General features: G+C 51.4%; 53 protein-coding genes and 2 riboswitches (2 of these 55 only partly in view). Of the genes, 33 read left to right on the top strand and 20 right to left on the bottom strand.

Annotated features, from left to right (window positions below; translation table 11 throughout):
- The 5 genes from ACLIN2_RS25475 to ACLIN2_RS25455 all read right to left on the bottom strand — a co-directional run.
- A protein-coding gene (locus ACLIN2_RS25475; RefSeq protein WP_092273199.1) for a hypothetical protein crosses the window boundary here: on the bottom strand, positions 1 to 473 show its 5' portion. 340 nt of this gene lie to the left of the window's left edge; the window shows 473 of its 813 coding nt (coding positions 1–473); the start codon lies at positions 471 to 473; its stop codon lies off the left edge, out of view.
- A gap of 66 nt (positions 474 to 539) precedes the next feature.
- A complete protein-coding gene (proC, locus tag ACLIN2_RS25470) occupies positions 540 to 1,382 on the bottom strand; it encodes a pyrroline-5-carboxylate reductase (protein ID WP_411502506.1) in 843 nt (280 codons plus the stop codon).
- A 21-nt stretch (positions 1,383 to 1,403) separates the two neighbouring features.
- Entirely contained in the window at positions 1,404 to 2,708 is a 1,305-nt protein-coding gene (locus tag ACLIN2_RS25465; protein WP_411504596.1) for a glutamate-5-semialdehyde dehydrogenase, read from the bottom strand.
- Between the two features lie 37 nt (positions 2,709 to 2,745).
- Complete coding sequence (proB, locus tag ACLIN2_RS25460) at positions 2,746 to 3,846, bottom strand: glutamate 5-kinase (RefSeq protein WP_092273208.1); 1,101 nt, start codon at positions 3,844 to 3,846, stop codon at positions 2,746 to 2,748.
- A gap of 366 nt (positions 3,847 to 4,212) precedes the next feature.
- Entirely contained in the window at positions 4,213 to 4,815 is a 603-nt protein-coding gene (locus tag ACLIN2_RS25455) for a hypothetical protein (protein ID WP_328202111.1), read from the bottom strand.
- Between the two features lie 208 nt (positions 4,816 to 5,023).
- Between ACLIN2_RS25455 and ACLIN2_RS25450 the strand changes: the two genes are divergently transcribed.
- The 7 genes from ACLIN2_RS25450 to ACLIN2_RS25420 all read left to right on the top strand — a co-directional run bounded on the left by ACLIN2_RS25450 (position 5,024) and on the right by ACLIN2_RS25420 (position 15,230).
- Positions 5,024 to 5,440 (top strand): hypothetical protein, encoded by a 417-nt coding sequence (locus tag ACLIN2_RS25450; protein ID WP_092273214.1) that lies wholly within the window; start codon positions 5,024 to 5,026, stop codon positions 5,438 to 5,440.
- Positions 5,441 to 5,633: 193 nt separating this feature from the next.
- Positions 5,634 to 6,359 (top strand): ABC transporter ATP-binding protein, encoded by a 726-nt coding sequence (locus ACLIN2_RS25445; RefSeq protein ID WP_411502505.1) that lies wholly within the window; start codon positions 5,634 to 5,636, stop codon positions 6,357 to 6,359.
- Positions 6,352 to 8,019, top strand: coding sequence for a putative ABC transporter permease subunit (locus ACLIN2_RS25440; protein WP_411502504.1), 1,668 nt, complete (start codon positions 6,352 to 6,354; stop codon positions 8,017 to 8,019). The genes ACLIN2_RS25445 and ACLIN2_RS25440 overlap by 8 nt, the downstream gene beginning before the upstream one ends.
- A gap of 320 nt (positions 8,020 to 8,339) precedes the next feature.
- Complete coding sequence (locus tag ACLIN2_RS25435) at positions 8,340 to 9,455, top strand: S-layer homology domain-containing protein (protein WP_411502503.1); 1,116 nt, start codon at positions 8,340 to 8,342, stop codon at positions 9,453 to 9,455.
- 316 nt (positions 9,456 to 9,771) lie between these two features.
- Positions 9,772 to 12,180 (top strand): 3-hydroxyacyl-CoA dehydrogenase/enoyl-CoA hydratase family protein, encoded by a 2,409-nt coding sequence (locus tag ACLIN2_RS25430; RefSeq protein ID WP_411502502.1) that lies wholly within the window; start codon positions 9,772 to 9,774, stop codon positions 12,178 to 12,180.
- 48 nt (positions 12,181 to 12,228) lie between these two features.
- Complete coding sequence (locus tag ACLIN2_RS25425) at positions 12,229 to 13,407, top strand: acetyl-CoA C-acyltransferase (RefSeq protein ID WP_328210733.1); 1,179 nt, start codon at positions 12,229 to 12,231, stop codon at positions 13,405 to 13,407.
- A 44-nt stretch (positions 13,408 to 13,451) separates the two neighbouring features.
- Positions 13,452 to 15,230, top strand: coding sequence for an acyl-CoA dehydrogenase family protein (locus tag ACLIN2_RS25420; protein WP_411502501.1), 1,779 nt, complete (start codon positions 13,452 to 13,454; stop codon positions 15,228 to 15,230).
- Positions 15,231 to 15,284: 54 nt separating this feature from the next.
- Here the strand turns inward: ACLIN2_RS25420 and ACLIN2_RS25415 are convergent, their stop codons facing one another.
- Genes ACLIN2_RS25415 through ACLIN2_RS25405 form a run of 3 tightly spaced genes read right to left on the bottom strand, consistent with a single transcriptional unit; the run spans position 15,285 to position 19,046 of the window.
- Complete coding sequence (locus tag ACLIN2_RS25415; RefSeq protein WP_411502500.1) at positions 15,285 to 16,445, bottom strand: Ger(x)C family spore germination protein; 1,161 nt, start codon at positions 16,443 to 16,445, stop codon at positions 15,285 to 15,287.
- A 2-nt stretch (positions 16,446 to 16,447) separates the two neighbouring features.
- Positions 16,448 to 17,971 carry a spore germination protein gene (locus ACLIN2_RS25410; RefSeq protein WP_411502499.1) on the bottom strand — a complete coding sequence of 508 codons (1,524 nt, stop codon included), beginning with the start codon at positions 17,969 to 17,971 and terminating at the stop codon, positions 16,448 to 16,450.
- Complete coding sequence (locus ACLIN2_RS25405) at positions 17,958 to 19,046, bottom strand: GerAB/ArcD/ProY family transporter (protein ID WP_411502498.1); 1,089 nt, start codon at positions 19,044 to 19,046, stop codon at positions 17,958 to 17,960. The genes ACLIN2_RS25410 and ACLIN2_RS25405 overlap by 14 nt, the downstream gene beginning before the upstream one ends.
- Positions 19,047 to 19,205: 159 nt before the next feature.
- Here ACLIN2_RS25405 and ACLIN2_RS25400 point away from each other — a divergent pair, with 159 nt between their 5' ends.
- From ACLIN2_RS25400 to ACLIN2_RS25390, 3 genes are read left to right on the top strand one after another with little or no spacing between them, the layout of a single operon-like run.
- A complete protein-coding gene (locus ACLIN2_RS25400) occupies positions 19,206 to 20,747 on the top strand; it encodes a spore germination protein (RefSeq protein WP_092273494.1) in 1,542 nt (513 codons plus the stop codon).
- Complete coding sequence (locus tag ACLIN2_RS25395; RefSeq protein WP_411502497.1) at positions 20,744 to 21,844, top strand: GerAB/ArcD/ProY family transporter; 1,101 nt, start codon at positions 20,744 to 20,746, stop codon at positions 21,842 to 21,844. The genes ACLIN2_RS25400 and ACLIN2_RS25395 overlap by 4 nt, the downstream gene beginning before the upstream one ends.
- Complete coding sequence (locus ACLIN2_RS25390) at positions 21,841 to 22,956, top strand: Ger(x)C family spore germination protein (RefSeq protein WP_411502496.1); 1,116 nt, start codon at positions 21,841 to 21,843, stop codon at positions 22,954 to 22,956. The genes ACLIN2_RS25395 and ACLIN2_RS25390 overlap by 4 nt, the downstream gene beginning before the upstream one ends.
- Before the next feature lie 51 nt (positions 22,957 to 23,007).
- Here ACLIN2_RS25390 and ACLIN2_RS25385 read toward each other — a convergent pair whose 3' ends face one another.
- From ACLIN2_RS25385 to ACLIN2_RS25370, 4 genes are read right to left on the bottom strand one after another with little or no spacing between them, the layout of a single operon-like run.
- Entirely contained in the window at positions 23,008 to 23,520 is a 513-nt protein-coding gene (locus ACLIN2_RS25385) for a 1,2-dihydroxy-3-keto-5-methylthiopentene dioxygenase (RefSeq protein WP_092273241.1), read from the bottom strand.
- 13 nt (positions 23,521 to 23,533) lie between these two features.
- A complete protein-coding gene (locus ACLIN2_RS25380; protein ID WP_092273244.1) occupies positions 23,534 to 24,190 on the bottom strand; it encodes a methylthioribulose 1-phosphate dehydratase in 657 nt (218 codons plus the stop codon).
- A gap of 3 nt (positions 24,191 to 24,193) precedes the next feature.
- Entirely contained in the window at positions 24,194 to 24,868 is a 675-nt protein-coding gene (locus ACLIN2_RS25375; protein WP_411502495.1) for a 2-hydroxy-3-keto-5-methylthiopentenyl-1-phosphate phosphatase, read from the bottom strand.
- A complete protein-coding gene (locus tag ACLIN2_RS25370; RefSeq protein WP_411502494.1) occupies positions 24,865 to 26,079 on the bottom strand; it encodes a 2,3-diketo-5-methylthiopentyl-1-phosphate enolase in 1,215 nt (404 codons plus the stop codon). Before ACLIN2_RS25370 ends, ACLIN2_RS25375 begins: the two co-directional genes overlap by 4 nt.
- 102 nt (positions 26,080 to 26,181) lie before the next feature.
- A riboswitch (SAM riboswitch) is annotated at positions 26,182 to 26,342 on the bottom strand.
- Positions 26,343 to 26,537: 195 nt separating this feature from the next.
- Here ACLIN2_RS25370 and ACLIN2_RS25365 point away from each other — a divergent pair.
- From ACLIN2_RS25365 to ACLIN2_RS25310, 12 genes are all read left to right on the top strand, one after another.
- Positions 26,538 to 27,029, top strand: coding sequence for a sigma-70 family RNA polymerase sigma factor (locus ACLIN2_RS25365; protein ID WP_092273497.1), 492 nt, complete (start codon positions 26,538 to 26,540; stop codon positions 27,027 to 27,029).
- Positions 27,010 to 28,200, top strand: a complete 1,191-nt coding sequence (locus tag ACLIN2_RS25360; RefSeq protein ID WP_411502493.1) for an anti sigma factor C-terminal domain-containing protein — start codon at positions 27,010 to 27,012, stop codon at positions 28,198 to 28,200. Before ACLIN2_RS25365 ends, ACLIN2_RS25360 begins: the two co-directional genes overlap by 20 nt.
- A gap of 94 nt (positions 28,201 to 28,294) precedes the next feature.
- Positions 28,295 to 28,439: riboswitch (SAM riboswitch) on the top strand.
- A gap of 216 nt (positions 28,440 to 28,655) precedes the next feature.
- Positions 28,656 to 29,885, top strand: coding sequence for an S-methyl-5-thioribose kinase (mtnK, locus tag ACLIN2_RS25355; RefSeq protein ID WP_092273255.1), 1,230 nt, complete (start codon positions 28,656 to 28,658; stop codon positions 29,883 to 29,885).
- Complete coding sequence (gene mtnA / locus ACLIN2_RS25350; RefSeq protein WP_122961240.1) at positions 29,882 to 30,922, top strand: S-methyl-5-thioribose-1-phosphate isomerase; 1,041 nt, start codon at positions 29,882 to 29,884, stop codon at positions 30,920 to 30,922. Before mtnK ends, mtnA begins: the two co-directional genes overlap by 4 nt.
- A gap of 214 nt (positions 30,923 to 31,136) precedes the next feature.
- Positions 31,137 to 32,777, top strand: coding sequence for an ABC transporter substrate-binding protein (locus ACLIN2_RS25345; RefSeq protein ID WP_411502492.1), 1,641 nt, complete (start codon positions 31,137 to 31,139; stop codon positions 32,775 to 32,777).
- 22 nt (positions 32,778 to 32,799) lie between these two features.
- A complete protein-coding gene (locus ACLIN2_RS25340; protein WP_328210725.1) occupies positions 32,800 to 33,279 on the top strand; it encodes an OsmC family protein in 480 nt (159 codons plus the stop codon).
- 251 nt (positions 33,280 to 33,530) lie between these two features.
- Positions 33,531 to 34,094 (top strand): GNAT family N-acetyltransferase, encoded by a 564-nt coding sequence (locus tag ACLIN2_RS25335; RefSeq protein WP_411502491.1) that lies wholly within the window; start codon positions 33,531 to 33,533, stop codon positions 34,092 to 34,094.
- Positions 34,095 to 34,334: 240 nt separating this feature from the next.
- Positions 34,335 to 36,077 (top strand): ABC transporter ATP-binding protein, encoded by a 1,743-nt coding sequence (locus tag ACLIN2_RS25330; protein WP_092273269.1) that lies wholly within the window; start codon positions 34,335 to 34,337, stop codon positions 36,075 to 36,077.
- A gap of 21 nt (positions 36,078 to 36,098) precedes the next feature.
- Complete coding sequence (locus ACLIN2_RS25325; RefSeq protein ID WP_411502490.1) at positions 36,099 to 38,195, top strand: ABC transporter ATP-binding protein; 2,097 nt, start codon at positions 36,099 to 36,101, stop codon at positions 38,193 to 38,195.
- A 41-nt stretch (positions 38,196 to 38,236) separates the two neighbouring features.
- Positions 38,237 to 39,415: an MFS transporter gene (locus ACLIN2_RS25320; RefSeq protein ID WP_400584739.1), complete on the top strand. Its 1,179-nt coding sequence runs from the start codon at positions 38,237 to 38,239 to the stop codon at positions 39,413 to 39,415.
- 175 nt (positions 39,416 to 39,590) lie between these two features.
- Positions 39,591 to 39,728 carry a hypothetical protein gene (locus ACLIN2_RS25315; RefSeq protein WP_175530573.1) on the top strand — a complete coding sequence of 46 codons (138 nt, stop codon included), beginning with the start codon at positions 39,591 to 39,593 and terminating at the stop codon, positions 39,726 to 39,728.
- Positions 39,729 to 39,848: 120 nt separating this feature from the next.
- Positions 39,849 to 41,006: a class I adenylate-forming enzyme family protein gene (locus tag ACLIN2_RS25310; RefSeq protein ID WP_411502489.1), complete on the top strand. Its 1,158-nt coding sequence runs from the start codon at positions 39,849 to 39,851 to the stop codon at positions 41,004 to 41,006.
- Positions 41,007 to 41,079: 73 nt separating this feature from the next.
- Here the strand turns inward: ACLIN2_RS25310 and ACLIN2_RS25305 are convergent, their stop codons facing one another.
- The 4 genes from ACLIN2_RS25305 to sppA form a co-directional block, all read right to left on the bottom strand.
- Positions 41,080 to 41,733, bottom strand: a complete 654-nt coding sequence (locus tag ACLIN2_RS25305; RefSeq protein ID WP_411502488.1) for a CAP domain-containing protein — start codon at positions 41,731 to 41,733, stop codon at positions 41,080 to 41,082.
- A gap of 42 nt (positions 41,734 to 41,775) precedes the next feature.
- Positions 41,776 to 42,084 (bottom strand): CAP-associated domain-containing protein, encoded by a 309-nt coding sequence (locus ACLIN2_RS25300; RefSeq protein WP_411502487.1) that lies wholly within the window; start codon positions 42,082 to 42,084, stop codon positions 41,776 to 41,778.
- A 117-nt stretch (positions 42,085 to 42,201) separates the two neighbouring features.
- Positions 42,202 to 42,693 (bottom strand): RDD family protein, encoded by a 492-nt coding sequence (locus tag ACLIN2_RS25295; protein ID WP_400584729.1) that lies wholly within the window; start codon positions 42,691 to 42,693, stop codon positions 42,202 to 42,204.
- Between the two features lie 53 nt (positions 42,694 to 42,746).
- Positions 42,747 to 43,712: a signal peptide peptidase SppA gene (gene sppA / locus ACLIN2_RS25290; protein WP_092273283.1), complete on the bottom strand. Its 966-nt coding sequence runs from the start codon at positions 43,710 to 43,712 to the stop codon at positions 42,747 to 42,749.
- Positions 43,713 to 44,009: 297 nt separating this feature from the next.
- On the opposite strand from sppA, the gene ACLIN2_RS25285 reads away from it, so the two are divergent.
- Positions 44,010 to 45,929, top strand: a complete 1,920-nt coding sequence (locus ACLIN2_RS25285; protein ID WP_411502486.1) for a heavy metal translocating P-type ATPase — start codon at positions 44,010 to 44,012, stop codon at positions 45,927 to 45,929.
- 161 nt (positions 45,930 to 46,090) lie between these two features.
- Positions 46,091 to 46,822 (top strand): amino acid ABC transporter ATP-binding protein, encoded by a 732-nt coding sequence (locus ACLIN2_RS25280; RefSeq protein ID WP_400584722.1) that lies wholly within the window; start codon positions 46,091 to 46,093, stop codon positions 46,820 to 46,822.
- An 87-nt stretch (positions 46,823 to 46,909) separates the two neighbouring features.
- Here ACLIN2_RS25280 and ACLIN2_RS25275 read toward each other — a convergent pair whose 3' ends face one another.
- From ACLIN2_RS25275 to ACLIN2_RS25265, 3 genes are all read right to left on the bottom strand, one after another.
- Positions 46,910 to 47,782: an IS3 family transposase gene (locus ACLIN2_RS25275; protein ID WP_411501818.1), complete on the bottom strand. Its 873-nt coding sequence runs from the start codon at positions 47,780 to 47,782 to the stop codon at positions 46,910 to 46,912.
- Positions 47,743 to 48,060, bottom strand: coding sequence for a helix-turn-helix domain-containing protein (locus ACLIN2_RS25270; RefSeq protein ID WP_122923884.1), 318 nt, complete (start codon positions 48,058 to 48,060; stop codon positions 47,743 to 47,745). The genes ACLIN2_RS25275 and ACLIN2_RS25270 overlap by 40 nt, the downstream gene beginning before the upstream one ends.
- A gap of 113 nt (positions 48,061 to 48,173) precedes the next feature.
- Positions 48,174 to 48,875 carry a polysaccharide deacetylase family protein gene (locus ACLIN2_RS25265; RefSeq protein ID WP_122961228.1) on the bottom strand — a complete coding sequence of 234 codons (702 nt, stop codon included), beginning with the start codon at positions 48,873 to 48,875 and terminating at the stop codon, positions 48,174 to 48,176.
- 140 nt (positions 48,876 to 49,015) lie between these two features.
- Here ACLIN2_RS25265 and ACLIN2_RS25260 point away from each other — a divergent pair, with 140 nt between their 5' ends.
- From ACLIN2_RS25260 to gcvH, 5 genes are all read left to right on the top strand, one after another.
- Positions 49,016 to 49,828 carry a DUF2797 domain-containing protein gene (locus ACLIN2_RS25260; RefSeq protein ID WP_092273295.1) on the top strand — a complete coding sequence of 271 codons (813 nt, stop codon included), beginning with the start codon at positions 49,016 to 49,018 and terminating at the stop codon, positions 49,826 to 49,828.
- A 52-nt stretch (positions 49,829 to 49,880) separates the two neighbouring features.
- Entirely contained in the window at positions 49,881 to 50,042 is a 162-nt protein-coding gene (locus ACLIN2_RS25255; protein ID WP_170184517.1) for a hypothetical protein, read from the top strand.
- A 200-nt stretch (positions 50,043 to 50,242) separates the two neighbouring features.
- A complete protein-coding gene (locus ACLIN2_RS25250; protein ID WP_122961227.1) occupies positions 50,243 to 50,605 on the top strand; it encodes an arsenate reductase family protein in 363 nt (120 codons plus the stop codon).
- 2 nt (positions 50,606 to 50,607) lie between these two features.
- Positions 50,608 to 51,813 (top strand): aminotransferase class I/II-fold pyridoxal phosphate-dependent enzyme, encoded by a 1,206-nt coding sequence (locus tag ACLIN2_RS25245; protein ID WP_122961226.1) that lies wholly within the window; start codon positions 50,608 to 50,610, stop codon positions 51,811 to 51,813.
- 181 nt (positions 51,814 to 51,994) lie between these two features.
- A complete protein-coding gene (gene gcvH / locus ACLIN2_RS25240; RefSeq protein ID WP_122923599.1) occupies positions 51,995 to 52,375 on the top strand; it encodes a glycine cleavage system protein GcvH in 381 nt (126 codons plus the stop codon).
- Positions 52,376 to 52,430: 55 nt separating this feature from the next.
- Here gcvH and ACLIN2_RS25235 read toward each other — a convergent pair whose 3' ends face one another.
- Positions 52,431 to 54,488: a methyl-accepting chemotaxis protein gene (locus tag ACLIN2_RS25235; RefSeq protein WP_411502485.1), complete on the bottom strand. Its 2,058-nt coding sequence runs from the start codon at positions 54,486 to 54,488 to the stop codon at positions 52,431 to 52,433.
- Positions 54,489 to 54,774: 286 nt separating this feature from the next.
- Here ACLIN2_RS25235 and ACLIN2_RS25230 point away from each other — a divergent pair, with 286 nt between their 5' ends.
- The 4 genes from ACLIN2_RS25230 to ACLIN2_RS25215 all read left to right on the top strand — a co-directional run.
- A complete protein-coding gene (locus ACLIN2_RS25230) occupies positions 54,775 to 55,209 on the top strand; it encodes a hypothetical protein (RefSeq protein ID WP_092273310.1) in 435 nt (144 codons plus the stop codon).
- A gap of 28 nt (positions 55,210 to 55,237) precedes the next feature.
- On the top strand, positions 55,238 to 55,630 hold the full coding sequence (locus ACLIN2_RS25225; protein WP_301169852.1) for a VOC family protein: 393 nt from the start codon (positions 55,238 to 55,240) through the stop codon (positions 55,628 to 55,630).
- Positions 55,631 to 55,814: 184 nt separating this feature from the next.
- The gene (locus tag ACLIN2_RS25220; RefSeq protein ID WP_122923597.1) at positions 55,815 to 56,156 is read left to right on the top strand and encodes an SCP-2 sterol transfer family protein; all 342 of its coding nucleotides are present in this window, start codon (positions 55,815 to 55,817) and stop codon (positions 56,154 to 56,156) included.
- 57 nt (positions 56,157 to 56,213) lie between these two features.
- Positions 56,214 to 57,055, top strand: partial view of a M20 peptidase aminoacylase family protein gene (locus ACLIN2_RS25215; protein ID WP_411502484.1) — the 5' portion only. The gene runs 304 nt beyond the window's last position; 842 of the gene's 1,146 nt are visible here — the first part of the coding sequence; the start codon lies at positions 56,214 to 56,216; the stop codon falls past the right edge of the window.

Raw genomic sequence — 57,055 nt, 5'->3', positions numbered from 1 at the left:
ATTTGTTGAGCAGAAGCGACAAGACGCTGCAAGAAATCTTTTTCCACCTCAACGCGAGGGATGGGGATCACGTGCTTGCCCATCGTTTCCCGCACGTAACGGGCAGCCTCGATCTCTTGCGGAGGCTTGATGGACTCAATCGGAATATATTCGATGGGCGAAGTCAATTCCAGGGCTTCCACGATCCGTTCAATCATTCGGCGCGAAGTACCGAGGATGAGAATGCGATTGGGCAGGAGCTGCTGCAGCATGCGGCGAACGTCAGTAGCATGCTCCTCGTAATGGAAAATAGCCCGTTTCACTGCCTGGATTTTGGTCTTTTCGTATTTGGCGGAGGTCCCGGCCACCTTGCGACCTTGGTAAATAAGGATTCCGTCGTCAATGATGGCATCGATGTTCATTCGGTGAGCCAGCTCCAGAGCGCTGGAGCTTTTCCCTGTTCCGCTAGTTCCGTACAAGGCGTAGATTTCCATGGGATACCTCCTTCGTAGATGCAGTCCTGTCCTCCTAGTATACATGACGGGCTGGTCTGCAAAAAGCTATCGGTATTCGGCACCCATTTCCCGTGAACGTTCAGAAGCGCGGAGGATGGCGGAAGTAACAGCTTCCTGGAAGCGATACGATTCCAGCACTTCCATTCCAGCTTGGGTCGTCCCGCCAGGACTGGTTACTTTTTTGCGCAGGATAGCGGGATCTTCACGGGTGTCCATCAGCATGTGAGCTGCACCAAGCACCGTTTGCAGCGTCAGCTGACGAGCCATTTCACGATCCAGACCCGCTGTCGCGCCAGCGCCCATCATCGCCTCTACGAGGTAGTAGACATAAGCAGGGCCGCTGCCGGATAGTCCTGTGACGATATCCAGCTCTTCTTCTGCGACGGAATAGACGGTACCGATCGCCTCAAAGAGATGGGTGGCGAGCTGAAGCTGTTCTTCTGTGACGGAATGGTTGGCCGCGATCCCCGTTGCAGACAAGCCGACTGCCGAGGAAGTATTGGGCATGGTTCGAATGATTGGGCAGTTGACGCCGAGCCATTCTCCGATCAGGGTGGTGGAGACGCCTGCGATGACGGAGATCACCAATTGACCTTCGTGGACGGCGCCGCGCAGTTCTTTGAGTGCTTCACCCGAATCTTTCGGTTTCATCGCCAGAATCAAGATGTCCGATGCGGAGATGACTTCAAATTTATCATGTGTCGTGTTCACGCCATATGTCCCGGCGAGGTGATCCAGCCGCTCGGAGTTGCTCCGATTGGTCACATAGATGCGGTCAGAGGAGAGGAGCCCTTTTTTCAAGATACCGGACAGCATGGCCTCCACAATAGAGCCCGCGCCGAGAAAGCCAATCCGTCCTTCAATGGAACATGCTGCTTGTGTATTCATGGTTGATTCCCTCCTGTTGGACTAGCGGATCTGTCCGGTTCCACGTACGACGTATTTATACGAGGTCAAAGCAGGCAGGCCCATGGGACCACGAGCATGCAGCTTCTGGGTGCTGATGCCGATTTCTGCCCCAAACCCAAATTCACCACCATCAGTAAAGCGAGTCGAAGCATTGTGATAGACAGTAGTCGCGTCGACAGCCGCCAAAAAGCGCGACATAGATTCACTGTCCTCGGTGATGATGGCCTCGGAATGTCCGGTGCTGTGGCGGGCGATGTGCTCCAGAGCGTCCGTCAAGCTGTCGACCGTACGCACGGCCATGATGAGAGAAGAGTATTCCGTATCCCAATCCTGTTCGACTGCTTCTTTTAGCTCAGAAGCCAGCTCTGCATGTGCGGCTCTCGTCTGATCGCAGGCACGCAATTCTACGCCAGCTGCGAGCAGCTTTTGGAGCAGCGCCTTTTGCTCGGCAAGGGGCCAGTTCCGATGCAGAAGCAGGGTCTCAGCGGCATTGCATACAGCTGGACGAGTCGTTTTGGCGTTGATCACGATCGCTTCTGCCATGTCGTACACAGCGTTGTAATCGACGAAGATGTGGCAGTTGCCGATGCCCGTTTCGAGTACAGGAACGCTGGATTTCTGCAGGACACGCTGGATAAGTCCAGCTCCTCCGCGAGGGATGATGACATCAATCAGACCGGTTGCTGTACACAAGATATCGACGGAAGCATGCTCTTCGTAAGGGAGGTATTGAACCGCCTCGAGGGGCAGATCACTTGCGGCCAAGGCTGTGCGAATGCTGGCGGTCAGAGCCAGGTTGCTCTGAACAGCGCTGTAGCTGCCGCGAAGTACAATACTGTTTCCTGTTTTCAAAGCAATGGCAGCTGCATCGATCGTGACATTGGGACGAGCTTCGTAGACCATTCCGATGACGCCGAGAGGAACGCGGATTTGCTCCATGACGAGACCGTTTGGACGGGTCCAGCGATCCATGAGCTGACCGACTGGGTCGTCGAGCTTTATCAGCTGATGCAGCCCGCTGGCCAATTCCCCAATCCGTGCAGGTGTCAGGCGCAGGCGATCGAGGTAAGACTCAGGCTGACCATCGGCCACAGCTTTGGCGATGTCTTTTTCGTTTGCGGTGAGGATAGCGGACTGATCCGCCAGAAGCTGCTCTGCGATCAGGGAGAGAGCGTTGTCTTTTTCTGCGCGGCTCAGCATGGCCATTTGTCGAGAGGCCTGCTTTGCCAGTGATATTTGTTCCAGCACTTTTGTTTTCAAGCTTTCCATGGTTTCCCCAGCTCCTTTATTTTTTTCTTTCTGTATTACGCCTGGATCCAGCCAGGTCTCTCGTGTGTTTTCTTCAGATTGTCTCCGTCCATTGATCGCGGTGGATTACAGTACCGCTGCGTCGCGGTGAGCCGGCAGGCGATAAGTAATCGAGCAGCTCTTCTGCAGCAAAACGGCTGACCCCGCGACCGATTAAGGAACCGTCGCAGTACACCTCGATGACCTCGTTTTGTTCAAAGTCCCCAGCGACATCCCGCACACCGGCTAGGAGCAGGCTGCTTCTTTTTTTCAAAACGGCTTCCGCTGCGCCGCTGTCGATGGTGATTGAACCGCGGATCGGGGAGTGAAGAGCAATCCATTGCTTGCGCGTTGGCAAACCGCTGGCCGCTGGTGCTTCCGGGGAGTAACTGACATAGGTTCCGTTGCCCCCTCCATGGAGTACCTCGAGCAGATCGGAGGGTTGATTCAATTTTCCGATAAAGCTTGGGATCCCCAAGCCTTGTGCAGTCCTTGCGGCGATCAGCTTGGAGCGCATGCCGCCTGTTCCGAGCTGGGAGGCTCCGCCCGCGAGTGCTTCGACTTCCTCTGTCACTTCCGACAGCCAGGAAATGCGTTTGGCATCGGGATTGCATCGCGGATCCTTGTCATACAACCCGTCTGTGTCTGTGAGGATCAGATAGAGGTCGGCGTGAACGAGTCCAGCCACCAATGCGCCTAGCATATCGTTGTCCCCAAAGGTCAGCTCGGCTACGGAAACCGTGTCATTCTCGTTGATGATCGGCAGGATGTTTTTATCCAGCAGAAGCGACAGTGTTTGAAAAGCGTGCTGATAACGCTCGCGATGAGAAAAGTCGCTCCGGGTCAGGAGGATTTGTGCCACGCTGAAGCGGTGAGCAGCAAACATTTGGGTATAGGTTTGCATCAACAGACTTTGCCCGATGGCTGCAGCCGCTTGCTTGGCAGCGAGGGTACGGGGTCGTTGCTGATAGCCGAGACTTTGGTATCCGCTGGCGACAGCGCCCGAAGAGACCAGCACCACTTGATGTCCCGCTTCCCGAAGCGCACTCACAGCCGAAACGAGCAGTGTCATCTTGTTTCGATCGACACCGCCTTCTGTAGCTGCCAGAGAGCTGCTTCCCACTTTTACGACCAACCGCATTTTGCCCTTTTTCATTTCTCGTTCCTCCTGATTCGCAGACATTCATCGTTACAAAATAAAAAAGCCCTTTCGTCTCTTTGATAAGGACGAAAGGGCATAGACCTCCGCGGTACCACCTTACTTGACGTTACAGGCGTGGATGCATGCTCCAGCCATTGAACGTCCGGCTTTCTTTCTTTGATAACAGGTGAAAGAAACCTGTCCAGGTCGTCCCTGGATGCTCTGGGGTGGGTTCAAACCGATTCATGCGCGAAACCTCTCAGCCGGTGGATTTCACTCTCTGGACCTGAAGGGCGGTTTTACTGTTCCCCGTCATTGCCGATCACTATGTGCTTATTAATTTAATATTATTCGCTTGTTGCTACGGAAATGTCAAGGGGATTATTGAAATTGTTCACTGCCATATGCACCGACTCTGGATTTGATCTCGTAGCGCTTTGTTTTCTCGTCGCGAACCAACTGGTAGCGCAGGATGCGATCCGTCGCAAAGGCCGCAGGAGCCACATCCTCGATCGTGACTCGCAGCACGCCGTTCGTCTTTTCGACCGTCGTATTGCGGACAGAGATCAGGACGGGATAATCGGTTTTCGGGATCGCTACGTAGACTTTGTCTTTGGCGAGCTTGGTGGACATGTTATCATACATCGCTTCCGCAAGTGGCTTGCTCCAGAACTTGGAGAAATAGCCGACGATTTTGTCTTTGCTGTCAAAGCGTTTCGGCAGCTCCCGGTACGTGATGCCGTCTTCGTGAACAGCCTTTCCCTTGGCGTTGTCTGCGGCTGCGTAATAGACTTCCTCGAGTGCATGCTCGGCGCGATTCAAAAACAGAACGACATCCATTTTGTTGTCACCCAGCTTTTGAATGGCGGATTGCTTGGGGGGCTTGCTCTGTGTTTTTGCCTTTTCCTCTTTGGAAGGCGAGGAGCATCCGACGAGAAGGCAAAGACACGAAAGAAGGTATATCCATTTTTTCCAGCTGTTCATAGGTGCATCCCCTTTTGTAACTGGCTTTTCCTTTAGCGTGCGTGCGATTGCCCAGGGATAGACGTGTAAACATTTTCCGCATCCAATAAGCGAAGCCGCTGCCTGATCGGGACAGGAAAAAAGGAAAGAGGATAGGGGTTGTCTCTGCGTGCGATTATGTCTATCATGAAGAGAGTTGTGCAGACCGAAATAATTGAGGTGGAAATATATGTTTGGATTTGGAAAAAAGGCAAAAAAGCCGGATGGAATTGATATCTTGATCATCAAGGCGGATGAAGCAAAAAATCGCAATATTTACCAGGTTGCATTTCCCAGCATTGTAGCGAACGACGTGCTCTCCATGCTGCAAAAATTGGAAAAATCAAAAGTGAACAAACCGGAGCTGTTGGGAGAGATTGGCGGTTTCCGCATCATTACGCATCTGGAAGCACTGACCAGCTTTGACGTTTTAGACGATGCCGACATTGAAGCACATCCTGTGCAAATCCAAGATTTTGCCAACACGCTGCTTCGTAGATTGGAAGCGTTGGATGAAAATGGAAGCATCGGCGACTCCGACGATCTCGCCTTTATTATGGGGGAGTTGACGATGCTGCGTGATGGCAGCTTTGTCCCGCAAACGTAGGAGAAGAACAGATTTAAGCTGAGCCAAATGAGCTGTCGGGAGATACCGGCGGCTCTTTTTCATAACGCCCAATGGTCCTGCTACCATCGATCCGCCCGCAACCTTTCCTAGCTTTTGACCGTATAGTTAGAGGAATGCATGGAAGCATAAGGAAAAAGTCGATAAGCAGCCAAAGCTACAAAGGAGGGACAGGATGATTCAACTGCGAGGTGTGACGAAAAGCTACAACGGAACGATCAAAGCGGTCGATCAATTGAATTTGGACGTCCCAAAAGGAGAGATTTTTGGCTTTCTGGGGCCAAATGGAGCTGGAAAAACGACGACAATCAAAATGGTGACGGGGATCATTCGGCCGGATGCCGGTGAGATCACGATCAATGGCAAAAATATCGCGACAGATACCTTGGAGGCCAAACGGCAATTTGGCTATGTGCCCGACAGTCCAGATCTGTTTTTACGGTTAAAAGGGCTGGAGTACCTCAGCTTCATGGCGGATATTTACGAAGTGCCGCAGCAGCTCCGAAAAGAACGGATTCAACAGCTGGCCAAGCGCTTCGACATGTCGGATGCGCTAGGTGATACGATCCAAAGCTTCTCGCATGGCATGCGGCAAAAAATCATGATCATGGGTGTGCTGGTTCATCATCCGGAGGTCTGGATTTTGGATGAACCGCTGACAGGGCTGGATCCCAAGTCGTCCTTTACGTTAAAAGAAATGATGCGTGAACATGCGGATAGTGGGAGAACGGTCTTCTTTTCTACGCACGTTTTGGAGGTAGCGGAGAAGCTGTGCGACCGGGTCGCCATTATCAACAAAGGGAAGATTTTGTTCTGTGGAACGTTTCCAGAAATGCAGCAACATTTTCAGTCCAATCATTCTTTGGAAAGCTTGTTCCTGGAGTTGACCAAACATGAATAAAGTTCTGCTTCTCACCAAAATCATGCTGAAAAACGCGGGTTCCTCTTTGGGGTCCAAAAAGGGAAGCGGATGGAAGACCCTCCTGATCCTTCTGGCGATCGGGGTCGGCCTGATTCCGTTAATGGCGGCTTTGGTCGTCTTTGTAGCAGGTCTGTATGATGGATTGGCGCAGATCGGCCAGGAGGGGGCATTGCTCGGACTCGGCATAGCGGGCACCTCGCTTGCCATATTTCTGCTGGGCATTGTTTATGTCTTGAGCGTCTTTTACTTTTCACAGGATGTGGAGCATTTTCTACCAATGCCGATAGCTCCTGGAGAAATTCTCGGTGCGAAGTTTCTGGTCGCCCTCCTTTACGAGTATTTGACAGCGCTCACGATGATCGCACCTATCTTCATCACCTATGGAGTAAAAAGCGGCGGAGGCTTTCTCTACTATCTTTTCGCGCTGCTCGTATTCGTGGCGCTGCCAGTCATTCCGCTCACGCTTGCCATTTTGCTTGTCATGGTATTCATGCGCTATACGAATATCGGCAAATACAAGGATCGCTTTCGTTTGCTGGGCGGGCTCATCGCCATAGCGGGGGGACTCGGGTTTCAGGCTTTCGTTCAGCGTCAGACCAGTGGCACAGATAGCAGCGTCGAGCAGCTCCAGCAAATGATCGCAGCGGGAGAGCAAGGTCTATTGGGGATCGTGACAAAGCTTTTTCCAGCTAGTAAGCTGGGGGCACTCGCTATTCTGGAGAGCAGCACCTGGAGCGGCTTCGCTAATCTTCTCGGCTTTTTCGCCATAGCCGTCGCTGGACTGCTCTTGTTTTTATGGGTGGGAAATCGCCTGTATTTCTCGGGTGTGATGGGTATCAGCGAGTCAAGGGCAAAACGCAAGAAAATCGATGAAGCGACGTTTCAAAAAGGGATCAGACCTAGACCGATGTGGCTGGCGTATGCGGATAAAGAATGGAAAGTTCTCTGGCGGACACCCGCATTTTTCATGAACTGTGCTCTGTCCAGCATTTTCTTTCCGCTATTCGGTTTAGTCCCTTTGCTCAGCCGTCAAGACAGTGCGGAACTTCTGGCATCACTGAGTGGTTGGCTGCAAGGCGGGCATATGGGGGGAATCAGCTTGGTCGTCGCTTTTTCGGCCTTTGTCGTAATGGCCAGCACGAATAGCACCTCGATCACGGCTATCACGCGGGAAGGGCAAGGCATCTTTCTGAGCAAAACCTTGCCGATTCCAGCCGGGCAGCTGCTCGTAGCCAAACTGATTCCGGGAACGCTGCTCAGTGTGATTAGCATGGCGCTCCTGGTGGCAGAGGCGGCGTGGTTTATCCAGCTGCCTTCGCTTTTTATCATTCTGGCTGTGGTCGTAGGTATTCCCGGTATCCTGTTTGTCAACTTGCTGGGGCTGATCCTCGATATGCAAATGCCCAAGCTGGAGTGGGGCTCTGAGCAGGAAGCGGTCAAGCAAAACCTAAATCCGCTATTCTCCATGCTGATGGGGATGGTGACTGCAGCGCTTTGCATCGTGCTGGCCTTTTCGCTAGAAGCGTCCTTGCTTCAAATGGGCGTGGGACTTTTCGTCCTTTTCGTGCTGGCGGATCTCTTTCTGTTCCGGCTTTTGCTGAGAAAGGGTCCATCCTGGCTGGAAAAAATGGAGGGGTAAAAAAGACAGGTAGCTTGTAAGAAGCCGCTCTTCGCAACGAAGGGCGGTTTTTTGTACAGTAAGAATTTATAAGATTCTTAGCCAGTATAAGTGCAACTATGGCTCCACCGCAAAGCTTGGCGGAGCCAAGTTTTCTATTTTGCGAAAGGCTAAAACACAGGCTCTTTCCTTCCGATACAAAATAGGGGTGCAGGGTGAAAAAGGATCTGTGAAGAAAGAAATTAAGGATGGATTTGGAAGTTCATATTTGGCAGAATGAAGTGAATAGACTAAAAGGGAGCCAAATAAGAGGTCACTAGGGGAAGGAGTTAACCGCGGATATGAGAAAACATATCGTCATTGGAATTCTCATGGTTGTGCTACTGGCACAGAGTATGTTTGTAGGCAATGCGTCAGCGGCAACGGTGTTCACCGACATCAACGGCCACTGGGCGAAATCGTCTATCCAGGAGTTAGCGAGCATAGGCATCGTGAAAGGGAACGCGAAGCAGCTGTTTTACCCCAATAGCCCCATCTCGCGTGGCGAGGCTATCGCGATGATGAATCGGGTTTACGAGTATGTCTACGGCCCGATCGCAAAGCCGGCTCGCAAACCCAACATCGATTACCGGTATCATCCGCGCTGGGAAATCGAGCAGCTGCTGACCAACATGAGTGCACAGCTGCAGATTGAGAGGGGAATAACCGGCGATTACGATCCAGGAGACAGAATGCTGTATTATCTGTACCTCTCCTCTCAGGGACAGCTGATCAAAAAGCCGGAGAAGCAAAGCCAAGATTGGTGGCTCTCTGCTTCCGCACTCCAGCAGCCAATGTCTCGGGAAGAAGCGAGCGTCATTCTCTTCCACATGCTTACACCGCAAATTTACCGGTCTGCCAACATCCGTCCGCAGGATGCAGCTTCATTCTTCACCAGCTACTATGAATGGAAGCAGGACAGCTACTACCGGGATACATACTCACCTTATGCCACAGCGATTCGCGGCTTCAACCTGTTCGCGTCACCAACGGCGTTTCAGCCAGAGAAAGCCCTGACGCGCGCAGAGTATGCGGTCGTCATGAAGCGCCTGCTCGACTATTACAAAACGCAGGCACTGCTTCAATTTGAGGCAAAAGGCAACCCGCAGCAGAAAGTGGCGACAACCTTCTTGCGGGCAGCAAATCTCGCCTTTGAAACCAAAAATCAGGCAAAGCTGCTCAAATTCTACACGCCCGCCGCACTCACTAGCATGGGTAAGCTGCAGCGAGTACCTGCGATCGAGGAGCTCGTCAATGTGTCCGTCAGATCTGATGACACGGACGCAAGAAAGCTTTGGCTAACAGCAGAGTACAAATACGGCTTGAACGGAAGCTATCAGGTCGAGTATCGACTGGATCCGGATCCGACGAGTACGTACGGTAGAAAAATAGCAGCAGTTGGAGCTGTTCAAAAGTAACGAGGGAGGGCATCCGCCAAGCGGGTGTCCTTTTTTCCGCGTCCACATAATTGCAAATGACAGAATTTTCGATTACAATAAAAATGAACAATGGTTCAGTCGTGGGTGAGCAAGCCTCTACAGGCAGAAAGGGTATGTCTAGAGAGGAATGTTCTTTTTTACTCTCCCTTACTGAATGAGTATTCATTCAATTGAATACATGAGACTCTGCTGACAGGAATATCTATGGAAAGGGAGAAGTTATAAGAATACTCTGCCTGTCTGAAAATTGGGTATATGCAGAAGCACTATTTTTTGTATGGAGGAGGATATGGAGATGGAACGCAAAATTCGCAAGGCGGCCGTTTTGGGTTCTGGCGTGATGGGAGCAGGCATTGCAGCGCACCTAGCCAACGTCGGGATTCCTACTTATTTGCTGGACATTGTACCGCGTGAATTGACGGCTGATGAGAGTAAAAAGGGGCTGGCACTGACAGACCCGGTTGTGAAAAACCGCATCGCCCAATCTGGCAAGGATCGGCTTTTGAAGGATAAACCGACCCCGTTCTACGATAAAAAGAGTCTCGATCTGATTACAGTAGGAAACTTCGAAGACCATCTGCCGCTCTTAGCCGAGGTGGATTGGATCATTGAAGTCGTGGTAGAAAACCTGGAAGTGAAGAAAAGTGTGTTCGCTCAGGTGGAAGCCCATCGCAAGCCAGGCACGATTATCACCTCCAATACGTCTGGAGTCTCCATCAATGAGATGGCAGCAGGCAGATCGGACGATTTTCGCAAGCACTTTTGCGGTACCCATTTCTTCAATCCGCCCCGCTATCTGAAGCTTTTGGAAATCATTCCGGGCGATGAGACAGACCCAGCCGTTGTGGATTTCCTGATGAGCTTTGGTGAGCGCGTTCTCGGAAAAGGGACCGTACTGTGTAAAGATACCCCCAATTTCATCGCCAATCGCATCGGTACATACGGGCTTCAAGTCTCGATTCACGAGCTCGTTCGCCTGGGCTTGGGCGTTGATGAGGTGGATGCTCTCACCGGCCCTGTGATTGGACGTCCGAAGAGCGCGACCTTCCGTACCTTGGATGTCGTCGGACTCGACACCTATGTGCATGTGGCAAACAATGTGAAGAACAAAAGCAGCGACGAGCAAGAAAGGGCAGTATTTGAAGTACCGCCGTTCGTCTTGCAAATGGTGGAGAAGCGCTGGATCGGTCAAAAAGCGGGCCAAGGCTTTTTCAAGCAAGTCAAGTCTGCGCAGGGCAAAGAAATTCAGGCGCTGGACATCCAATCGCTGGAGTATCGGCCCAGTGTCAAGCCGAAGTTCCCATCCCTCGATGCGGCGAAAACAGCCAAATCGCTGCCGGATAAGCTGAAGACGCTGGCGTACGGCAAGGACAAAGGCAGTGAATTCGTCTGGAACGTATTCAAAAAGGTCTTGCTGTACTCCGCAGAAAAAGCACATGAAATCGCAGATGACATCGTGGCAGTCGACCAAGCGATGAAATGGGGTTTTGGCTGGGAGTTGGGACCGTTTGAAACGTGGGATGCGATCGGGGTAGAGAAATCGGTCGCCCGCATGAGAGAAGAAGGCGAGCAGATTCCGGCTCTCGTAGAAGAGCTGCTTGCGAGCGGCAAAACTTCCTTCTATCAAAAGAACGAGGGACGACTGGCAGCGTTCTTTGTTGGAGGCGTTTACAAAGATATCCCGCAGAAAAAAGAAGTCATTGACCTCGCGGCGCTGAAGGAGCAGGGCAAGCTCATTCGGAAAAATGCCGGGGCTGCGCTGGTGGATTTGGGAGACGGCGTGGCTTGCCTGGAATTCACCTCTCCGAACAATGCGCTTGGCATGGATGTTTTGCAAATGGCACATATCGCAGCAGAAGAAGTGCAGAAAAACTTCCTCGGCCTCGTCATCGCGAACCAAGGGAAAAACTTCTGCGTCGGGATGAATCTGGCGATGGCTCTGATGGAAGCACAGGACGAAAACTGGCTGGAGCTTGATATGCTGGTAACCAATTTCCACAAGGCAGCTCGCTCTCTGCGCTACATGCACCGTCCTGTAGTAGCCGCTCCCTATGCGATGACCTTGGGCGGCGGTGTAGAAGTGGTCTATCTGGCAGACAGAGTGCAGGCATCTGCGGAGACCTACCTCGGTTTGGTAGAGGTAGGAGTAGGGCTCTTGCCAGGAGGCGGCGGAACGAAGGAGATGCTGTTCCGCGCCATGGAAAACGTACCAGAGGGTGGCAGCATAGCAGTGGATTCGTTCCCGTTTGTCGCAAAAGCATTTGAAACCATTGCGATGGCAAAAGTATCGACCAGCGGCCAGGATGCGATCAACCTGGGCTATTTGCGACCAACGGATCGAATCAGCATCAATCCGGATCATCTGCTGTACGACGCCAAGCAGCTCGTGCTCGAGATGGATCGCGAAGGCTATACACCACCATCCCCACGCAAGATTCGCGTCATCGGGGAAACGGGCTACGCGACCCTTCGTCAGAACATTTACGCCATGAAAAAGAGTGGATATCTGTCCGACCACGATGAGTTGATCCTGAGCAAGATCGCGTATGTCATGTCTGGAGGCAGCTTGCCTGCGGGTACAGAAGTGACGGAGGACTATATTTTGGGGCTGGAAAAGCAGGCGTTTTTGGAATTGATCAAAACGCAAAAATCCCAGCAGCGGATGCAGCACATGCTGACCAAAAACAAACCTTTGCGCAACTAATCCCGGATAGGGCAGGTAGTTTGATAAGGCTGAAGGAGGCAAAATACGATGCGAGAAGCAGTGATCGTTGCAGGTGCCCGCACTGCCATTGGCAGAGCAAAGCGGGGCAGCTTAAAGGACGTACATCCGGTAGATATGGGGGGAGCGGTCATCAGCGACTTGCTGCGCCGCGTTCCCCAGGTGAAGGCGGAGGATATCGAGGACGTCATCATGGGAACGGCTACACCGGAAGCAGAGCTAGGCATGAATATGGCGCGTCTCGTCAGTCTACGCGCAGGTCTGCCGACAAGTGTACCGGGTATTACCATCAACCGGTTTTGCTCATCCGGGTTGCAAAGTATTGCCTATGCCGCCCAGCAGATCATTTCCGGCGGTGCAGATATACTGGTGGCTGGTGGGATCGAAAGCATGAGTCTGATCCCGATGGTCGGGCACAAGGTCGCCCTCAATCCTACGTTGGTGGAGATGATGCCGGAAGCATACATGGGTATGGGCCATACGGCTGAGGAAGTAGCCAAACGGTACAACGTAACCAGAGAAGATCAGGATGCTTTTTCGGTGGTCAGCCATCAGCGAGCAGCGGCGGCGATTGCTTCTGGCAAGTTCCAGGAGGAGATCGTCCCGCTTACCGTTAAGCAGCATTCCTTTGATGCAGCAGGCAACCTGCAAATAAAAGAAAGCGTATTTCAGATCGACGAAGGTCCTCGCCCGGATACGTCCGTGGAAGCGCTGGCGAAGCTGAAGCCAGTGTTTCACGTCCAAGGGTCCGTAACGGCAGGAAACTCTTCGCAAACGAGTGACGGAGCTGCCGCGGTGCTGGTCATGTCCGCCGAGAAGGCTGAAGAGCTGGGAGCTTCGCCGATTGCCAAGTTCCGCTCCTTCACAGTAGGGGGAGTGGACCCTGACGTGATGGGAATTGGCCCGATCGTGGCGATCCCGAAAGCCCTGAAAATGGCTGGCCTTCGCCTCGAGGATATCGATCTCTTTGAACTGAACGAAGCGTTTGCTTCTCAGGCTGTAGCAGTCATTCGCGAGCTGGGGCTGGATCCGGAGAAGGTCAATGTCAATGGAGGGGCAATCGCTCTGGGTCATCCGATGGGGTGCACGGGAACGAAGCTGACGATCTCCATCTTGAACGAACTGAAGCGTCGGGGCGGCAAATACGGTGTCGTCACCATGTGTGTCGGCGGCGGTATGGGTGCGGCAGGCGTTTTCGAAATGCTGTAAATGATTCAATTACCCTAACATTTCATAAAGGAGCGGGGTTGCAAATGGCAGATACAAAAGAATTGATCCGTGGTGGAAGCTTTCTGATTGATGCAGGTTCGGCAGATGATGTGTTTGTTCCAGAAGAGTATACCGAAGAGCAAAAGATGATCGCCAAGACGACTGAGGACTTCATCCACAACGAAGTGCGCCCGCATCTAGAAGAGCTGGAGAACCACCATTTTGATATCTCTGTACGTCTGTTGAAGGAAGCAGGAGAGCTGGGACTTTTAGCGGGCGATGTGCCTGAGAAATACGAGGGGCTCGGACTGGATAAAGTGAGCACCGCACTGGTGACGGAGAAGTTCGCGCTGGCTCGTGGATTTGCACTCAGCTATGGGGCGCACGTCGGAATTGGTTCTTTGCCGATCGTTTACTTCGGGAATGACGATCAAAAGCGGCGCTATCTGCCAGACCTCGCTTCTGGTGCTCGCATCGCTGCGTATTGCCTGACAGAGCCAGGCTCCGGCTCGGACGCTCTGGGGGCAAAAACGACGGCGACTCTGTCGGCTGACGGCACGCATTACCTTCTCAACGGTGAGAAGCAGTGGATTACGAATGCAGGCTTCGCGGACGTGTTCATCGTGTATGCGAAAGTCGATGGGGAGAAATTTACTGCCTTTATCGTAGAGCGGACATTCCCGGGTGTTTCCTTTGGTGCCGAAGAAAAGAAAATGGGAATCAAGAGCTCCTCGACCCGCACGGTTATTTTGCAAGACGTAGCCGTTCCAGTGGAAAACGTGCTGGGTGAAGTAGGCAGAGGTCATGTCATCGCTTTTAACATCTTGAACGTAGGACGCTACAAGCTGGCGGTCGGTGCAGTTGGTTCGGCGAAGCATGCTTTGAGCATCGCGACGAGCTATGCAAAAGATCGCAAGCAGTTCAAGACTCCGATCGCCAACTTTACCTTGATCAAAAACAAGCTGGCGAACATGGCGCTGAAAACCTATGCGGCGGAAAGCTCCGTATACCGCACTGTAGGGATGTTCGACACCGCTTTGAGCCGGTTGGGGGAAAAGGTAGACGAAGGCCAGGAAGTAGCGAAGGCGATCGCTGATTATGCGATTGAGTGCTCTATCAACAAAGTGTTCGCTACAGAGGTGCTGGACTACTGCGTGGATGAGGGCGTCCAGATCCACGGTGGATACGGCTTCATGTCCGAGTATGAAATTGAAAACATGTATCGCGATTCCCGGATTAACCGCATTTTCGAAGGAACCAATGAAATCAACCGCCTGCTGATCCCAGATACGCTGGTGAAAAAGGCGATGAAGGGCGAGCTGCCACTGCTGCAAGCGGCGGCGACTCTGCAGCAGGAGCTGATGAGCTATTATCCGCAGGAAATCGAGGATGCGCCATTGGCTGCCGAGAAGCACCTGCTCGATATGACGCGCAAAATCATCCTGATGGTGGCAGGCTCTGCGCTGATGAAGTACCAGCAAGCGATCTCCAAAGAGCAGGAGCTGCTGGCATTCGCGGCAGACATGCTGATCGAGCTGTACGCAATGGACAGCGTCGTGAAGCGTACGGAAAAAGCAATTGCAGCGGGCGGGCTGGAAAACGAACAGCAAAAGCTGGATCTGACTGTCGGGTATGTACAGGAGGCGTTTGATCGCGTAGAGGCTTGGGCAAAAGAAGCACTTGCCGCTATGGAAGAAGGAGACGACCTGCGTCTGCGACTGTCTATTTTGAAAAAGCTGACACGACGTACACCAGTCAATACTGTACATCTGAAACGGGAGATTGCGGACCGCGTCATTGAAGCGGGCGGTTACGTCCTGTAGGCAGATGTAGTTGTGCAAAAGGAGCGGGGGACTATTCCCTCGCTCCTTCTTTAATTATTTTTGTTTGCGCTTTTGCTTGACCTTAGCCAGGCCGCCATTTTCGATCGAGACGTTGACGATCACTGATTCCAGGGATGCGGGCGTGAGTGGCAGGCGGTCTTGAACGGCGTATCGCTTCCATACCTGTGGATTCTTCCGGTAGAGGGTATGACCGAGCTGCAGCGTGTCGATGTTTTGCTTCAGCCCTTTCTCAAAAAGGCTTTTGATGTCCGTCGCGATCGTTTTTTCCACTTCTCTAGCGATTTCTTCCACAGGTCCGGTTTGGCCGAGCTGGGAAATGAATCCCGTGTAGGAGACCTGAACGGTGAACGTCGGAACACCGCCATGGAAGATCGGGGCGATGGTCACCTGTGGCTTGGTTAGGAGCGTATTGGCGAGGAGCTTGTTATTTTTTTTGACGCTGATAAGGGTACGAGTGATATCTGGGTTGACCCAGCGTGCGGCGAGAAGCTCCTTTCGGGACCAGCAGGCGGACAGCTTTTGATTTTGCATGATACAGGCGCCGTTGCCTACGAGCTTGACCGTTGAATTATTTCCCTGCGTCCAGCGTGATCTGTCCAGCGCAAGAGTCGGGAGATAGAGTGTCCGATTTTTTTCTTTGTAGTAAGAAATAAAGCGATACAGTTTGATGGGCTGATTCACGGAGTTTTGCTCAAAAATGTCCCCTGGATCGGTTAATTGCGAGTAGAGGACGGAAATGTGAAAAAGCGGTTTGGCATGGAAAAGCTCATCCATCGCTTCGTGTGTAGAGTAGGCCCACAGGGTGTAGCGAAACTCGTAGTAGCGGTCCATTTCATCCAAGACTTGATCCACCAGACCATGGCGGATCGCCTCCTCCGTAAACACGAGTGCCCTCATATGGCTCCAGGTCAAGCGTTGCTGGGAGGAGGGGTAAATCTGAAATACGGCAGTCAAAAAATTCTCTCCCTCTCCCTTGACGGTAGCCACTGTTTCCGGTGTTTGCTGACCGCCTGCCTCCATTTTGGCGATATTGGTAAAGCTGAGGATTTGGGCGTGGACGACGACTTTGTTGTTTACATAGTCCACGCCGAGCGCATTGATGTAATTCATCGTCTCGATTTCCCGCGCATTCCAGCAGCCGCCCATAAGAAACGATGATAGCAATAGGACAATGACCAGGCGCAGGGGAAGCATGCCTATTCCTGCACCTCGTTTCGAGCAGGATCATCCAGCATTTGGGGGCGGCTTTCTACCTTGCGCCAAGGCGTACGAAATAGCATCCGAAGCAGGTCGGACCAGTAGGTTGGGGTGATCGGGCTCAAATAATACAAGCCAAAGGAACGCTTGTTCACGAAGTACAGAACAGTCCCCAAAAGAGCCATCATGTAGCCAAACATGCCGAGCAGCGAACAAATAAGCAGAATGATGATCCGCAAGATGCTGATCGAACCAACGACATGCTGGTTCGTCAGGGTAAAAGTAGCCATGACGGAGAGAGCGACGATCACTAGGCTTCCCGATGAAGTCAGTCCTGCAGAAATCGCTGCCTGACCGACAATGAGTCCACCGACAACAGAGAGTGTTTGCCCGATCGCAAGCGGCAGGCGCAGCCCTGCTTCTTTAAACAGATCAAACAAGAGCACCATCAGCAGTACTTCCAGAGCAGCTGGCAGAGGAACGCCTTGGCGCGACATGATGATCGTCGCGATGAGCGTATAGGGGAGCTGGTCGTGGTGGTAGGTGACGAGCGCTACCCAGAAGCCAGGCAAGAACAAGGCCATGACTACGCTCACCATGCGAATGATGCGAACAAATACGACCGTAAATACGGAGGTATTCGTATCCTCTGCGGCGTTCAGCAGCATGGAGAAGTTGACGGGCCCGACCAGCGCACTGGGAGAGCCGTCGATTAACAAGGCAAACCGGCCCTTGAGCAAGGCCGTGCATACGTAATCCGGTCTGCCTGTGTACTGGTATTCCGGCAAAAGCGTAAAAGGGGTGCTTGACAGCTGTTCCTCCGCTTGAAGCCCGCTGATAATTCCTTTGCTGTGCAGCGAGTCGATCTTGTCTTTGATTTCCTCTAAGAGCAGTGGGTCGATTTGATCCTTGAGATATAAAAGTCCGACACAGGTATGCGTATGGGTACCGATGATATACGGAACATACTTCAGCTGATACGTCTTCAAACGCTTGCGGATCAAGGCGAGATTGGTGCTGACTTCTTCCGTAAAGCCGTCGCGCGGACCGCGTATGGATACGTCGGAATTCGGTTCCTCAGGCTCGCGTTTGGGGGCATTGCCGGTCTCAATATAGTAGACAGCTTGGAGATTCTCAAAGAACAAAAGCAAATTTCCCGAGAAGACCTGTCTGACGATCAAGTCAATATTGGTAGGAGAAGTGAGCTTGGTCATGAAAAACAGATGGTGCTCCTCGAGATCCTCGGCTGTCTGGATAGGTATCGTTGAAAATAGCTCTGTCAGTTGTGGCATGAGGTATTCGCTGATGTTATCCAGATCGCATAGACAGCTGGCATAAAGGAGGTGCAGGCGAATATCGGGTGCCGAGGGCAGGAGGACATCTTCTTCGATGACAACATCGTAGCAGTCATCAAACAAATCTTTGAATGCAAAAAGGGAGAGCTCGTCTATATCTGTGGGATCCTTTTGTCCTGAAACAGCTGGAGAGAGACCTTTCACCTTTTGAAACCTAGGATTCTTCATGATGTTTCCTCCTGTGAGCGAGGGCTGTCAGAAAAGCGAGCACGATGGAAAGAAACAAGGCGATCATGAATAGAGAGGGCAGAAAATAAGAAGAAAGCAGACGATAAAACAGGATGTCACTCAACGGAAGCACAGAAATAACCGTAGAGAGGCTGAACAGGCCGAAGAGCCACCATTTGCGTCGTGTACCTAGGGGTATCATGAGTAATTCGACAATCAGGTAGTGAAAGAGCGATACACGGATAAACGCACCGCTGAACCACTGGAAAATACTGAGGAAATCCAAATGCTCGATATACAGTCCGATATTGGCTAGTCGCCACTCTTCGTATGCGGGATAGCGCAGTTTCGCAGCCTCCATGGGGCCGAACTCCACAATGGCGCCAATGGTTGGACCCAGTGTTAGCCCGATCATCGTAACCCCGAGCAGAATCATCTGCAGATAAGAAATCTTGGTCTTCAAATGGTGCTGCAGAAGAAGGAATAAAATCATTTCAGCAAAGCCGCCTCCCGCGTAGAGCATGCCTTGTGACACCGGAGAGAAGCCATTTTCCATGATCGGCAAAAGGAAGCTGTAATCTTTGTGCTGGAAATTGGTGGTCATGACGAAAAAGCCCAAAACGACCACTACCGGCAGAAGGATGCTGGACATCATGGCAATGGACCGAATGCCCAGCAAGGCGTTCACTAGACAGAGGCTCGCAAAAATAATGGAGTGGACAAAAATGGGCGTCTCCGGAGCAAACGACAGGCTAATCCACGTTACCGTATCCTCCATCGTCACGGTGGCATTCAAAAAGCAATAGAGCGAGAGCAAGAGAGCAATCGGCACGTACACGACGGATCCAAATCGGTCCTTTATCCAACGTAGAAGGTGATCCTTCTGCGTTTTTTGATAGACAAAATAGAGGATTCCGATCCAGAGCAGATAAAGCGCACCTGACAGAAGGACAGAAATCCACGCGTCCCTTTTGGCTACATCTAGCATCATAGGGATGACGATGACATGATTCATAAGACCGTTTGAGAGCATGAGGATGACGACCACTTGTGCGAAAGAAAAACCGTTTTTCATAATTCTCCTAGGTACCTGTTCATTTCCCTGACAGTATTTGCTTTGTCAAGAAAACTATGCAATATCTGCTGGAGGAGAGCACAGGCGGAATGCATATTATTGGGAAAAAACACCCACGATAACGAGAGCAAATCCAAATATCGCGAGGATCGTGGATACATGAGTCTGAAAGGATGGCTGGGCAGAAAACGGGCATTGGCTATGTTGGGAAAACGTCCAATCACGGGCTCCATCCAACCGATCTCTGACCGATTGGATGAGAATATTGCCATGCTCCAAACGATTTTTACGTTGACTCCAGATTTGATCATACGCACATTTGAGAGTAATTTCGCCGAGGGGCGAGTGGCGCTAGTATACTTGTCAGGTCTAGTCGACAAAAATTCCATCAACAATAACATGCTTCGCCCTCTACTGAATCCGACGTCAAACGCAGATACGAGCATTGTGGATTTACTTTCCGTAGGTGCGATATCAAATGCCTACGATATGGAAACAGTGGAAGCTGAGATTTTGCAGGGGAGCAGCGTTCTGCTGATCGAGGGGCGGACCGAAGCCTGTGTGGTAGAGACGCATGGTTGGCCTCAGCGGGCAGTAGAAGACCCGCAGATGGAGGCGTCGCTAAAAGGGGCACACCAAGGTTTTGTTGAGACGGACATACAAAATATCGCCCTGATACGACGCTATCTCCCGAATCGGGAGCTGAAGATCAAGCAGCTCCGCGTGGGGGAGCGGGGGAAAACGAAGTTATCTATCATGTACATGGAAGACATCGCCAGCCCGGATGTTCTGAAGGAAATGGAGGATCGTATCAAGCTGCTGAACATCGATGCAGTCATCAATACAGGAGAACTGGCAGAGTTGATTGAGGACAACCCTTTTTCTCCTTTTCCGCAGCTTGTTACCACAGAGAGACCAGACTCCGTGGCGTCCCATTTGCTGCAAGGGCGAATTGCCGTTGTCGTTGACCGTTCCCCGAGTGTTTTAGTTGGTCCCGCCACTTTTGCCTCGTTTTTTCAAACGGTGGACGATTACAGTACAAGATGGCCAGTGGCAACCTTTATACGCTTGCTGCGGTATTTGGCCTTTCTGGTTGCTACTTTCTTGCCTGCTGTTTATATCGCTCTTGTTTCGTTCAACTACGAGGTCATACCTATTGATTTGATTTTGTCTGTGGGAGAGTCTAGAGAGCGTGTGCCTTTTCCGCCACTATTGGAGGCGATGCTGATGGAGCTGACACTGGAAATGCTCAGAGAAGCGGGAGTACGGCTGCCGGCACCCATTGGCCAGACAGTCGGAATTGTCGGCGGTATCGTCATTGGTCAAGCAGTCGTTCAAGCAGGGGTCGTCAGCAATATCATGGTGATCGTTGTGGCGTTTACTGCGATCGCCTCGTTTATCATCCCGAACTATGATATGGCATCGGCATTGCGCTTGCTTCGCTTCGTGATGATGGGGCTAGCGGGTATGTTTGGGATTGTAGGAATTGTGATCGGCTTGATGACGATGATGGGACATATGATTTCACTGGAGTCTTTGGGTGTTCCTTATGGTAGTCCCCTGGCACCCACTCGTTACTCCGATTGGAAGGATCTGTTTGTCAGAGTGCCGCTTTGGAATATGAAAAACAGGCCGGTTAGCGCCAGAGCTCGCCAATTGAAGCGGCAGGGAGAGAATCGTCCCGAGGGGGATGGTAAATGAAAAAGTATGCGTATAACGAAATCACCGTCATGCAGTATATCTTTTTGATACATGGGGCGCAGGTAGGAATCGGAGTTTTAACTCTGCCGAGGGATCTAGCGAATATCGTCGGAACCGATGGGTGGATGTCTATCATGCTTGGCTGGGCTGTGTCCGTGATGGTCAGTTTAATCCTGACCAAAGCGATGAGCAGATATCCGGAAATGACGATTATCGAGATTCTACAGCTGCTGTTAGGGAAATGGCTGGGAAAAGCAGTAGTCTTTTTGATCGTCCTGTACTGTATTCTCGCCTCTATGACTGTTTTTACTTATGCCGTCTCTCTGATTAATAATTGGCTGCTTCCTCAGACCCCAGCGTATATTGCGGTGCTGCTGTTCATTATACCGGCGCATCAAGTGATTCAAAGCGGCGTGCGCGTGCTTGGACGTTACTCCGAATTAGTCTTTTACTTTACCTTGTGGATGCCGCTTGTCCTATTGACGATGTGGAGAAATATGCACTGGCTTCACTTGCTGCCCGTTTTGAGAGAGGGCTGGGCACCCATTTTTCAAGGGGTCCCATCAACGATCCTGTCTTTTGTCGGCTTTGAGCTGTCTTTCTTTTTGTATCCTTTTTTGCAAAAAAAGCAGTATGCTGCCCTGGGGATCGTGACGGCAAATACTTTGTCCATGCTGGTGTATTTGTCAGTAACCCTCTTTTGCTTCGGGTTTTACAGCCCTGATGAAATCACTCAGTTCACCTGGCCTACTCTCGGTTTATGGAAGATCGTTGAATTTCGATTCCTCGAGCGGGTCGATATCCTTTTCCTAGCATCGTACATGTTTATCCTATCCACGACGGGTTTGCCGTACATGCTGTTCACTGTGTTTACCACCTCACAATTACTCGGAAAACAAGACCACAGAAAGCATCTCTATATCTTTTTGTTCCTCATCATCGTAGTTAGCTTTATTTATATGCCATCGTTCAGTGATATGCAGAAGCTGGTTAAGCTGTGGGGCAAGGTCGGCTTGGTGGTCGCGTATGCCTTCCCGGTAGTTCTAGCGGCTGCCGTGATGTTTATACGAAAAAAGCCTAAGGAGCAGGAAGCATGAGGAAGGTCCTGAACATTGGATTGGCGCTCCTTCTGTTACTTTCCTTGCCAGGATGTATGGATCGAATTGATCTGGAGGATGCTACGCTGACTTTGATGATTGGTTTGGATATGAATGAAAAGAACGAGCTATTGTTTTACGCCTCCAGTCCGGTTTTCAGCAGGGAGGCACAGGTGAAGTCGGAAGAAAACGGTGTCAAAGCCCACTCGTTAAGGGAATCTCGGCAGCGGTTTGACGAAATGGTTTCCGGGGTGACCCTCTCGGGAAAAGTACAGTTGTTTGTCGTTGGCAGACGCCTTTTGCAAACGACGGATTGGTTTCAGCTCATGGATGTGGTCTATCGAGATGCTCGATTTAGTGTAAATGCCCGAATGATTGCCTATGACGGACCCGTACATGAACTGTTTCACATGCAGACAAAAGCGAAACCGCGAGTCGCTCTGCATTTGTTAAAGCTGGTAGATACCGCCAACCGCAGGAATATTACGGTGAAAACAAGTGTGCAGGAGCTTCATCGCCAAATTTACGAAAAAGGACTCACTCCAAGCATTACAAAGCTGAACAAGGTAAAAGAGGTACAGGTGGAAGGAACGGCATTATTGACGGAGAAAGGGGGATTTGCCACCGCTTTAACGGGCAGGGAGACTGCTTTTCTGCAGATGCTCCTGCAAGGGAAGAGAGGTGAAATCTCGATTAGCCTTCCTTATCCAGATTCTGATGGAGCAGAGAAGACCATTCAAAGACGCATCAGCTTCTTCGTCAAAGGATTATCGAAGAAGGTCAAAACCAGCTTTGTAGATGGCAGATTCCATTTTAATGTGGATATGAAATTAAGAGTATCGATCTCTGAGCGGATTTTCCCTTTTGATATGGACGAGGATTATAAAAAGATGGGAACAGTGTTGGAAAAAGAAATTCAGTCAGAGTATCAGGATCTGCTCCTCAAGTGTCAGAAACTGAAAATTGACCCCTTCGGCTTTGGACTGCATGCCCGCGCCTATGAGTATGACGAGTGGAAAAAAGTCCAGAATGAATGGACGCAGGCTTTTTCCCAGGCCAAGGTCAACATTGTCACGCACGTAGATATCAAAGGTAATGGAAACATCAAATAAGCATGAAAAAATCACCCCGGTCAAATGACAACGGGGTGATTTCCCTTTTTCTTAATAGATCGCTTCCCAGCCAGCTGGAGTCACGAACAGGCGGATGGCCTTGATTTTGCGATCGTCCATCAGGGTGAAGTAGTGACGGAAGTTTGGCGGAACGGAGATGAGATCACCTGGCGAAAGCTCAACGTCGAAGTATCGTCCGTCCTTCCCTTTGATCGCGAAGATGCCGTGACCGTCTACGCAGAAGCGGCACTCGTCGTCCGTATGATGGTGCTCGCCTTTAAATTTGACCAGAAGCTCGTCGAGATTAGGGGTCAAATCAGACAGGACGATGATGTCAGCAGTCAGGTAGCCGCGGCGCTCGCTGATTGCGTCGATCTGCGGCTTGAAGGTATCGAGGATTTCCTGTTTCTCTTCGTCAGTCGGGCTGTAGTTGTCGCGGTGCTTCGGATCCAGATTATCCAGTGCCCATTTTTCATAGATGATTTCTTGCGTATTCAGGAAGGAGATGACTTCCTCTGGAGCGCTGATGCGATCGTTGTTGTCGTGGAAACGAATTTGTGCCATTTTTAATTCCTCCTTAATTATTGGGGGTATGGGACACGACTGCTTGTCGCAGCTGCAGCAAGCGGGCGTGGTACTCAAACAAGAATTCAAAGGCTTCCAGATGGCGTTTGGCTTCAAAGTCATTGCCGCCCCATGCGTATATGCCATGGTTGCGAATCAGGACGCCGGGTACATCAGGAGTGATGACCTTCTCGATAGCAGCAGCAAGGGTCGGAATATCAGCAAAGTTCTCAACAATCGGAACAGTGATGCTCGCATTTTCCTCCCATATGCCGAGACCTTTGATCAGCTCCTGGCCCTGGATGGAGAAAGCACGCTGTCCAAAGTACAGCTCGGAAATCAGGTTGTTCCACACCGTATGAACGTGGAAGCAGGCACCTGCTTGTGGAAACTTCTTGTACACAACCGCGTGGATCAATGTCTCAGCGGAAGGCTTGAGTGAGGTCTCATCGACTGGTCGGGAATCGCTGTCCACGATCAAGTAGTCTTCCGGGGAGAGCTTGGTTTTGTCCTTGCCGCTGGCTGTTACGGCAAATTGCAGCGGGTCATTGGCAACCTTGATGGAAAGGTTGCCGCTCGTGCCCGGGAACCAGTCCCGGCGAGCAAATGTCAGCTTGGCGTCGTCCAAACGGCGAAAAGCGTCCAAGCGTTGTTCAAAAGTAGCAGACATGTTTCAGCTGACCTCCTGTTGATGTTTCAAATCTTGTAGTATGGCAATCACATCATGGAATGTGGCAAACGTGCGGTGTGGCAGATTCAGCTCCTCCGCCCTCTGGGCGAGGAACGAACGGGCAATTACAAAGTCGGCGATCTTGGCGCCAGCCAAATCGGTGATTGAATCCCCGATCACCACGCGGTAGTAGTCGGCAGGATCGTAGCGGCGAATGATCGTCGTTTTGCACATGCCACATCCATTGGAGCAGTGATCGTCACAGGAGTGCGGCCAGGTGATCGTGATCTTGTCGCCGGAAAAATCACTTCCGTTGCAATAGATCGGTACATCCTTCAGATCAAACGGAGCGAGGATCGGATCGACGAAGAAGTCGATGCCGCCGCTGGTCACCAGCCATTCGATGCCCTCTTCGCGGCAAAAGCGGACGAAATCCGCAAAGCCAGGGCGAATCGATGCTTGGCTGACGATGAAGTCAATAATTTCCTCGCGCAGAGAGGAGGGGAGCAGCTGGAACAGCTTTCCGACCCCTTCCTGCACGCTGATTTTTTGCGAAAGGATTTGTTCGGTCAAGGCTTCCCACTCGGGTGGAGCAAACTTGCGGGCAATCGCCACGATGTTGTCTTTTTCCGTGATGGTTCCGTCAAAATCGCAGAAGAGAACGAGCTTTTTACTCATCGTCCGCCACCCCACTTTTCGAGCGCGACAGCCAGCTCAGAGGAACCCTCGGCCGCTTCCTGCAGCGTTTTACCAGCGGTCACTGCCAGGGTGGCGGCAACAAAAGCTTTTGCCCCTGCAGTCGCACCATCTGGGTGACCGTGAATTCCGCCACCTGCATTGACGATCTGATCGAGACCAAAGTCAGCGAATAGCTGCGGCACGAGTCCCGGATGAATACCGGCAGATGGGACTGGGAACGAACGACGGATGCCTTCGAGAGGTGCCGTCAAGTTTTCAGCCAGCTGCAGCGCCTCTGTCTTGTTCAGCGCAACGTTTCCGTATGGAGATGGGAAGAGCACTAGGTCAGCGCCAGCAATCCGCATCAGCTTCCCGAGCAAAAGCGGAGTCGCAATCCCGTAATCCGGCGATGGATAGTAAGCACCAGCCAAAGCTGGATGCGCCATGATCGGAACGTGTACATCTGGATCAGCTGCCAGGCGGTGCAAAGCGTCGAAGCCAAAAGCCAGGACATTGAACAGGAGGCAGTCGGCTCCAGCGTCAATGGCGCGCTTAGCTTTTTCATTCAGCTCGTTTACCGGACCTGTCAGGTTGGCCGCGTAGAGCACAGGCTTGCCGATTTCTGCTTCCGTTTCGATCGCGATCTGTTTAAACGCCTTGATTCTCTCCAGGAACGGAGCGCGTTCATCCGCAAAGAAAATTTCGTCATCTTTGACCAGATCTACGCCGCCCAATGCTTGTGCGCGAAACTGGGTTTTCAGATCATCAAAAGGCAGTCCCAGGCAGGACTTGAAAATGCTCATCAAGAGCGGACGGTTGTGGGCGTCCAGGCGATTGCGCAGCCCGTCAATGCCGTATTTTGGACCAGGGAACGTTCCCAAAAATGACTCAGGAAAGCCGACATCGACCAGCTTAATCTTGCCATCCATGGAGAGCTTCCCAAAAATGCCTGTCAACAAGGAAGGAATGTCGTTGGTAAAGTTGCGAGTCGGATAGCTGACGGTAATCAGGCCGCGCGTTTCTCCGTTCTCCAAGGTTTCCAGCGGAGCTGCGCTTACTGCTTCGCCCAGATATGGCTTTAGCTCGGCTTGTTTGGCCGCAGGCAATTCCGTCCAGGAACCGACAGTCATACCGACTGCGATCGATTCTGCTTTTTTGTTCAAGTCTTTGGCTTGTGTCAAATAGGTGACGAGGATACGGTGCTCACTCATTGCTAGGACTAATCCTCCTTAAAAACGGTGATGTGAGAAAATAAAAAGAGCCTCCCCAGCGATCAGGGAGGCGGTTGTCGACTATCAGAACGTCTTCGTCTCCTCTCATCTCTCGGGTTCGTAGTCGAGGCAAAGGAAAACAATATCCTAAATCTCGACTCTTATCCGTTGGAATTAGCACCGTTTCGCTTTCTAGTAAACATAGAATAGCGCCGGTTGCCGGGCATCATAGGGCCAGTCCCTCAGCCAGCTCGCGATAAGAGTTATGAGGTTACACGCTAGAACAGCATGTGCGATAGCTTTATGATAAGGCGATCAGATGCGGTAGTCAAATTATTTTTTGCCGAGTTTGCATATCGGATATAGGTATTTTGAAAGCGGGATGAAACTTTTTCCAACGAAATGCGTGGTAAGTAACGAAAGGGTGTGGAAGGGTTGGGAAAGTAGGCTTGGAGGACGTGTACGGCCTGCACGTAAACGATATATATCGCTATCTTTTCCGGCTGACACGGGATGCGAGGCAGGCAGAGGATTTGACGCAGGATACTTTTTTCCGTGCCTTTTCGTCACTGGACGAATTTCGCTCGGAAAAAGTAAGGCCGTGGCTGTTTAAAGTAGCGTATCACGTCTTTGTAGATTGGCATCGCAAGCAGGTCAAGCGGCCGCTTTACTTTGTTGAGCAAATGCCGGAACAAATGGATCAGTCGGCAGTCGATCCGGCAGATTCGCTGGTAAACAAGGAAATGTGGGAGGTTGCCCATCTCTTTTTGGAGCGGTTACCGGAAAAGCAGAAGCAGGCAATCTTGCTGTCTGCCATGCAGTTTTCCTATGCCGAAATTGCCGAGGTGCTGGGAATCGATACGACCGATGTGAAGCGTTCGCTGTTCCGTGGGCGGCAAAAGATGCGCAGGATGTGGAGGGATGAGGTCGATGACGAACAAATTCGATGAAGATAGTAGAGAACGAATGCTGCTGGCCTATTTGCGAGGAGAACTCGATGAGCAAGACGTACGGAATCTTCGTAATGAGGTGACAGATGACGAGGAATATGCGGAGCGGCTCGAACACCTTCTGTTGGGAGTGCCGGACAAAGGACAAGAGACGCCTGCCCCCTTTTCCCTAACAGAAAAACAGCAGCGGGCTATTCTTACCCGGGGAAAGTGGAAAATGCGTTTTACCAACTCTGCTTTTACGTTTGTCATCTTTTTCCTGATAGGGGCGCTCTTGCTCCTGGTCAATGGCTGGGTCGGAATGTGGGTGTATAAAGATCAATTCAAGGTCACAGAAGACATCATCAATTTTACCCAGCCAGGAGTCAGCACGGGTAGCAGCGGTTCTCAGGTTGGGTTGCTCTATGGTCAGATTCAGATGGAGCTGCGTGAACAAGTAGGGGCTGAACAGCAAAATGTTGGTTATGTGGAGAGTACAAACTTCTTGTGGAGCGTCCGAGCGGAGCCGAAATGGGCAAATGGAGTCAGGGAAACGAAGCTGTTTTTCCGCTATCCGACTGATGAGGCGATGACAAGAGAGGAAACGGCATACCTGCGCACTCCAGCCTGGAATACGATGAAAAAGCTGCACGAGGGAACGGTGAGTCAGTTGGCCATTTCCTTTGATCGCCCGATGACGTACGTGGATTATATCAAGCTGATTTCTAAGCATATACCCGAGTACAATGTGGATACGCTTTGGTTCGCGGTAGATACAGGCGTCGAGGCAAACGAACGTGAGCAGGACGGAAATCTCTTGCTCTCGGCCGGGGATGTTTGGGGGTATGCCGAGAGCAGGCTGGATTACGGCAATGCTCCCATTCAGGTGAATGGAGAGGGAGACCGACGAGCAGCAGCGTATCTTGCGGAGATGAAGTATCTATCCGAGCATGGGCGTTTGGCGCGTGAGATCGGCCGGGGAATCCTTTCTCACAGTGATCCGAAAGTGGAAGAGCGCTATGCCTATCTCAAGGAAAAAGGGGTTCGGATTTACGGGGCAGTCGTAACCGGACCAACGAAAGAATTGCTTAAGCTTGAGGCAGAGAAAGCGATAACCGCTGCATTTCTCGGGAAAGTGGATTGGTGGAATTGGGAACGGCCTGCTGCATCGGGGACACAGCTTAACTGGTGAAGGCTGGAAGCATATTTTGCTGAAAAAGGGTGTTGACAGCATCAGGTAGAGGAATGTATGATTCAAACTAAATTCAAAACTGCATACGTTGGATACCTTATCCAGAGAAGGTGGAGGGACTGGCCCGATGATACCCGGCAACCGACACGACGCTTTTCAGACGTTCGAGACGACTGATGCATAGGCGACGTGCACGGTGCTAATTCCTGCAGAAACAAAAGTAGTCTGGAAGATAAGGGGGACAAGGGCACGTTTCTCTATACGTGACGATCGCGACCTCTTTTCTTCGGGAAAAGAGGTCTTTTTGTTCAGTAAGAATTTATAAGATTCTTAGCCAGTATAAGTGCAACTATGGCTCCACCGCAAAGCTTGGCGGAGCCAAGCTTTCTAATATGACATCGCTTGGACCAGCCTACTGGAAATAGACAAAAATCGGCAAAGGGGAGACAGGAATCATGGCATACCGTGCATTGACAGAACAGGAAGCAGTGGAGTACGTGAAAGCATTGCCAGGGCTTTTTACCGAGGGAGCTACGCTAGTCAGCAGTGAGATTGGTGACGGCAACCTCAATCTGGTGTTTGACATTCGAGAGGAAGCGACAGGAAAAAGCGTGATCGTGAAGCAAGCTCTTCCTTATGCTCGCGTGGTAGGGGAGTCCTGGCCACTGACGGTAGACCGTGCGCGCATCGAGAGCGAGGCACTCCGTCTCCAGCACAAATACGTACCGGATCTCGTACCGGAAGTGTATCACTTTGACCAAGAGCTGGCGTTGACCGTCATGGAAAACGTGGGTGACCATATCATCATGCGCAAAGGCTTGATCGAGGGCAATCGCTATCCGCTGTTCGCCAAGCAGATTGGGAAATTCCTCGCGCACACGCTATTCTACACCTCTGATTTGGGGGCCAGCCCGTACGATAAAAAAGCGCTCGTCGGAACATTCTTGAATCCGGAATTGTGCAAAATTACGGAAGATCTGGTGTTTACTGATCCTTATGAAAATGCGCCAACGAACGACTTCAATCCTTTGATTCAAAAGGAAGTCGAAGCAATCTGGGAAAACAAGCCGCTCAAGCTGGAAATCGCAAAGCTGAAATTTGACTTCCTCACTCGAGCAGAAGCGCTGCTGCACGGAGACCTGCATACCGGCAGCATCTTCATCACACCGACCAGCATGAAAGCGATCGACCCTGAGTTTGCTTACTACGGACCGATCGGCTTTGACATCGGTGCAGTCATTGCCAACCTGCTGCTCAACTACGCAGGTCAGCACGGATTGCAAAAAGACCAAGGAGAACGCGAATCTTATCGCGAATACTTGCTTACAACGGTGGAGGATGTCTGGAATGAATTCGTCTCCCAGTTTGTGCAGCTTTGGCACAAGCAGGCAAAAGAGCGCAGCGCACATGTGGAAGGCCTGTGGCAAAGCTATGTGAACCGTCTGATCCAGGATACCGCAGGCTTTGCAGGCTGCAAAATTTTGCGCCGCGTGATCGGATTGGCTGGTGTCGCTGACTTGAACAGCATCGAGGACGTTCAAGTTCGTGCCGAAGCAGAGCGCTTGGCACTCGCTATCGGGGAAGCACTGATCCTCGGACGCCACAATCTGGAGGAGTCCACGGACATTACGGACCTCGTCCGCACCGTAACAGCAAGATTTTATCAGGAGGCAACGACCGTATGACAACAAGTACACAACTCGCGCCAGTCAAATGGGAGGATGATGCTCTCGTCCTGCTCGACCAGACGCGATTGCCTGTAGAAACCGTTTATTTGACACTGACTACTGCAGAAGAAGTATGGGCATCCATTCGCCACCTGCAGGTACGCGGAGCGCCTGCGATCGGCATGGCTGCAGCTTATGGACTGTACCTTGGTGTTCGGGGCAGCGAAGCGGCTACGAGCGAAGCGTTTGCCAAGGATTTGTTGGCAACGGCAGAATATTTGGGAACGTCTCGCCCGACTGCGGTCAACCTGTTTTGGGCACTTGACCGCATCAAGGCGCGGATCCAGCAAGAAGGCGACAAGGCGACCCACGAGCTGAAGGCGGCGGTTCTCGATGAGGCACTGGCGATCCAGCGCGAAGATGCGGAAGTATGCCGGACGATCGGTGAGCATTTGCTGACCTTGCTGCATGATGGCATGGGCATTCTCACACACTGCAATCCTGGTGCGCTGGCAACAGCTGCATACGGAACGGCGACTGCGCCATTCTATTTGGCAAAAGAGCGCGGATGGGATCTGAAAGTATACGCGGATGAGACTCGCCCGGTTCTCCAAGGTGCTCGTCTCACGGCATTCGAGCTGCAGCAGGCAGGAATCGATGTCACGCTGATCTGCGACAACATGGCGGCGATGGTAATGGCACAAGGAAAAGTGGAAGCCGTTATCGTCGGAACTGACCGTGTGGCGGCGAACGGGGACGTGGCAAACAAGATCGGGACCTATGGCGTTGCTGTTTTGGCGAAAGCGCATGGCATTCCGTTTTACGTGGCAGCCCCACTTTCCTCGGTAGATCTGGAAACCGCAACAGGTGCGGATATTCCGATCGAGGAGCGTCCAGCCGAAGAAATTACCCACGGCTTGGGCAAACAGGTAGCTCCGGACAACATCAAAGTGTACAATCCGGCATTTGATGTGACGCCGGCCGAATACATTACGGCAATCGTGACCGAAACCGGCATATTCAAGCCGCAGGAAATCGGCAACAGCAAAAAATAGCTTCAATAGAGAGACACCTACTTCCATGCATGGAGGTAGGTGTTTTTGTTGCAAAGGAGTAGCGAAGCTCGGTTTGCGAATAGATTAAGGAAGTGATTGACATTGCGGATATCTGTATTATAGTAGTATCAAAGATTAAATCCGATTAATTACATATGATTAATTTGATTAAAGATAAAGATACAAATAGCAAACATACAGGGGGAAGACAGGGATGAAAAAGTTGCTACAGCCAGTAGTTGCCGTACTTGTTTCTTTAACAGTAATGGTGAGCGGATGCTCCTCTTCCGGGGAAACAGCCAAGCCAGCTTCAACCGATCAAAAGCCAGCGGAGGAAAAATCCAGCGCCAAAATGGTCAGCATCGGTGTTTTTAATCCGCCCATCTCTTTTAATCCCCTGATCAGCTCCCGGGACTTGTCTTCGGCAGAGCTGGGTACTTTGCTATTTGAACCCTTGATCAATCGGATCGAGCCACTGCAATTTTTGCCGCAGCTTGCCGAGTCCTTTGATACGACAGATAAGCAAACCTATACGGTCAAGCTGAATCCGAATGCCAAGTGGACGGATGGCACTGCTGTTACGACGGAGGACGTGGCTTATACACTTGCGCTGATCGCCAACCCGAAGGTCGAGTCTACGCTTGGCTCATCGATTGCTTTTCTAGAGGGAGTCGGACCAGACGGGAAGCTGCCAGAGGGGCAGACGGAAATATCGGGCTTGAAGATCGTCGATGCGCAAACCTTTGAGCTGCGTGCCAAAAACCCAACGGATCCGAACATGATCAAGGAGCAGTTCGGTATGAAGTTCAAGGCACTGCCCAAGCACGTTCTCAAGGATGTGAAGCCTGAGGAGCTGGTGAAGCATCCCTTTATGCAAAAACCGAACGTAACCAACGGAGCCTTCACACTCGTGAAATATGAAAAGGATCAGTACGTCGAATTCGCAGCCAACAAAGCGTATTACCGCGGCGCTCCTAAGCTGGACAAAATTTTCGTGAAGATCATGCCGGGAACAAACCTGGTTGCCCAGCTGCAAAGCGGAGAGATCGATATGAACTACGGACTCGGCATCGGTAATGTGCCGGATCAGGACTATGAGCTGCTGGGGAAAAATGAGAATCTTCGTACAAAGCTGGAGCCGCAGGTAGGGATTCAGGCAATGATGTTGAATACAAAAACCATTGAAAATGGAAAGGTACGCCAGGCCATCGCTCATGCCATCAACCGTCAGTTGATCGTGGATAACCTGATGAAGGGCAACGCGGAGATCTTCGATGGTCTGTACCCGTCACTGAGCGCCTACCAAAATAAAAGCCTGCAGCCGATCCCGTTCGATACGGGAAAGGCAAAGAGCTTGCTGCAAGAGGCAGGCTGGGATAGCAATAGAGAGCTTACCTTTGTCGTCCCAACAGGCAACCAGATCCGGGAGCAGTCCGCTCAGATCATCGCCGAAAATTTGAAGGCGGTAGGGATCAAAGCGAAAATTACGAAGTACGATTTCGCGACCGTCAGCCAGAAGCTGCGCAAGCATGAGTTTGACCTGGCATTATCGGGCTTGTACATGAATATTGACCCGGATTCGTCTGCTTATTACCACAGCGAGGGCCTCAGCAACTCTTCTGCCTACGTCAACCCGGAAGTAGACATACTGCTGGAGCAAGGAAAAGCAGAGGCGGATGAAAAACGCAGAAAAGAAATCTACGATCAAGTCCAGGCAATCGTACAGCAGGATGTTCCGCTTCTGACGCTCTATTACAACCCGGCGTTGGTCGCGATCAATAAACGCGTTATCAAAGGAGAGCCACGTCTTTTCGGAACCACTTATGATGTGCAGGAGTGGGACGTGAAAGAATAGGAGAAGAGGGGAGCGGATCAATATGGCAGCAACGGTGAAAAAACAGATGAGTGTACGTACGCAGTGGAAAGGAAAGCTTCAGTTTGAGGCGACAGGACCGAGCGGGCATCCCCTGCTGATGGATTCCAGTGTGGCGCTGGGAGGAGAGGGGGCGGGCAACAGCCCGTTGGAGCTGATCCTCGTTGGCTTGACCGGATGCATGGGAATCGGTGTGACCAAGCTGCTGGAAAAAATGAGACAGTCACCCGAGGCGATCGAAATCGTGGCAGACGGCGCGCGAGGAGAGGAAGTTCCCCACGCCATCACGGAAGTTCACCTCACCTTCCATGTGACGGGAGAGGTAGCGCCTTCCCGGATCTGGCAGGCGGTGAAGCTGGAAGCCGAGCAATATTGCCCGGTGGCTGCTTCCTTGAAAGCAGCGATCATCCCGCATGTCTTTATTAATGGAAGTGAAATTCCGGAGCCGCAAAGCACGGAGCAAGAGGAACTGCCAGAGGCATAAGTGACAGATGAATAAGAGGCGGCTATCGTAGACTTGTAGATAAAGTCTGAGATAGCCGCTGTTTTATTGCCCGTCGCCGCGGTACTGACCGTAGCTCTTTACTTGCGGAATGTCAGGTTTTTCTTGTCATAGGAGTCTTTATCATATGCACACGCAGAATCTTGCCAAACGAATGGCCCTGTCCCATAATCGAGCGTAAGAACAAAAGACAGAATCGACCGAATAAAGAGACGGGCTAGGAGGGGAAGCATATGCGACGAATTCGTATGACAGAGGATGCAGTGCTCAGACAACTGGAATTGGCAGATGCTGAGGAGATGTTTTGGCTGACAGATACCAATCGTCCCTATTTACGGGAATGGCTGCCATGGCTGGATTATACGAAGCGCGTCGAGGATACGGCGCAGTTTATCCAGATGACGATCAACCAGCACAACAACAATCAAGGAACACACTATGGCATCTGGTACAAAGGACGCTTGGCGGGGACGTTGGGTGTTCATAATATCGACTGGATCAATAAAAAGACAACGCTTGGCTACTGGCTGGGTGCACAATTCCAAGGAAACGGCTTAATGACGACGGCAGTTGCCGCTTATACGGATCAGCTCGTTTTCACCTCGTGGGGTCTGGAAAAAATCACGATCATGGCCGCTACCGAAAATTACAAAAGCAGATCCATTCCAGAAAGGCTAGGGTTTCAGCTGGAGGGCGTTCTGCGTAGAAACGAGTATTTGTACGATCATTTCGTCGATCATGCGGTCTACAGCTTACTGCGCTCTGAATGGAAGAATCTTGCCCAGGAAAAAAGCTAGATTGACAAGGAAAATTCAGTAAATTACGATGGAGAAAGGAAGAGGGGTTGCCGTAAAAGCAGCCCCCTTTTTTCTACGTGTAGGAATTTATAAGCGTAATGCTTATGAATTCTGGAGCGCATGGAAACTTTCCGCTAAAACGCGGTCGCTCCTCCTTGAACAGGCCTCGATAGAGGTTTTCTTACGTAGCGGAAAAGAGGCAATCGATGCAGAGGTTGCTTGCGAGAAGAGGTGAAAGACGTGCGGACACTGCGGCAATTATCTTGGTTTTTTAAGGCTCATTGGAAGCGATATGCATTTGGTATCGCCTTTTTGTTTCTCATTGACATTCTTGTTCTCCTGCCGCCGCGATTAATCGGAAATACGGTGGACTCCATTCGGAACAGTACGTTGACGGGCACTGAATTGACGAAAACAGTCTTCATCTTATTGGGACTGGGCGTCCTACTGTACGGGATGCGCTACATGTGGCGGTATCTTTTGAATGGCGGGGCGTTAATCTTGGAAAAGACATTGCGGGAGAGGCTCTTCTCACATCTGACCCGAATGACGCCTTCTTTTTACAACCGAAAGCGGAGCGGTGACCTGATGGCAGTAGCCACCAACGACATACCCAATATTGAACAGACTGCGAGTACTGGCGTGCTGACGCTGGTAGATTCGCTGTTTATGACGCTTTTGACACTCGTTGTGATGCTGACCGCCATCGACTGGAAGCTCACGCTGGCAGCCTTGATTCCGATGCCTTTTTTGGCTTGGTCGACTGCTTATTACGGCAGGCTTTTGCATGAGCGCTTTTACTTGGCGCAGGAAGCATTTGGCGAAATGAATGACCACGTCCAGCAGGCAGTTTCCGGAGTACGGGTACTGCGTGCCTTTGTTCAGGAGAAAGCGGACGTGGAAGCCTATCGCCGTGTGAGCGAAAAAACGCTGGAACGAAACGTGAGCGTCTCGAGGATCGACGCCTTGTTCGAGCCAACCATCGCCATCATAATTGGCTTCAGCTTTTTGATCGGGCTGGGCTATGGAACGTATCTCGTCATTACCAGTGCCATTTCCCTCGGTGACCTAGTAGCGTTTAATTTGTACCTAGGGCTTTTGATCTGGCCGATGTTTGCCTTTGGCTGGCTGGTCAATGTGCTTCAGCGTGGGGGAGCATCCATGAAGCGTCTGTCGGAGCTGTTCGTGGAGGAGCCTGATGTCGCGGAGCAAGAGCACCCGGTTACCTCGGTAGTGTCCAATACCGTCGAGGCGCGCCATTTTTCCTTTACCTACCCAGGGACGGATAAACCAGCACTGCGTGACGTGACCTTTACGCTTCGAGAAGGAGAGACACTCGGCATTGTCGGACGCACAGGCAGCGGGAAATCAACGCTTTGCCGCTCGCTCCTGCATCAATATCAGATGGAGGCAGGCTCGCTTTTCATCGGCGGAGTGCCGATTGAGTCCATGTCGTTAACTGCCCTGCGGGAGAAGATCGGCTATGTTCCACAGGAGCACTTGCTCTTTTCGCGCAGTATCGCGGCAAACGTGGCGTTTGGCAAACCAGGGGCTACCAAAGAGGAGCTGTTGAATGCGCTGAAGCTGGCAGAGATGGGAAGCGACCTGTTGCAGTTCAGGGACGGCGTGGAAACGATGGTCGGGGAAAAGGGAGTGACGCTATCTGGCGGGCAAAAACAGCGGATCTCTATTGCCAGAGCTTTGCTATTGAATGCAGATATTTTGATTTTGGATGATTCCCTGTCGGCAGTCGATGCGCGAACAGAAGAAAGCATCCTGCGTCACTTGCGTCAGGAGAGAGCCGGTAAAACAACCATCATCACGGCGCACAGACTCTCAGCGGTTCAGCATGCCCAACTCATTCTCGTGCTGGACGAGGGGAAAATCATCGAAAGAGGTACCCACGAAGAGCTGATGCAAATTAACGGCTGGTATGCAGAGCAGTTCAGACGTCAGCAGATGGAGCAGGATGTCGCCGGTTAGGGACAGGGAGGAGAGCCGTTCATGAGCGGGCAAAAGGTAGGGAAACGGCTGGTTGATTTTGCGAAACCGTTTCGGAAACAGATTTTCGGTGCGCTGCTTTTGCTCTTGCTTGGCACCAGTGCAGAGCTGGCGGGCCCATTTTTGGCGAAGGTGCTGATCGACAATCACATTCTCGCGATACAAAAGCCTTGGTATGAATACGGAGAGCTTCCCCAGGCCGCTGCGAATGTAGCGGTTTCGGTGGACGGCAAGTACTACGTACGGCAGGATTTGCTCCAAGAGGCAGGTGTGAGCCCACAAGCTACACAGGCGAAACCGGTGAGCATACTGGCGGAAGGAACCACCTATTATCTCGTACATGGGGCTGTGAACCCCAATGCGGAGAAGAAGATGACAGCTTTACCTGCAGAAAATGGGCGTGAACGAGTAGAAGTAGTCACAAACGATGGAACAGAAGGAACGGGCACGACTTTGACAGGGGTTCGTCTGACATCTGAGGAAGTAAAGTCGATGTATCAAAGCGAGTTTTCGCCGATTATTTGGCTGTCTGTAAGCTACGGCGTGCTCATTTTGCTCTCGGCCGGGTTTAACTACGTTCAGATTTTAGCGCTGCAAACGATCGCCCAGCGCATCATTCAGCAGATGCGGATGAAGCTGTTCATCCATTTGCAAAAGCTGCCGGTTTCCTTTTTTGACAAGACGCCGGTAGGTTCGCTCGTCTCCCGTGTCAGCAATGATACCGAGGCGATTCGCGAGCTGTACGTCAGCGTGCTGGCTACCTTTGTACAAAACGGCATCTACTTGATCGGGATTCTCGTGGCGCTTTACATTTTGCAGCCCGAGCTTGCCTTGATCAGCTTTTTGACCGTTCCTGTGCTGGTGGTGCTTGTCATGGTCTACCACAAATACAGCTCCCGCTATTATGCGATTATCCGTGCAAGGCTCAGTGACATGAATGCGACGATTAACGAGATGATCCAGAATATGGCGATTGTTCAAGCGTTCCGACGGGAAAAAGGCGTCCAGCAGGAGTTTGCGGATGTGAACGAAGAGTATTTCAAGGTGAAGCTGAAGGAGAACAACATCGAGTCGCTGCTGCTCAGACCTGCCGTCGATCTGATTTGGAAGGTAACACTGACACTGATCGTCTGGTATTACGGATCGACCTCTTTCCACAGCGCCATTTCCTTTGGGGCCTTATTCGCTTTCGTCGATTACATGGGACGTTTCTTCGAGCCAATCAATATGATCATGAACCGGCTCTCGCAGCTACAGCAAGCCACGATCTCGGCAAAACGTGTATTCGACATCCTCGATACGGAGCAGGAGATACAAAAAGGTACACCCAATCAGCCCATTGAACGGCCAAAGGGAGAAGTCGTCTTTGATCAAGTATCGTTTGCCTACACAGGGGACGAATACGTGCTGAAGAACGTCTCGTTCACGGCGAAGCCTGGGCAGACGATTGCTTTGGTTGGCCATACGGGCTCGGGGAAAAGCTCGTTGATGAACCTGCTGCTCGGTTTTTATGCCGTCACGAATGGCAAGATTTTGATCGATGGCAAGGACATGAGCGAGATTGATACGCAGGCATTGCGACAGCATGTGGGACTGGTGCTGCAGGACCCGTTTTTATTTACGGGCAGCATCGGCTTTAATATTCGCATGTACAACGAGGCCATCACAGACGAGGTCGTCCGAAATGCTGCAGAGGCTGTGCGGGCCGACGAGTTTATCCGCCAGCTTCCGGGCGGGTATGACGAGCCAGTGGTAGAACGAGGCATGACCCTCTCGGCAGGTCAGCGTCAGCTCATCTCCTTTGCTCGGGCCTTGGCAGCGGATCCAGCCATTTTGATCCTGGATGAGGCGACTGCGAGCATCGACAGCGAGACTGAGTCGGCGATTCAGGAGGCCTTGCATGTCCTGTCGCGCGGACGTACGACTTTTATCATCGCCCATCGCTTGTCGACGATCCAGCATGCGGATCAGATCCTGGTGCTGTCTCGAGGAGAGGTCGTTGAGCGGGGAACGCATGAAGAACTGATGGCACAGGATGGCTTGTATCAAAAAATGTACCAGCTACAGCTGGGCCATGCATCCGTTACAATGAAGGGATAGGGAACGGAGAGCGATTACAGATAGAGAGGAGATCAACACCGATGTCAGCCTCGCGATACACCTTTTGGGTGTTGATTTTAGTGGTAGCGATTGCTGGATTGAGCCAGGGATTATCGATTCCACTACTGGCAGTATTGCTAGAACAACAGGGCATCTCTTCCCTGGTAAACGGGCTCAATGCAGCAGCCCTGTATATCGGGATGGTTTTGATTTCGCCATTTATGGAGATTCCGCTACGAAAGCTTGGCTATCGTACAACGATTATTTGTGGTCTGGTCTTGGTGACCATAGCGACTGCGCTGATCCCGCTTTTTTCTCACTTGGCGGTTTGGTTTGTGCTTCGTTTTCTGATGGGGGTAGGCGACTCTGCCTTGCACTACTCCAGCCAAATGTGGGTTACGAAAATATCTTCCCCAGAAACCCGTGGACGCGATCTCTCCGCTTATGGATTGGCGTACGGGGTAGGCTTCAGCGCAGGGCCTCTGGGCTTGAATCTGCTGCCGCTTGGACTGTGGGTGCCGTTTGGAATGCTGCTCATCTTGTACGCGGTAGGTTTTTTCCTGCTCGCACGGATGAAAAACGATTATCCGGAAGTGATTGTCCAGACGGAAAAGAAGGAAAACAAGTATGCAACCGTATTGCGAATCGGCTGGCTGGCCTTGATTCCATCCTTTTTATACGGGTTTATGGAGACATCCCTGAACGGCAGCTTTCCGGTTTACGCATTGCGCACGGGTATTTCCCTCGAGTGGGTATCGATTATCCTTCCATCCTTTGTCGTGGGAAGTATCTTGCTACAAATGCCGTTGGGGACGCTGAGCGATCGACTGGGGCGCAAACGAGTCATGACCGTCTGTGCCATCATCGGGGGAATTGCCTTTTTCCTGTTCCCGTTGTCGGGCGAAAACGTATGGTTCATGATGCTGCTGCTCGCCATCGCGGGAGCGGCAGTCGGGTCCTTTTATTCACTGGGTCTGGCTTTTGCCGCTGACATTTTGCCGGCTTCCATGGTACCGACTGCAGGGATCATCGCAGCGATCAACTTTGGCACAGCAAGCATCCTCGCTCCCAACGTAAATGGTGTCTTGATGGAATGGTGGGAGCCGTGGACGATATTCTGGCTGATGGGAGCTTCTTTGCTGGTGTTTGCTGCTGCTTGTCTGGCGGCCCGCAGAGGCACAGCACAGAAGCAGCAGGTTCCATTGCCGCTGGAAAAGTAAAGGAACACGCAAGAGGGTGTCTTTCTCCGGGAGGAAGGCGCCTTTTTTTGTAGAAAAGCTCGTCCTATTGCAAAAAAATAGCAGAAAAAAGGGGAAGAAAGAATAAACGGGCACAGGGGTGGGAAGCGTAAGAATAGGAATAGTAAGATCGCAAAGTTTGGAAGGGGTTGACCCGATGCTTACTCCGTCTGTTTTTAAGCGGGGTCTCGTTTGGATCTTGTTTTTCGTGATCAGTCTGGTGCTTATTCCGTTCTTTTCCGATGACAGCCCGACGCCGCCCGCTCCTGCTGCCACTAAAGTAACGGTGCAATAGACAAGGCAAAAAACTCTCCCGATGCTTGGGGGAGTTTTTTGTTGGGGCCAAGTTTTCTAGGCATGAAATCGGCACATAGTAAAGGAGAACATATCCGGATGGACGGTGGGAGGCAATCCAATGGGAACCCTGCACCAGTATTTAGAGAAGAGCGCCAAAAAATCGCCAGAGATCGAAGCCATTGTTTCGGCTTCCTGCACGTTTACGTATAAGGAGCTGGATGAACGCACCAATCAGTTAGCAGCCTTTATGGTGGCCGCAGGTGTAAAAAAAGGAGATTTGGTCGGGATTCTGTGCAAGAACGATCATCCGTATCCGACGATCTTGCTTGCGATCATGAAAATCGGTGCGGTAGCGATCCCGTTGAACTGGCGGTTGACCGGCTTTGAGCTGGCGGGCATTTTGCAAATCGCGAAGCCCAAGCTCATGTTTTACGATCAAGACTTTGAAGAAGCCGTCGCATTGATCCGTGAGCAAGGGTTAGTCGAAAGGCTGGTCATAACGGGAAATGGACTGGAAATGGCCAATGAATATGCTGAAATCTTCACGAGAGAGTCAATGGAGCCTTTGCCGAAGGTAGCTATGACAGAGGATGATCTCGCCGTCATTTTGTTCACATCGGGGACAACAGGGACGCCAAAAGGATGCATGATCTCTCACGGCTGCTACGATACGTATTTGAGCAGGAGTCGTGCGCGAACAGAGCATGCCCGTTTTTTGGCGGTGCATCCACTGTTTCATATGAGCAGCACGGATTCTGTAGGGAGGCCGTTCCTCGATGTGCAGGTGAAGATTCTGGACCCCGAAACGGGGGAAGAAGTGCCGGCAGGACAGGTAGGGGAAGTGGCGATCAAAAGTCCCTATCTTTTCAAAGGCTATTTGCATAACCCGGAAGCGACAGCCAAAGTGCTGATCGATGGCTGGTATCACATGGGGGATGCAGGAAAATTGGATGAGGGCTTTTTGTACATTTCCGGGCGCTATAAGGAAATGATCCTGGTCGGTGGGGACAACGTATATCCGATCGAAGTCGAGGATTTGATCGACCATATTCCGGATGTCATGGAAGTGGCTGTAGTAGGAGTCGCTCATGAAACGTTGGGAGAGGTCCCGCGCGCCTATGTGGTCAAAAAGCAGGGAAGCCCTTTGACGGAAGAGGAGATCGTGGAGGCGTGCCGCCAGAGGTTGGCAGCTTATAAAATCCCTGAGGTCGTTTTTGTGAGCAGCTTGCCGGTCAATGGCCTCGGGAAGGTAATGAAGCACTTGCTAAAACAGTAGCGAAAAAAGAAGAGCCTGTCCGAAATGATATGCGTCCAATCGGAACAGGCTATTTTTCTTTTGGTAGGACCTTTTATCTGGATACAAAGTTTTGCGTGTAGAAGGGCTGTGTCCCCTTGTAGGAGACGCCGACTCCTAGCTGCTTGAAATGAGGATTCAGCAAATTTTGACGATGGCCGGCAGAGTTCATCCAGCCCATATGGACTTCGATGCCGTCCAGTTGTCCGTATGCGATGTTCTCCCCGGCGTAGCCAAACGAAATGCCTGCACGCTTCAGTCGATCAAATGGACTACCGGTCTTGGGGGACACATGATTGAAATAGTTGTTCTGTACCATATCCAGGCTGTGAGCACGAGCGACTGCTGCCACGCTTTCGTCCCAAGTAAGCAACGGCAGATTCGCCCTGGATCTGGCGATGTTAAGTAAGTCGAAATTTTCCCTTTCAACGGCGCGTGCTGCTTGCTTGCGCTGCTCGTCCGTCAATACAGGCTGAGCAGGGAGAGCCTTGTACGCAATCGGATACATCAACTCCATGGCAATGGTGGAGAAATGCTCCGGGGTAGAGATTCGTACACCTGCGACCTTATTGCCTCCCAGTTGATCGATCGAAAAGGTCACGATTTGATTGTTTTGCGCATAGGAAGGATGGCTGATTGTGTTGTTGTTGATTTTCAGGGTAGGGGTAATATCCAACGAGCTTGTTGGGGCACCCCATGCCTTTTGCAAAGCATCTGTGCCCGTTCCGATGCCGATCCCTTTGAGATTGACCTAAAGGCCGTTGGAGAACAATGTCACGACCTTGTCTTTTTGCATTCCTACTTGGATATAGTGACGAAGATCTTTATTGTAGATCCACCATTCGACTCCGGTCGTACTTGGATCTTTGCGGACGGGATTCCCCAGAATCTTCGCAACCTGAGCGCTGCTCATCCCCAGCTGGATACCGTAGACGCTCATCGTACTGGCAACAGCAGTTGCGACGGGCGCTGCAGTCACAGCATGGACTGGCAGCAGAGAGCCGAATAGAGCGATAGAAAGGCTCACGGCGAGGATACTGGACGTACGTAATTTGCGCATCATGCTCCCTCCTCGAGTTGGCATTGCCATGGAGGTAATTGTAGGCGGTCAACGTACCGTCCGACAATAGGGAGAAAGATTGGTTTGTCCAGCCGTTATATAAGACCCTAGCCCCTTTCACATACGGCGTTCCCGGATTACGAAGGTTTTGGCCAGCAGGTCGTGCCAGCCTTGCTTCCGTTGGTTCCAGCCCACCCACATATACCCGAGTGAAAAGGGAAGAGACGAAAGAAATTTGCCGATGACCTCACGCAGGAAAACCTGCCCAAGTCCCAGATTCCCTCTTGTCTGGCGAGCGTTGATCACCCGAATGCCTAGGATGACTTTGCCCAGCGTCTGGCCACTCCACCAGGTCAACAGAATCATATACAGGAGATCGATGATGATTTCGGTCAGGTCAATCATGGAAAAAAAGGCGTCGGATACACCAAAGGCCCTGCGGAGCGGATTGAAGACCAGCATGTTGAGTCCCACAAGGAAAAGGGAGTCCAGCAGAGTAGCCGCCACCCGAATCCAAAAACCCGCATAGTCATGGACGATAGGAGATTCCGTCTGATGATCGGTCTGTGAGATCACAACGGGTTGATAGTCAAACGATGTTTCCTTCATGACAGAGCACCTCCCTTTACTTGTGTGTATACAGTCTGTGCACGCTTGAAAGCTTAAGGCATGAATTGATACAGCAGCTTGGGAGAGCCGTTTCGCTCCAGCACGCGTGTTAATCCCAGCGGATCTGGATTGGACCAGTACTGCTTCATGCTCAGCAGCAGCTTGCTGATCGACAGCTGGTCGGTATAACGAACCACCATAGCTTCGGGCGAGCCAGAGAGCGATAACGCATAGCGGGTAGCTTCCTCCAGATCACCAAATTGGTCAATGAGACCCAGCCTTTTTGCCTGTTCGCCGGAATAGACGCGTCCATCTGCGATTTCCAGGACGCGTTGACGGGAGAGGTTGCGTCCCTTGACAATCACGTCCACGAACTTGTTGTAGCTTTCGTTGACCAGTGTCTGAAAGATTTGCCGCTCGGGGTCCGTGAGCGGACGGGAAGGACTTCCGATGTCCTTGAAACGACCGCTTTTGATGGCAAACTGATGTACACCGAGCTTTTTGGCTGCGTCACTGTAGTTGAAGAGGTTGAAAATAACACCGAGACTTCCGGTCAGAGTATTGGGATTGGCAAAAATGCTGTCACCGGTTGTAGCCAAATAATAGCCCCCGGAGGCTGCAGTCGATCCCATGCTTACCACGACAGGAATATGGCGCAATTGCTTAAGATGCAAGATGCGAGTATGCAGCTCATCGGTCGCGACGACTTCTCCGCCGGGACTATCGATTCGCAGCACCAGAGCTTTGACGTTTTCGTCTTCTTCTACACGCCGCAGCTGCTCGGAAAGAAGCTCGCTCATGGACGGCATCCCGGTCGCGTTTTGTTCGCCTGAGATGACACCGTTCACAAACAGCTGGACGATTTTGTCCGTACCCGACCCGGATACGATATTTTCATCCCAGGAAAAGCCCGGACTTTCCGCCAATTCATCGTACGCTCCCGACACGAATTCCACACAGAGTCCTGCTGCAAATACAACTAGGACAATCAGTAGGGCCACCCATTTTTTTCGTTGCATGAAAACCACCTCGTTCTTTAGCATGAGCAGCAAACGGACGAGTTACGCATCAGAAGCCAGTTGGAAAAAATGGGATTGACGAAGGGAAGATACTAAATTAGAATAATTATAAAATTATTTCCTTTAGGCAAAAAAATTCGCCTAGGTAAAGATAGGGATAATCATTATCAATTAGGATGCTGTTGCCTTCGGGCAGCAGCTTCCACTGTTTTTACGGGGGAAATAAGTCTGATTCTCTTTCTCAACAACGAATGCCCGAAATGGAAAAGACGATAGAAAAAAAGGGAGATGAGCCGCATGCTGCAAAAGACGGCAATGATCGTGTCAGGTGCAGGACTGTTAGTCAGCTGGCTGTATGGAGAGATAGGAGGGCTGGACACTTCCTGGTTGGCCGTGTTTCTGTGCGGGCTTCCGATTGCCTGGGCAGCGCTAAAAGAGCTGTTTATCAAAAAGACGATCAATAGCGATGTGCTGGTGACGATCGCGATCGTCGCTGCTGTAGCCATCGGTGAAATTTTTGCTGCTGGAGAAGTGGCACTGATCATGATGCTGGGGATGTGGCTGGAAAATCGGACGGTGGCAAAGGCAGCCTCTGCGCTGGAAGAGATGGTGCAGATGGCTCCGCAAACAGCGAGAATCAAACGGCAGGATGAATGGGTAGAGGTGGTGCTGGAACAGGTTGCTCGCGGTGATTTGATCCTAGTGAAGCCAGGGGAGAAGGTCCCTGTAGATGGGATTGTGGCGAGCGGTCAGGCTGCTGTCAATCAGGCAGCACTTACAGGAGAATCGCTGCCGGTCGAAAAACGATTGGGCGACGAAGTATTCATGGGTACGATCAATACAAATGGTTCGATCGAAGTAGTGGCGCAGCGGGTCGGGGAGGAAACCGCGTTTGCCAAAGTGACGCGACTGGTAGTAGAAGCGATGGAGCGTAAAGCGCCTGTACAGCGTTTGCTGGATAAATGGGCAGCGTGGATCGTGCCGAGCAGTCTCGCACTTGCTGCTTTGATGTTCTTCCTTACCGGAGATATGGTTCGGGCTGTGACGATTCTGATCGTCTTTTGCCCGTGTGCGCTCGTGCTTGCCACGCCTACGGCTATCATGGCTGGGATCGGCAGCGCCGCCAAGCACGGCATTTTGATCAAAAGTGGGGTAGCACTGGAACAGATCGGTTTGGTCAACGCCCTGTTGCTCGACAAGACCGGGACTCTCACGGAAGGCAAACTCCAAGTCACAGGTGTCGCTCGGCTGCGCAGCGTAAGACAAGAGGACGTCCTGCGCGTAGCTGCTGCACTGGAGCGTCATTCCGAGCATCCTTTGGCACAAGCCATCGTTGCTGCCGGCGAGGCACAGCGTTTGGAGCTGCCTGAGGTAGAATCGTTTCTGGTGCATCCGGGTAATGGCGTTTCCGGACGTATCGAAGGCAAGGAAGTGCTCGTAGGGAACCGGCGCTTCTTTGCGGAAATGGGTGTTTCCACCGATGAGCTGCGACAGCTGCAGGAAGAGCAGGAAAAAACGGGCCAAACCGCCGTTTTCGTAGCGAGCGAAAGCAAGCTGGTCGGGATGGTGTCGTTGGCAGACCGAGTTCGCGTAGAGTCGCGTGAAACGGTGGGGCTGCTTCGCCTGCACGGAGTTGGGGAAATCGCCATGCTGACCGGCGATAACCAGGGAGCAGCCACGCATATTGCCCGCCAAGCCGGGGTAACCACTGTTTTCGCCGAGCAATTCCCCGAAGCCAAGTATCAGCGCGTGGAGGAATATCGGAAGCAGGGGCTGATCGTCGGGATGGTCGGGGACGGCATTAACGATGCACCCGCATTGACATCTGCCCACGTCGGCATCGCCATGGGGGCAGGGGGGACGCAGATCGCAGCCGAAGCGGCGGATATCGTCATCATGACCGATGATATTTCCAAGGTGGCGGATGCCGTAAAGCTGGGGCGCAAAACACTACAGGTCATTCGGGAAAACCTGATTGTTTCCAGCACGATCAATCTGGCGGCGGTCGGACTCGCGATGCTCGGGATATTGGGGCCGGTCGGAGGGGCATTCGTGCACAATGCAACCTCTGTGCTGGTCGTGCTCAACTCAGCTCGCCTGCTGCATTATCTATCGACTCAGAACAAACAAAAGCGGACGACACCGCCAGCGCACAGCTCCTGCGAATCGTGCACATGTGCAAAAGGGTTCTGCGATCTAGGGACGTCCAAAGGCTGATCCAAGCTGCTTTTGCCAAAAGGAAGAGGACCGGACACCGTTTATGGGCTGCCCGGTCTTTTTCGCAAGAGGGCATGTTCGAAATTCATGCAATTTTTCTACTATTAAGGTAAACTATAAGAACGAGCAATAGTGAATAGACGGATATAGGGGGTCCAGACGTGATCATTCAAGTAACGGATCTGAAAAAAAACTACGGGGACTTACAGGTCCTAAAGGGCATTACGACACAGGTCGCTGAGCGAGAAGTAGTCTGTGTCATCGGGCCTTCCGGATCGGGGAAGAGCACGTTTTTGCGCTGTCTCAACCAGCTGGAGGCATCGACAAGTGGCCGAATCGTCATCAATGGCCACGATTTGAATGACCCCAAGGTAGATATCAATAAAGTGCGGGAAGATGTGGGAATGGTTTTTCAGCGCTTCAATCTGTTCCCTCATAAGACCGTTCTGGAAAACGTCATGCTCGCGCCAGTCAAGGTACGGAAAGTCCCTCAGGAGCAGGCACGTGAGCGCGGACTTGCGCTGCTGAATAAAGTAGGGCTAAAAGACAAAGCTGACGTCTACCCGGACAAACTGTCAGGCGGGCAAATGCAGCGCGTGGCAATCGCAAGGGCCTTGGCAATGAATCCAAAAGTCATGCTGTTCGACGAGCCGACCTCTGCCCTCGATCCGGAATTGGTCGGAGAGGTACTGGCGGTCATGAAGGATCTTGCCAAGGAAGGAATGACCATGATCGTCGTGACGCATGAAATGGGCTTCGCACGAGAGGTGGGCGACCGCGTCATCTTTATGGATCAGGGAATTATTATGGCAGAAGGCAAGCCAAAGGAAATTTTCGATGACACGCAAAACGAGCGCCTGCGTTCGTTCTTAGGAAAGGTCCTGGTGAAATGACCGGCAGCTGTTAGGAAAACAGAAGGCACCAGACGCCTCGTTATCGAGTGTGGTCAAGACCCCATTTAGTGGACATTGAAAAAAGCCCTAGGCAGTATGCTGGCGTCGGTACTCTACCGGCGTCAGCTTTTTCAGTTTTCGTTGCGGCCGACTTTCGTTATAAAATTGGATATATTCTTCAATTCGTCTTTGTGCCTCATCCAGATTTCGGATATCATAAGGGTAGAGTCCTTCCGTTTTGAGATGCGAGAAGAAGCTCTCCATAGAGGCATTATCGTAACAATTGCCTCTCCTCGACATGCTGATTTGGGCGCCAACCGTAGGCAGCATGTCGTGGTAATCGTAGGACGTGTACTGGCATCCTTGGTCGCTATGAACGATCAGTCCAGTCACGTCTTTCGTCTTTTCAAAGGCTTTCGTAAAGGTTTGAAGGACGAGTTGTCTGTCATTTTTAACGTCCATGTGATAAGCCACGATCTCGTTATTGAATAAATCTTTAATGGCCGATACGTACAGCCAAGTATCTTTCACACGGTACTGCGTGATATCGGTTACCCACTTTTGATTGGGAGCCTGTGCTCTGAAATCACGCTGCAGTACATTCTCAGCAACTCGTCCTCCTTCAGATGAAGCATAATGATTACGATGCTTGCGACGAATTCGAGAACGGAGTCCCATTTCTTGCATCAAACGCAGAACCTTCTTATGATTGATCCACACTCCATGATCGTGCAGCAAAAACAATTGGATTTGTCGATATCCATATTTCCCATCATACTTCGTATACACACTCTGGATGAGATCTCTCACCGGTCTGTCTCGATCAACATTCTGTCGCTTTACATACGCATAGTATCCACTTCTTGAAACGCCAAACAGCTTGCAAAGTTCCGTGACGCTGTACTCGCCAACTGCTGCTTTTATGATGGAGTACTTCTGTGCTGCACCTCCCGCATCCAAATTTCCCAACACTTTTTTAGCATGTGATTCTCCCGCCTCAATTGTTGAACATATCGATCCTGGTCGATATACGCCTGGCGTCGACCTCGCTGATCGAGAAAGCCAAACTCTCCAAGTTGTTTATACTTTTTCATCCATTTCTTTACGCGGTCTTTATCTTGAATACCAAAGTGCTCGGTGATCTGCCGATAAGTCCACTTTTCCTCGAGATGTAAACGAATCGCCTCCATTTTCATGGATTCAGGATACGACTTATACTTCTGACCTTTCATTGCCATAAAAATACACCCCCTAGAATTACATCGGATTTCCCTAGGGGTTTTTCCAATGTCTATTCTAAGGGGTGCACTTCAGTGAGCGCTGGTGCTTTTCTACTGACTAGGCGTCGTGCTCATTTGGCTGCATCCAGCAGCTGGCTGACGGTGACAAACCGATATCCCTGTGAGCGCAAATCCGTAATGAGCTCTTGCAGGGCTGCTACAGTCTGACGCTGGTTCAGGCCGCCGTCATGAAAGAGGATAATATCGCCAGGGGAGACGTTGCTCTTTACACTTTTCGCGATGACAGAAGCGGTTCGGGCAAGGGACCAATCCCGTGGGTCAACGGACCAGTGAATGATATCGTAGCCGCTGGACTGGACAGCGTTCATCACGTCATGCGTCATGACACCTCCAGGAGGTCGGTAGTACTGCGCAAGAATGCCTGTCGTCCTCAAGATCGAGCGCTCACCGTGCCTGATGTCTTCGTAGACCTCATGCTCGGTCAGCTTGTTCAGATCCAAATGATGGTAGCCGTGATTCCCGATCTCGTGTCCAGCTTTGTAAATCCATTGCATGACCCGAGGATGCTTATCCACCTGAGAGCCTAGCACAAAAAAGGTAGCACGTATGTTGTTCTGATGGAGCACTTCCAGGATTTTCGGCGTGTACTTCGCATCAGGGCCGTCATCAAACGTAAGCGCAACGACCTTTTTCTGCGTGTGTATCCGGTGGATCGGTTCGTAAAACGGAGTAGAAGCGCCCGCCCAGACAGGCATGATGCCCCAGCCAAGAAGGCAGGCGACGAGACAAACGTAGATCGCGCGATGGCGCATGACGATCGCCTCCTTCGTTCAGATATGGCTTTAGGTTCACCCCCTGCAGGGAAAACATGCTGCCAAAAGAAAACAGCGTCCAGCAGGGGGAGGGGATATGGTAGAATGAGTTGACCGTACATAGGAGAGGAGAGAATTCGGTGGAACTCCGCGGTATTTTACATGGACTCACCCACGAGTATCACGGGAAGGACAAGCCTGTTGACTACTATTTGCAAATTGGCGAGGAGCGCATGCCATTGAACGAATGGCTGGGTAGCGAGCTGTCGATTACATTTTTAGGCGAAAAGAACTGCATCGCCTGTGGCCGAAAAACCAACAAGACCTTTAACAGCGGGTATTGCTACCCCTGTTTCACCAAACTGCCGGAAAATGACCTGTGCATCGTCAAACCGCACGAATGTCATTTTGACTTGGGGACCTGCCGGGATGAAAGCTTCGGCGAAACGTACTGCATGATTCCCCATTTGGTCTATCTGGCGGTTTCCAGCGATATGAAGGTGGGCTTGACCCGCAAGCACAACCAGCTGAAGCGCTGGGTGGATCAGGGGGCGATCCGGGCGATTCCGATTGCGGAAGTACCTACACGCCGCATGGCAGGACAGCTGGAGTTTCATCTCAGCCAATACTTGCCGGACAAGACCAACTGGCGAAAAATGCTCAAGGGCGACGTCAAGGAGATCGACCTGCTCGCGATGCGTGACGAGGTATACAGCCATTTCCCTGACGAGTTCAAGCCTTTCCAGTATCGCGAGGACGAATGGGTGGATATCACTTATCCGATTTTGGAATCGTTGGACAAAATCAATTCCAAAACATTGGACAAAGAAGAGAAGCTCGGTGGCCGCCTGATTGGCGTCAAAGCACAGTACCTGATTTTTGACAACGGTGTGTTTCAAACGCGCAAGCACGCAGGCTATCAGGTAGAGATTACAGCAACTCCCTCTGCATAAAGTCACGCAAACTCCTCACACTGAAAAGCAACAGCAGGGAGGAGAGAAGGCCATGAGGGATGAACATATCGAATATACAGAGCCATTGACCGGAACACTCGCCGAGGCAGTAGAAAGAGAGGACGCCACCCAGCTGGGAGTCCCTTTTTCGCCCCTCGCCCAGACGTGGCAGGTCAATCCAGCGGACGAGGACTCCGATCAGGCTCAGCAGTAGGAAAGCGGCAAAACGACAGGCATAGCAACTAGGGAAACGGCAGCCAGAGAGTAAGGATGGCTGTCGTTTTTTGTGCGAATAAAAGGGATGAGTGGCTTACGTTTTCCAATGGGTGGCTGCACAGGTGGCAGGCGCAATGGTATGCTAGCGATAAAGAGCTTCATACAAGCAATCCACACAAATGACCGAGGTGAATCTTCATGGCGATAAAAGCCTATCTGTACAACAAATGCGACACCTGCCGCAAAGCGAAGAAATGGCTGCAGGATGAAGGTGTAGGGTTCGAGGAAATTCCGATCGTGGATGCGCCGCCGTCGAAAGAAGAGCTGCGCCGTATCTGGAAAGCGAGCGGACTGGATTTGCGGAAATTGTTCAACGTGAGCGGAGTGCAATACCGTGAACTGGGGCTAAAAGACAAGCTGCCAACCATGTCAGATGAAGAAATGCTCGAGCTGCTGGCGTCCAACGGCAAGCTGATCAAGCGCCCGCTGATTACAAACGATGAGACAGTGACACTTGGCTTTAAGGCAGAAGAACTGGAAAAAGCGTGGGGAGGCAAATAACTATGCGTCAGCCCTCCAAACGCCTTGCTTATCTATCTGCGGCTATTTTCTCAGAAATGGCTGCACGCAAACGGGAAGTGGCCCAAAAGAGAAAGGTCTACGATTTAAGCATCGGAAGTCCCGATCAGCAGCCGGAGTCCCACTTGCTGGAAACGCTGGTGGAAGCGGTTCAGCAGCCAGGCGCGTTTGGCTATGCACTGAGTGAGGGAACGGCTGCGTTTCGCGAGGAGGTGGCTCGCTGGTACCAATTCCGTTTTGAGGTGGAGCTGGATCCGCAAACAGAGGTCCACTCTCTGATGGGCTCCCAGGACGGCTTGGCCCACTTTGCTCTGGCTTGGTCAGACCCAGGAGATCTGGTGCTGGTACCCGATCCAGGCTACCCCATCTATGAGGGCAGCGTTCATTTAGCGGGCGCTGTTCCGTACCCCATGCCCCTTCGAGGGGAAAACGGCTTCCTTCCCGACCTGAATGCCATTCCGGCAGATGTGGCGAAGCAGGCGAAGTTCATGATCCTGAACTATCCGAACAATCCAGTGTCTGCTGTAGCGACCCTCTCCTTCTTTGAAGAGGTAGTAGCTTTTGCGAAGCGTCATGACATCATCGTCGTACACGATCTGGCGTATTCCGAGATGGCGTTTGACGGATACAAGCCGCCGAGCTTTTTGCAGGCTTCGGGTGCCAAAGAGGTAGGAATCGAGTTTAACTCCTTTTCCAAAAGCTTTAATATGGCAGGCTGCCGGATTGCGTACGTCGTAGGAAATGCGGATATCATCAAGCCGCTCGCAGTCGTGAAGTCCAATGTCGATTACGGTGTCTTTTTACCCGTTCAGCAAATGGCGGTAGAAGCATTGCGCGCGGACCGAAAATCGGGTGGTGCGAATGCCGTGGGACCGATCTATCAGGAGCGCCGGGATGTGCTGCTGTCTGCTTTAGCCGAGGCAGGCTGGCAGATTGAGCCGCCGAAAGCGACCATGTTCGTCTGGGCAAAAGTACCCGATGGCTGGACCTCGAGGGAATTTGCTTTTGCCCTTCTGGAAGAGACGGGAGTCGTCGTGATTCCCGGGAGTGCATTCGGTGTGGAAGGTGAAGGGTATGTTCGTATTGCCCTGGTACAGACACCGGACGTATTGAAGCAAGCAGCCGAATCCATTCGCCAGTCAGGAATATTAACGAGCAGGCAGAACCGGAAATCGCCTGTGCACGAATAAATTCCTGATTTTATGGGAAATAACAAATGAGTACACGACCGATATTTTCAAGGGGAGAAACGGGCCTTACACCTTGTGAAAAAACGTCTGTTCAGAATTTTGAGGAATGAAGAGGAATCCTCGAATGTTCGTCAAATATGTATGTGGTATGGACAGTACCTGATAGGAGGATACGTAAACGATGGAATTCCCGAAAGATCTACGTTACAGTGAAGAGCATGAGTGGGTACGTGTAGAAGGAAACAAAGCTTATATTGGCATTTCTGCTTTTGCTCAGGCAGAGCTGGGTGACATCGTATTCGTCGAGCTGCCAGAAGTAGGCGCGACGATTCAACAAGATGAACCATTTGGCAGTGTAGAATCCGTCAAAACGGTTTCCGAGCTGTACGCTCCAGTGAGCGGTAAAGTTGTAGAAGTAAACGGTGAATTGGAAGATGCGCCAGAGCTGGTCAACTCCTCGCCTTATGAAAAAGCCTGGATGATCGTCGTAGAGCTGTCTGATGCGGCTGAGCTGGAAAAACTGCTGACTGCTGACAAATACGAAGCAATGGTAAAAGAATAAGCAAATAGGATAAAAGCCGGGCGATGCATGATCGCTCGGCTTTTTCTATGTGACATTACGACAGCTTGAACACGCGAACGGCATTGTTCATTTCTTCTGCCATCGTGGCTAGCATGGTTGCCGCTGCGGATATTTCCTGCATGGAGGCGTTTTGCTCCTCTGCGGCGGCAGCGACATTTTGAGAATTGGCGGCAGAACGTTCGGAAATAGCAGAGATGTGATCGATGGCCGCAATAATCGTTTCCATCTGTTCACTGATTTGTTTCATTTCCGTGCCGAGGCCATCTGTACGGGCAAACAATTGTTTCGTCGAGCTGGTGATTTGGTGAAAGGCGGATCGGGTTGATTGGACAAAGCTCATTCCTTGATCCAAAATCGAGCTGCTATGCTGCATTCCGGCAATCGCTGTCTCCGTATCCCGCTGGATGTCGGAAACGATTCTGCTCACCTTCTCGGCAGCGGTACTGGATTGTTCAGCCAGCTTTCGTACTTCATCGGCTACTACCGCAAACCCTCGTCCTTGTTCTCCTGCGCGAGCGGCTTCGATGGCAGCGTTTAAAGCCAGGAGATTGGTTTGCGCAGCGATGGTAGTGATCAGGGAAATCATTTCTCCGATTTCTTGGGAGCGATGCCCCAGCGTGTTGACCATGGCAGAGGTTTGCTCCATTTGCGAATGGATGGCCGTCATTTGCTCCACGGCGGAAATGGCCATTTGGTTGCCTTCCGCAGCCTGCTTGTTGGCCTCTGAGGTAGAGGCACTGACGATTTCGATTCCTTTTTCCATCTGCGAAATCAGCTTGGCGATCTGGGTGACGACGTGGTTGCCTCTGTTCGTTGCATCGACCTGCTGCTCGGTTCCATGAGCGATTTCCTGTACGCTCTGGGCGATCTGCTCCGTTGCATGGCTCGTTTGCTCCGCACTGGCCATCAGCTGCTCGGAGGTAGCTGCTACTTGCTGTGAGCTGTAGGAGACACGCTCCAGCGTTTCCCGCAATGTGGCTGTCATCGCATTGAAGCGTTCGCCCATTCGTCCGATTTCATCAGCTGTCTGAATCTCCATGGATGCCGTGAAATCACCCTGCGCCAGCGAAATGGACAGTTGGTTGGCTTTGTCGACTTGTTTAGCTAAGCTTTTGCTGAAAAGATGAATAATCAGGATCAGAAGAGCAAGACCAATGAAGCTGACTGCTAGAAGCTTGAAGAAAAGCGACCGCAGTGGTGCCTGGAGTTCGTCTTCGGGCATGACGAGGGCAACCGTCCAATTGGTTTTCGGGATTTTTTGATAATAGATGCGATTGGCTCCATTTTGGTCCTGAAAAGTAGAGGTACCTTCTGCTTGCCCCATTAATAAGGAGCTGATTTCCACCAGCGAAGGGTTGTCATCCGCTGTAATCTTTTGGTTCAACAGCTTTTCTGCATGGGGGTGGGCGAGGTATTGGCCTGTTTGATCAAGCATAAACGACCACCCGGTATTCCCGACTTTCATTTCCGAAACGAATTTCTGCATATCACTAAGTTCGATATCATCGGTTACGACTCCGAGGAGCTTCTTGTCTGGTGAGTAAAAAGGTGCAACAACAGTGAGCATGGAGGTTTTGGCTAAGTCATCGTAGTAGGGAAGGGAAAAGTCCGTGACCTGCTTGGTGGTAGAACCCAATTGGTACCAAGGCTGGTTGGGGTAGTTGTACGAAGCCTCGCTATACTCTTCGGTTAATTTGACTGTGCCGTTATCCTCCAGGGTGCCGTAGGAGGAAACGTATTGCTTGTTTGGATCAAAACGGTAAGGCGCAAAGAAGATACCCATCCCTAAAGACGTTTGATTGATAGGGACAGACTTTTTGAGCAAAGCTTGCATCGATTGGGTGTCGGATGCGGGAGGGAGCATTTCCATAACGCGCGCCGTGCTTTCTGTTACTTTGCTATGCGCCTCCAGTTGCCTTTCTACATTACTGCTGACCATGTCTAGCTGGTAGTTCATTTTACTGGAGATTTCTGAGTTCAGCAGGGTTACGGAAAACCAGTAGGACAATGCCATGACGACCAACAAGGTGACCAGGATGACGGGAAGCATGATGCTGAGGGTACGCGAGCGAATACTGGTAAACCGGAACATGAGTAAGGCTCCTTTCCTGATGTGGATGCCAGTATATTTCCCCGCTCCCGATTCGATCAAACCTGAATATATGCTTTAGGCAGAGCAGGGAATAATTTCAAACTAGTCAGAAAACGTTGGTCAATAAGACGCGAATCAGGTACAATAGGGGAACCATTACATTTGCCATCAATCGATTGGTATCTTTTGCGGGTAGAGAGATCTGCCGTGAGTAAGCTACAATTGCTGATACAGACAGAGTGTCGTCCAAACGAAGCATAGTTTGGCGAAGAAGGAGGGAGACTATATGAGTTATTGTTGTGGTGCCGGAATGGTAGGATCGGTTGGGTCTGTCCGTCATTATAAAACGTTGGTGCATAACGTCCCCATCATGTTTTGTCCTGTATGTGACAGAATTGAAGTTCATCCCGCTATTGAGGGCGAGTATGAAATTCTAGTAGAATATGCTCAGGGAGATCAGGCTCCTGAGGTGGACTTTGCTGATTTCGTAAGTGTTGACAATACTACTGAGTTGTTTGAGAATTGTACCATGACGGATGAAGCAGCGAGCTTCGCCGATGTTCTTAAACAGCAAATCGATATTTCGCTGGATCTTTTGGGCGTCGCCAAAGAATTGAAGGATGAGGAATGGCGTGAAGCCCTGATGATCCGTCTGAGAAGGTTAAGCGAGCGGCTGAAGCAGTACAATAAGAGAAAGCAAATGTCGCAGAAAAGCGCGTGACCGTAAGTTGACTTGGGAGGCAGTGTGAATGTTTCATTTGAAAGGCGTTCATCACATCGCATTGAATTGCAGCGATGTCGTGAAGGTAGCTCATTTTTTTAAAGACATTTTGGAAGTTCCGATCCCAGAAGAGAATATCGTGGAAGGAGCACCTGTCTACTTTCAAATTGGCACATACACACGGATTGGTCTCCATCCATATAGCGGTGGGGAAGGCAAAGGCGGAGTGGGGCAAGTCGACCACATCGCTTTTTCCGTAACGAGCCGCGCCGAATTGGACTATCTGGTTGACAAACTGGAAGCGGAGAATATTTGCTATCGGGGTCCCATCACTCGCCCGACGAGCTTTAATCTCTATTTTGAGAGTCCAGATGGACATCATCTGGAAGTGCGACTGGATAAGGACGAATTTGACGAATAGCATCCGAATACAAGAGCTCCTGCCCAAATGGGTAGGGGCTTTTCTATTGATTTTCTATTGATTCGACGGCATGTCGAGAAAAAGAGGCTCTCGCTGACAGGACACGACAGTCGTTCCCATCCCTCGTCAAAGGATTCGACCAAGCCATCCGCGAACCCATTTGGAGTGAGAGGAGTGGGCGAGCATGGTCGGAATCAGTGGGGTGCTGATGGAAGTGGCAGAACGTTTGCAAAAGAAGGCTCATGTACGGCTGTTGACAGCAGGATGGGACAAACGGATCGGCATTGTGGCAGTGGATACCCGGCTCCGGTGGCAGATGACTTTTGTCAAAGGAAGCGCTTCTTGCGGGGAGTGGAAAGAGGACGTGCCCGCCGACCTGATCTTGCATGGAAATGAGAAGGAAATCCATATGCTGCTGGCGGGAGATGCTCTGCAATACGCCAGTGTCAGGCAGCGCGTAAGATTTGTAGGAACGTTGCGGGATCAATTAAAGCTGGATGCGATCTTGCGCCTTACCAGCAAATGATCGCAGGCTGTTGTGTTATAATAGAAAAAATATAGAGAATTCGAGGAGGAACGACGTATGTCCACGACGATTTCTTTGAAGCAGGCAGTGACGGCACGTGTGTCATCTATTGACGAAACATTCCGCCATTTGCACAGCAATCCTGAGATTAGCTGGAAAGAAGTGCAGACCACGCAGTATCTGGCAGAGCGGATGCGCAGACTCGGACTGCGTGTAACGACGTTTGAGGATTGTACGGGCTTGGTTGCGGAATGGGGGGAAGGAAGTCCAGTTGTGGGCTTGCGGACCGATATTGACGCGCTCTGGCAGGAAGTGGACGGGGAGTGGAGAGCCAACCATTCCTGTGGACATGACGCGCATATGACGCTGATCGTGGAAGCAGTCGAGTCGTTGATCGCTTCGGGATATAACCCCCCGGGGACGTTGAAAATTTTGTTCCAGCCTGCGGAGGAGAAAGGGACTGGCGCCCTCAAGCTGGTGGAAAAAGGTGTCGTAGATGATGTGGACTATTTGTACGGCGTGCATCTTCGCCCGATCCAGGAGATGAAGGGCGGCTACGCGGGTCCTGCGATCTACAATGGCGCCGCAACGTTTTTATATGGAGAAATTACAGGTGTATCTGCTCACGGCGCGAGACCGCATTTGGGAATCAATGCGATCGAGGTAGCCAGCGCGATCATAACAGGAGTCAGTCAGGTACATACAGATCCACGAGTGCCGGCGACCGTGAAAATGACAATGCTCCAGGCAGGTGGAGAGAGCTACAACATCATCCCGGACAAAGCGCGATTTGCGCTCGATTTGCGCGCTCAAACCAATCAAGTCATGGACGATTTGCTTACCCGTGTGCGCCAAGTGATTGATGGAGCCGCCGCTACTTTTGGGGCGACGATCGAGGT

Origin of the sequence: Brevibacillus centrosporus, from assembly GCF_046622605.1 — a bacterium.
Lineage (GTDB): Bacteria > Bacillota > Bacilli > Brevibacillales > Brevibacillaceae > Brevibacillus > Brevibacillus centrosporus.
The sequence above is the reverse complement of the archived record's forward strand: the minus strand, read 5'-3'. Positions and strand labels throughout refer to the sequence as shown.

Bases quoted from the DNA above. Each gene is read 5' to 3' on its own strand.
- proC (WP_411502506.1), bottom strand. From the start codon at position 1,382: ATGAATACACAAGCAGCATGTTCCATTGAAGGACGGATTGGCTTTCTC.
- proB (WP_092273208.1), bottom strand. From the start codon at position 3,846: ATGAAAAAGGGCAAAATGCGGTTGGTCGTAAAAGTGGGAAGCAGCTCT.
- ACLIN2_RS25455 (WP_328202111.1), bottom strand. From the start codon at position 4,815: ATGAACAGCTGGAAAAAATGGATATACCTTCTTTCGTGTCTTTGCCTT.
- ACLIN2_RS25450 (WP_092273214.1), top strand. From the start codon at position 5,024: ATGTTTGGATTTGGAAAAAAGGCAAAAAAGCCGGATGGAATTGATATC.
- ACLIN2_RS25445 (WP_411502505.1), top strand. From the start codon at position 5,634: ATGATTCAACTGCGAGGTGTGACGAAAAGCTACAACGGAACGATCAAA.
- ACLIN2_RS25440 (WP_411502504.1), top strand. From the start codon at position 6,352: ATGAATAAAGTTCTGCTTCTCACCAAAATCATGCTGAAAAACGCGGGT.
- ACLIN2_RS25435 (WP_411502503.1), top strand. From the start codon at position 8,340: ATGAGAAAACATATCGTCATTGGAATTCTCATGGTTGTGCTACTGGCA.
- ACLIN2_RS25430 (WP_411502502.1), top strand. From the start codon at position 9,772: ATGGAACGCAAAATTCGCAAGGCGGCCGTTTTGGGTTCTGGCGTGATG.
- ACLIN2_RS25425 (WP_328210733.1), top strand. From the start codon at position 12,229: ATGCGAGAAGCAGTGATCGTTGCAGGTGCCCGCACTGCCATTGGCAGA.
- ACLIN2_RS25420 (WP_411502501.1), top strand. From the start codon at position 13,452: ATGGCAGATACAAAAGAATTGATCCGTGGTGGAAGCTTTCTGATTGAT.
- ACLIN2_RS25415 (WP_411502500.1), bottom strand. From the start codon at position 16,445: ATGCTTCCCCTGCGCCTGGTCATTGTCCTATTGCTATCATCGTTTCTT.
- ACLIN2_RS25410 (WP_411502499.1), bottom strand. From the start codon at position 17,971: ATGAAGAATCCTAGGTTTCAAAAGGTGAAAGGTCTCTCTCCAGCTGTT.
- ACLIN2_RS25405 (WP_411502498.1), bottom strand. From the start codon at position 19,046: ATGAAAAACGGTTTTTCTTTCGCACAAGTGGTCGTCATCCTCATGCTC.
- ACLIN2_RS25400 (WP_092273494.1), top strand. From the start codon at position 19,206: ATGAGTCTGAAAGGATGGCTGGGCAGAAAACGGGCATTGGCTATGTTG.
- ACLIN2_RS25395 (WP_411502497.1), top strand. From the start codon at position 20,744: ATGAAAAAGTATGCGTATAACGAAATCACCGTCATGCAGTATATCTTT.
- ACLIN2_RS25390 (WP_411502496.1), top strand. From the start codon at position 21,841: ATGAGGAAGGTCCTGAACATTGGATTGGCGCTCCTTCTGTTACTTTCC.
- ACLIN2_RS25385 (WP_092273241.1), bottom strand. From the start codon at position 23,520: ATGGCACAAATTCGTTTCCACGACAACAACGATCGCATCAGCGCTCCA.
- ACLIN2_RS25380 (WP_092273244.1), bottom strand. From the start codon at position 24,190: ATGTCTGCTACTTTTGAACAACGCTTGGACGCTTTTCGCCGTTTGGAC.
- ACLIN2_RS25375 (WP_411502495.1), bottom strand. From the start codon at position 24,868: ATGAGTAAAAAGCTCGTTCTCTTCTGCGATTTTGACGGAACCATCACG.
- ACLIN2_RS25370 (WP_411502494.1), bottom strand. From the start codon at position 26,079: ATGAGTGAGCACCGTATCCTCGTCACCTATTTGACACAAGCCAAAGAC.
- ACLIN2_RS25360 (WP_411502493.1), top strand. From the start codon at position 27,010: ATGACGAACAAATTCGATGAAGATAGTAGAGAACGAATGCTGCTGGCC.
- mtnK (WP_092273255.1), top strand. From the start codon at position 28,656: ATGGCATACCGTGCATTGACAGAACAGGAAGCAGTGGAGTACGTGAAA.
- mtnA (WP_122961240.1), top strand. From the start codon at position 29,882: ATGACAACAAGTACACAACTCGCGCCAGTCAAATGGGAGGATGATGCT.
- ACLIN2_RS25345 (WP_411502492.1), top strand. From the start codon at position 31,137: ATGAAAAAGTTGCTACAGCCAGTAGTTGCCGTACTTGTTTCTTTAACA.
- ACLIN2_RS25340 (WP_328210725.1), top strand. From the start codon at position 32,800: ATGGCAGCAACGGTGAAAAAACAGATGAGTGTACGTACGCAGTGGAAA.
- ACLIN2_RS25335 (WP_411502491.1), top strand. From the start codon at position 33,531: ATGCGACGAATTCGTATGACAGAGGATGCAGTGCTCAGACAACTGGAA.
- ACLIN2_RS25325 (WP_411502490.1), top strand. From the start codon at position 36,099: ATGAGCGGGCAAAAGGTAGGGAAACGGCTGGTTGATTTTGCGAAACCG.
- ACLIN2_RS25320 (WP_400584739.1), top strand. From the start codon at position 38,237: ATGTCAGCCTCGCGATACACCTTTTGGGTGTTGATTTTAGTGGTAGCG.
- ACLIN2_RS25315 (WP_175530573.1), top strand. From the start codon at position 39,591: ATGCTTACTCCGTCTGTTTTTAAGCGGGGTCTCGTTTGGATCTTGTTT.
- ACLIN2_RS25310 (WP_411502489.1), top strand. From the start codon at position 39,849: ATGGGAACCCTGCACCAGTATTTAGAGAAGAGCGCCAAAAAATCGCCA.
- ACLIN2_RS25300 (WP_411502487.1), bottom strand. From the start codon at position 42,084: ATGCGCAAATTACGTACGTCCAGTATCCTCGCCGTGAGCCTTTCTATC.
- ACLIN2_RS25295 (WP_400584729.1), bottom strand. From the start codon at position 42,693: ATGAAGGAAACATCGTTTGACTATCAACCCGTTGTGATCTCACAGACC.
- sppA (WP_092273283.1), bottom strand. From the start codon at position 43,712: ATGCAACGAAAAAAATGGGTGGCCCTACTGATTGTCCTAGTTGTATTT.
- ACLIN2_RS25285 (WP_411502486.1), top strand. From the start codon at position 44,010: ATGCTGCAAAAGACGGCAATGATCGTGTCAGGTGCAGGACTGTTAGTC.
- ACLIN2_RS25270 (WP_122923884.1), bottom strand. From the start codon at position 48,060: ATGGCAATGAAAGGTCAGAAGTATAAGTCGTATCCTGAATCCATGAAA.
- ACLIN2_RS25265 (WP_122961228.1), bottom strand. From the start codon at position 48,875: ATGCGCCATCGCGCGATCTACGTTTGTCTCGTCGCCTGCCTTCTTGGC.
- ACLIN2_RS25255 (WP_170184517.1), top strand. From the start codon at position 49,881: ATGAGGGATGAACATATCGAATATACAGAGCCATTGACCGGAACACTC.
- ACLIN2_RS25250 (WP_122961227.1), top strand. From the start codon at position 50,243: ATGGCGATAAAAGCCTATCTGTACAACAAATGCGACACCTGCCGCAAA.
- ACLIN2_RS25245 (WP_122961226.1), top strand. From the start codon at position 50,608: ATGCGTCAGCCCTCCAAACGCCTTGCTTATCTATCTGCGGCTATTTTC.
- gcvH (WP_122923599.1), top strand. From the start codon at position 51,995: ATGGAATTCCCGAAAGATCTACGTTACAGTGAAGAGCATGAGTGGGTA.
- ACLIN2_RS25235 (WP_411502485.1), bottom strand. From the start codon at position 54,488: ATGTTCCGGTTTACCAGTATTCGCTCGCGTACCCTCAGCATCATGCTT.
- ACLIN2_RS25230 (WP_092273310.1), top strand. From the start codon at position 54,775: ATGAGTTATTGTTGTGGTGCCGGAATGGTAGGATCGGTTGGGTCTGTC.
- ACLIN2_RS25225 (WP_301169852.1), top strand. From the start codon at position 55,238: ATGTTTCATTTGAAAGGCGTTCATCACATCGCATTGAATTGCAGCGAT.
- ACLIN2_RS25220 (WP_122923597.1), top strand. From the start codon at position 55,815: ATGGTCGGAATCAGTGGGGTGCTGATGGAAGTGGCAGAACGTTTGCAA.